General features: G+C 59.7%; 58 protein-coding genes. 31 read left to right on the top strand and 27 right to left on the bottom strand.

Features of this window, described 5'->3' with window-relative positions; genetic code table 11:
* Positions 1-178: 178 nt before the first annotated feature.
* The 3 genes from KGB28_RS06385 to KGB28_RS06375 all read left to right on the top strand — a co-directional run bounded on the left by KGB28_RS06385 (position 179) and on the right by KGB28_RS06375 (position 3,829).
* Positions 179-1,237: a PA0069 family radical SAM protein gene (locus tag KGB28_RS06385; RefSeq protein WP_223443544.1), complete on the top strand. Its 1,059-nt coding sequence runs from the start codon at positions 179-181 to the stop codon at positions 1,235-1,237.
* 243 nt (positions 1,238-1,480) lie between these two features.
* Positions 1,481-2,212 (top strand): carbonic anhydrase, encoded by a 732-nt coding sequence (locus tag KGB28_RS06380; protein WP_102669518.1) that lies wholly within the window; start codon positions 1,481-1,483, stop codon positions 2,210-2,212.
* A gap of 90 nt (positions 2,213-2,302) precedes the next feature.
* On the top strand, positions 2,303-3,829 hold the full coding sequence (locus tag KGB28_RS06375; protein WP_223443543.1) for a SulP family inorganic anion transporter: 1,527 nt from the start codon (positions 2,303-2,305) through the stop codon (positions 3,827-3,829).
* Positions 3,830-3,948: 119 nt separating this feature from the next.
* Here the strand turns inward: KGB28_RS06375 and KGB28_RS06370 are convergent, their stop codons facing one another.
* Positions 3,949-4,599 carry a hypothetical protein gene (locus tag KGB28_RS06370; RefSeq protein ID WP_223443541.1) on the bottom strand — a complete coding sequence of 217 codons (651 nt, stop codon included), beginning with the start codon at positions 4,597-4,599 and terminating at the stop codon, positions 3,949-3,951.
* Between the two features lie 369 nt (positions 4,600-4,968).
* Between KGB28_RS06370 and coxB the strand changes: the two genes are divergently transcribed.
* From coxB to KGB28_RS06350, 4 genes are all read left to right on the top strand, one after another.
* The gene (gene coxB / locus KGB28_RS06365; RefSeq protein WP_150728159.1) at positions 4,969-6,096 is read left to right on the top strand and encodes a cytochrome c oxidase subunit II; all 1,128 of its coding nucleotides are present in this window, start codon (positions 4,969-4,971) and stop codon (positions 6,094-6,096) included.
* Positions 6,097-6,178: 82 nt separating this feature from the next.
* On the top strand, positions 6,179-7,771 hold the full coding sequence (ctaD, locus tag KGB28_RS06360) for a cytochrome c oxidase subunit I (protein WP_223443540.1): 1,593 nt from the start codon (positions 6,179-6,181) through the stop codon (positions 7,769-7,771).
* Between the two features lie 117 nt (positions 7,772-7,888).
* Positions 7,889-8,440: a cytochrome c oxidase assembly protein gene (locus tag KGB28_RS06355; RefSeq protein ID WP_223443538.1), complete on the top strand. Its 552-nt coding sequence runs from the start codon at positions 7,889-7,891 to the stop codon at positions 8,438-8,440.
* Between the two features lie 25 nt (positions 8,441-8,465).
* Entirely contained in the window at positions 8,466-9,353 is an 888-nt protein-coding gene (locus tag KGB28_RS06350; protein WP_223443537.1) for a cytochrome c oxidase subunit 3, read from the top strand.
* Between the two features lie 36 nt (positions 9,354-9,389).
* Here the strand turns inward: KGB28_RS06350 and KGB28_RS06345 are convergent, their stop codons facing one another.
* A complete protein-coding gene (locus KGB28_RS06345) occupies positions 9,390-9,593 on the bottom strand; it encodes a twin transmembrane helix small protein (RefSeq protein WP_154909723.1) in 204 nt (67 codons plus the stop codon).
* Positions 9,594-9,664: 71 nt separating this feature from the next.
* On the opposite strand from KGB28_RS06345, the gene KGB28_RS06340 reads away from it, so the two are divergent.
* Genes KGB28_RS06340 through KGB28_RS06320 form a run of 5 tightly spaced genes read left to right on the top strand, consistent with a single transcriptional unit; the run spans position 9,665 to position 13,564 of the window.
* Positions 9,665-10,405, top strand: coding sequence for an SURF1 family protein (locus tag KGB28_RS06340; RefSeq protein ID WP_223443535.1), 741 nt, complete (start codon positions 9,665-9,667; stop codon positions 10,403-10,405).
* Positions 10,371-10,964, top strand: a complete 594-nt coding sequence (locus KGB28_RS06335; protein ID WP_223443532.1) for a hypothetical protein — start codon at positions 10,371-10,373, stop codon at positions 10,962-10,964. Before KGB28_RS06340 ends, KGB28_RS06335 begins: the two co-directional genes overlap by 35 nt.
* A 10-nt stretch (positions 10,965-10,974) precedes the next feature.
* Positions 10,975-12,045 carry a COX15/CtaA family protein gene (locus tag KGB28_RS06330; protein ID WP_223443530.1) on the top strand — a complete coding sequence of 357 codons (1,071 nt, stop codon included), beginning with the start codon at positions 10,975-10,977 and terminating at the stop codon, positions 12,043-12,045.
* On the top strand, positions 12,033-12,932 hold the full coding sequence (gene cyoE / locus KGB28_RS06325; protein ID WP_008045805.1) for a heme o synthase: 900 nt from the start codon (positions 12,033-12,035) through the stop codon (positions 12,930-12,932). Before KGB28_RS06330 ends, cyoE begins: the two co-directional genes overlap by 13 nt.
* Positions 12,929-13,564, top strand: a complete 636-nt coding sequence (locus tag KGB28_RS06320; RefSeq protein ID WP_223443527.1) for an SCO family protein — start codon at positions 12,929-12,931, stop codon at positions 13,562-13,564. Before cyoE ends, KGB28_RS06320 begins: the two co-directional genes overlap by 4 nt.
* A gap of 174 nt (positions 13,565-13,738) precedes the next feature.
* Here KGB28_RS06320 and KGB28_RS06315 read toward each other — a convergent pair whose 3' ends face one another.
* The 7 genes from KGB28_RS06315 to zur all read right to left on the bottom strand — a co-directional run bounded on the left by KGB28_RS06315 (position 13,739) and on the right by zur (position 19,412).
* The gene (locus tag KGB28_RS06315; RefSeq protein ID WP_223443525.1) at positions 13,739-14,512 is read right to left on the bottom strand and encodes a MetQ/NlpA family ABC transporter substrate-binding protein; all 774 of its coding nucleotides are present in this window, start codon (positions 14,510-14,512) and stop codon (positions 13,739-13,741) included.
* A gap of 66 nt (positions 14,513-14,578) precedes the next feature.
* Positions 14,579-15,253, bottom strand: coding sequence for a methionine ABC transporter permease (locus tag KGB28_RS06310; RefSeq protein ID WP_008002212.1), 675 nt, complete (start codon positions 15,251-15,253; stop codon positions 14,579-14,581).
* On the bottom strand, positions 15,253-16,260 hold the full coding sequence (locus KGB28_RS06305; RefSeq protein WP_223443523.1) for a methionine ABC transporter ATP-binding protein: 1,008 nt from the start codon (positions 16,258-16,260) through the stop codon (positions 15,253-15,255). The genes KGB28_RS06310 and KGB28_RS06305 overlap by 1 nt, the downstream gene beginning before the upstream one ends.
* Before the next feature lie 349 nt (positions 16,261-16,609).
* Complete coding sequence (locus KGB28_RS06300; RefSeq protein WP_223443521.1) at positions 16,610-17,326, bottom strand: PA5502 family lipoprotein; 717 nt, start codon at positions 17,324-17,326, stop codon at positions 16,610-16,612.
* A gap of 37 nt (positions 17,327-17,363) precedes the next feature.
* Entirely contained in the window at positions 17,364-18,152 is a 789-nt protein-coding gene (znuB, locus tag KGB28_RS06295) for a zinc ABC transporter permease subunit ZnuB (protein WP_223443519.1), read from the bottom strand.
* Complete coding sequence (gene znuC, locus KGB28_RS06290) at positions 18,145-18,930, bottom strand: zinc ABC transporter ATP-binding protein ZnuC (RefSeq protein ID WP_007989407.1); 786 nt, start codon at positions 18,928-18,930, stop codon at positions 18,145-18,147. The genes znuB and znuC overlap by 8 nt, the downstream gene beginning before the upstream one ends.
* On the bottom strand, positions 18,930-19,412 hold the full coding sequence (zur, locus tag KGB28_RS06285) for a zinc uptake transcriptional repressor Zur (RefSeq protein WP_008045818.1): 483 nt from the start codon (positions 19,410-19,412) through the stop codon (positions 18,930-18,932). The genes znuC and zur overlap by 1 nt, the downstream gene beginning before the upstream one ends.
* A gap of 66 nt (positions 19,413-19,478) precedes the next feature.
* Between zur and znuA the strand changes: the two genes are divergently transcribed.
* Positions 19,479-20,399: a zinc ABC transporter substrate-binding protein ZnuA gene (znuA, locus tag KGB28_RS06280; protein ID WP_223443517.1), complete on the top strand. Its 921-nt coding sequence runs from the start codon at positions 19,479-19,481 to the stop codon at positions 20,397-20,399.
* A gap of 49 nt (positions 20,400-20,448) precedes the next feature.
* Here the strand turns inward: znuA and KGB28_RS06275 are convergent, their stop codons facing one another.
* Positions 20,449-21,399, bottom strand: a complete 951-nt coding sequence (locus tag KGB28_RS06275) for a homoserine kinase (protein ID WP_223443515.1) — start codon at positions 21,397-21,399, stop codon at positions 20,449-20,451.
* A 60-nt stretch (positions 21,400-21,459) separates the two neighbouring features.
* On the bottom strand, positions 21,460-21,747 hold the full coding sequence (locus tag KGB28_RS06270; protein WP_046042673.1) for a DUF2782 domain-containing protein: 288 nt from the start codon (positions 21,745-21,747) through the stop codon (positions 21,460-21,462).
* Positions 21,748-21,821: 74 nt separating this feature from the next.
* On the opposite strand from KGB28_RS06270, the gene polA reads away from it, so the two are divergent.
* Positions 21,822-24,626: a DNA polymerase I gene (polA, locus tag KGB28_RS06265; RefSeq protein ID WP_223443514.1), complete on the top strand. Its 2,805-nt coding sequence runs from the start codon at positions 21,822-21,824 to the stop codon at positions 24,624-24,626.
* Positions 24,627-24,948: 322 nt separating this feature from the next.
* Here polA and yihA read toward each other — a convergent pair whose 3' ends face one another.
* Positions 24,949-25,593, bottom strand: coding sequence for a ribosome biogenesis GTP-binding protein YihA/YsxC (gene yihA, locus KGB28_RS06260; RefSeq protein ID WP_046042671.1), 645 nt, complete (start codon positions 25,591-25,593; stop codon positions 24,949-24,951).
* Positions 25,594-25,784: 191 nt separating this feature from the next.
* Here yihA and KGB28_RS06255 point away from each other — a divergent pair, with 191 nt between their 5' ends.
* From KGB28_RS06255 to KGB28_RS06225, 7 genes are all read left to right on the top strand, one after another.
* Positions 25,785-26,075 (top strand): c-type cytochrome, encoded by a 291-nt coding sequence (locus tag KGB28_RS06255; RefSeq protein ID WP_008002190.1) that lies wholly within the window; start codon positions 25,785-25,787, stop codon positions 26,073-26,075.
* A gap of 45 nt (positions 26,076-26,120) precedes the next feature.
* The gene (locus tag KGB28_RS06250) at positions 26,121-26,750 is read left to right on the top strand and encodes a c-type cytochrome (RefSeq protein ID WP_223443511.1); all 630 of its coding nucleotides are present in this window, start codon (positions 26,121-26,123) and stop codon (positions 26,748-26,750) included.
* 200 nt (positions 26,751-26,950) lie between these two features.
* On the top strand, positions 26,951-27,592 hold the full coding sequence (locus KGB28_RS06245; RefSeq protein ID WP_223443509.1) for a thiol:disulfide interchange protein DsbA/DsbL: 642 nt from the start codon (positions 26,951-26,953) through the stop codon (positions 27,590-27,592).
* A gap of 14 nt (positions 27,593-27,606) precedes the next feature.
* Positions 27,607-28,485: an endonuclease/exonuclease/phosphatase family protein gene (locus KGB28_RS06240; protein WP_057712592.1), complete on the top strand. Its 879-nt coding sequence runs from the start codon at positions 27,607-27,609 to the stop codon at positions 28,483-28,485.
* Positions 28,482-30,476, top strand: coding sequence for a GGDEF domain-containing protein (locus KGB28_RS06235; RefSeq protein ID WP_223443507.1), 1,995 nt, complete (start codon positions 28,482-28,484; stop codon positions 30,474-30,476). Before KGB28_RS06240 ends, KGB28_RS06235 begins: the two co-directional genes overlap by 4 nt.
* Positions 30,477-30,567: 91 nt before the next feature.
* Positions 30,568-31,347: an N-acetylmuramoyl-L-alanine amidase gene (locus KGB28_RS06230; protein WP_150753726.1), complete on the top strand. Its 780-nt coding sequence runs from the start codon at positions 30,568-30,570 to the stop codon at positions 31,345-31,347.
* 76 nt (positions 31,348-31,423) lie between these two features.
* Complete coding sequence (locus tag KGB28_RS06225) at positions 31,424-33,037, top strand: EAL domain-containing protein (protein WP_223443504.1); 1,614 nt, start codon at positions 31,424-31,426, stop codon at positions 33,035-33,037.
* Positions 33,038-33,044: 7 nt separating this feature from the next.
* Here KGB28_RS06225 and KGB28_RS06220 read toward each other — a convergent pair whose 3' ends face one another.
* The gene (locus KGB28_RS06220) at positions 33,045-34,835 is read right to left on the bottom strand and encodes a KinB sensor domain-containing domain (RefSeq protein WP_223443502.1); all 1,791 of its coding nucleotides are present in this window, start codon (positions 34,833-34,835) and stop codon (positions 33,045-33,047) included.
* Between the two features lie 10 nt (positions 34,836-34,845).
* On the bottom strand, positions 34,846-36,192 hold the full coding sequence (gene algB, locus KGB28_RS06215) for a sigma-54-dependent response regulator transcription factor AlgB (protein WP_223443501.1): 1,347 nt from the start codon (positions 36,190-36,192) through the stop codon (positions 34,846-34,848).
* A gap of 438 nt (positions 36,193-36,630) precedes the next feature.
* Here algB and KGB28_RS06210 point away from each other — a divergent pair, with 438 nt between their 5' ends.
* From KGB28_RS06210 to KGB28_RS06195, 4 genes are all read left to right on the top strand, one after another.
* Positions 36,631-36,918, top strand: a complete 288-nt coding sequence (locus KGB28_RS06210; RefSeq protein WP_223443499.1) for a hypothetical protein — start codon at positions 36,631-36,633, stop codon at positions 36,916-36,918.
* A 71-nt stretch (positions 36,919-36,989) separates the two neighbouring features.
* Positions 36,990-37,154 carry a DUF1328 domain-containing protein gene (locus KGB28_RS06205; protein ID WP_003177151.1) on the top strand — a complete coding sequence of 55 codons (165 nt, stop codon included), beginning with the start codon at positions 36,990-36,992 and terminating at the stop codon, positions 37,152-37,154.
* Positions 37,155-37,997: 843 nt separating this feature from the next.
* A complete protein-coding gene (gene gltP, locus KGB28_RS06200; protein WP_223443497.1) occupies positions 37,998-39,329 on the top strand; it encodes a glutamate/aspartate:proton symporter GltP in 1,332 nt (443 codons plus the stop codon).
* 205 nt (positions 39,330-39,534) lie between these two features.
* Complete coding sequence (locus KGB28_RS06195; protein ID WP_223443495.1) at positions 39,535-40,764, top strand: nucleoside recognition domain-containing protein; 1,230 nt, start codon at positions 39,535-39,537, stop codon at positions 40,762-40,764.
* Here the strand turns inward: KGB28_RS06195 and KGB28_RS06190 are convergent.
* Complete coding sequence (locus KGB28_RS06190; RefSeq protein ID WP_223443494.1) at positions 40,746-41,843, bottom strand: aminopeptidase; 1,098 nt, start codon at positions 41,841-41,843, stop codon at positions 40,746-40,748. The two genes, KGB28_RS06195 and KGB28_RS06190, sit on opposite strands and share 19 nt — an antisense overlap.
* 59 nt (positions 41,844-41,902) lie before the next feature.
* Between KGB28_RS06190 and KGB28_RS06185 the strand changes: the two genes are divergently transcribed.
* Entirely contained in the window at positions 41,903-42,325 is a 423-nt protein-coding gene (locus KGB28_RS06185) for a hypothetical protein (protein ID WP_223443492.1), read from the top strand.
* A 40-nt stretch (positions 42,326-42,365) separates the two neighbouring features.
* Positions 42,366-42,785: a hypothetical protein gene (locus KGB28_RS06180; protein ID WP_223443490.1), complete on the top strand. Its 420-nt coding sequence runs from the start codon at positions 42,366-42,368 to the stop codon at positions 42,783-42,785.
* A 4-nt stretch (positions 42,786-42,789) separates the two neighbouring features.
* On the opposite strand, the gene KGB28_RS06175 is transcribed toward KGB28_RS06180, so the two are convergent.
* Positions 42,790-43,023, bottom strand: a complete 234-nt coding sequence (locus KGB28_RS06175) for a DUF1161 domain-containing protein (RefSeq protein WP_104450431.1) — start codon at positions 43,021-43,023, stop codon at positions 42,790-42,792.
* A gap of 390 nt (positions 43,024-43,413) precedes the next feature.
* On the opposite strand from KGB28_RS06175, the gene KGB28_RS06170 reads away from it, so the two are divergent.
* Positions 43,414-44,415 carry an LLM class flavin-dependent oxidoreductase gene (locus KGB28_RS06170; RefSeq protein WP_223443488.1) on the top strand — a complete coding sequence of 334 codons (1,002 nt, stop codon included), beginning with the start codon at positions 43,414-43,416 and terminating at the stop codon, positions 44,413-44,415.
* A 68-nt stretch (positions 44,416-44,483) separates the two neighbouring features.
* Here the strand turns inward: KGB28_RS06170 and KGB28_RS06165 are convergent, their stop codons facing one another.
* Together KGB28_RS06165 and KGB28_RS06160 are read right to left on the bottom strand one after the other, a co-directional pair.
* Complete coding sequence (locus KGB28_RS06165; protein WP_008045869.1) at positions 44,484-44,705, bottom strand: DUF1161 domain-containing protein; 222 nt, start codon at positions 44,703-44,705, stop codon at positions 44,484-44,486.
* A 121-nt stretch (positions 44,706-44,826) separates the two neighbouring features.
* Positions 44,827-45,042, bottom strand: coding sequence for a dodecin (locus KGB28_RS06160; RefSeq protein ID WP_095942957.1), 216 nt, complete (start codon positions 45,040-45,042; stop codon positions 44,827-44,829).
* A gap of 157 nt (positions 45,043-45,199) precedes the next feature.
* Between KGB28_RS06160 and KGB28_RS06155 the strand changes: the two genes are divergently transcribed.
* Positions 45,200-45,523 carry a YqjD family protein gene (locus KGB28_RS06155; RefSeq protein WP_150728191.1) on the top strand — a complete coding sequence of 108 codons (324 nt, stop codon included), beginning with the start codon at positions 45,200-45,202 and terminating at the stop codon, positions 45,521-45,523.
* Here KGB28_RS06155 and KGB28_RS06150 read toward each other — a convergent pair.
* Complete coding sequence (locus KGB28_RS06150) at positions 45,520-46,413, bottom strand: LysR family transcriptional regulator (RefSeq protein WP_223443486.1); 894 nt, start codon at positions 46,411-46,413, stop codon at positions 45,520-45,522. The genes KGB28_RS06155 and KGB28_RS06150 overlap by 4 nt on opposite strands.
* 124 nt (positions 46,414-46,537) lie before the next feature.
* On the opposite strand from KGB28_RS06150, the gene trpB reads away from it, so the two are divergent.
* Complete coding sequence (gene trpB, locus KGB28_RS06145) at positions 46,538-47,758, top strand: tryptophan synthase subunit beta (RefSeq protein WP_008002146.1); 1,221 nt, start codon at positions 46,538-46,540, stop codon at positions 47,756-47,758.
* Positions 47,758-48,570, top strand: a complete 813-nt coding sequence (gene trpA / locus KGB28_RS06140) for a tryptophan synthase subunit alpha (RefSeq protein ID WP_223443484.1) — start codon at positions 47,758-47,760, stop codon at positions 48,568-48,570. Before trpB ends, trpA begins: the two co-directional genes overlap by 1 nt.
* A gap of 63 nt (positions 48,571-48,633) precedes the next feature.
* On the opposite strand, the gene KGB28_RS06135 is transcribed toward trpA, so the two are convergent.
* The 8 genes from KGB28_RS06135 to KGB28_RS06100 form a co-directional block, all read right to left on the bottom strand.
* A complete protein-coding gene (locus KGB28_RS06135; protein WP_223443481.1) occupies positions 48,634-50,595 on the bottom strand; it encodes a DUF4105 domain-containing protein in 1,962 nt (653 codons plus the stop codon).
* Positions 50,592-50,912, bottom strand: a complete 321-nt coding sequence (locus KGB28_RS06130) for a DUF2388 domain-containing protein (RefSeq protein ID WP_057712574.1) — start codon at positions 50,910-50,912, stop codon at positions 50,592-50,594. The genes KGB28_RS06135 and KGB28_RS06130 overlap by 4 nt, the downstream gene beginning before the upstream one ends.
* A gap of 28 nt (positions 50,913-50,940) precedes the next feature.
* Positions 50,941-51,258: a DUF2388 domain-containing protein gene (locus KGB28_RS06125; RefSeq protein ID WP_150728196.1), complete on the bottom strand. Its 318-nt coding sequence runs from the start codon at positions 51,256-51,258 to the stop codon at positions 50,941-50,943.
* A gap of 105 nt (positions 51,259-51,363) precedes the next feature.
* Positions 51,364-51,681, bottom strand: a complete 318-nt coding sequence (locus tag KGB28_RS06120) for a DUF2388 domain-containing protein (RefSeq protein WP_223443478.1) — start codon at positions 51,679-51,681, stop codon at positions 51,364-51,366.
* 142 nt (positions 51,682-51,823) lie between these two features.
* Positions 51,824-52,033: a DUF1127 domain-containing protein gene (locus KGB28_RS06115; protein WP_223443476.1), complete on the bottom strand. Its 210-nt coding sequence runs from the start codon at positions 52,031-52,033 to the stop codon at positions 51,824-51,826.
* 257 nt (positions 52,034-52,290) lie between these two features.
* A complete protein-coding gene (locus KGB28_RS06110; RefSeq protein ID WP_108218709.1) occupies positions 52,291-52,506 on the bottom strand; it encodes a DUF1127 domain-containing protein in 216 nt (71 codons plus the stop codon).
* 319 nt (positions 52,507-52,825) lie between these two features.
* Positions 52,826-54,319: an acetyl-CoA hydrolase/transferase family protein gene (locus KGB28_RS06105; RefSeq protein WP_008018492.1), complete on the bottom strand. Its 1,494-nt coding sequence runs from the start codon at positions 54,317-54,319 to the stop codon at positions 52,826-52,828.
* Positions 54,320-54,533: 214 nt separating this feature from the next.
* Positions 54,534-54,685, bottom strand: a 152-nt coding sequence (locus KGB28_RS06100; RefSeq protein WP_223443933.1) for an NAD(P)(+) transhydrogenase (Re/Si-specific) subunit beta, incomplete at its 5' end; no start/stop codon positions are given.

Here is a 54,685-nt window from a genome sequence, read left to right as displayed (position 1 = left end):
GGCTGAATATACGGGTGGGTATTGGATCTAACCACTGACTATATGTTTCCTCAGTTTTCTCATAATTGATGAACAAGTAAGCTCATGACGCCCTGTCGTCAGATGAAGGGCTGAGCGGTACTGGCCGATTCGCAGCAGGTCGGATACTGTATGAATATACAGATAAAGGAGTCCGCCGATGGTTAGTCCTCTGCCTCCCCGCGGCCGCGGCACCGCAACCAACCCGCACAACCGCTTTGCCCCCAACCATTCAGTGGCTGAGGACGACGGCTGGTATCAGGAAGTGCCGCTCACCCAAGGCACCGAGGTGAGCATCGAAAGGGCAAAAACCATCATTACCCGTAACACTTCACCGGACTTGCCCTTCGATCGCTCGATCAATCCCTACCGCGGCTGCGAGCACGGCTGCATCTATTGCTACGCACGTCCCAGTCACGCCTATTGGGACATGTCGCCGGGGCTGGATTTCGAGACAAAACTGATTGCCAAGACCAACGCCGTGGATGTGCTGGAGGAGCAGCTCTCCAAACGTGGCTATCAATGTGCGCCGATCAACCTCGGCTCCAACACCGACCCCTATCAGCCGATTGAGCGTGAATACAAGATCACCCGGCAAACCCTCGAAGTACTCCTGCGTTACCGGCACCCGGTGACCATCGTCACCAAGGGATCGCTGATTCTTCGCGACCTGGACGTGCTGACCGAGCTCGCCAGCCAGAGACTGGTGGCGGTAATGATCAGCCTGACCACCCTGGACGACGAACTCAAGCGCATCCTCGAACCCCGCGCGGCGGCGCCCAAGGCCCGGTTGCGGGCGATCAAGGTCATGCGCGATGCAGGCATTCCGGTGGGCGTGCTGTGTTCACCGATGATCCCGATGATCAACGACAGCGAACTCGAAAGCCTGCTCATCGAGGCCCATGCGGTCGGGGCGCAAAGTGCTGCTTACATGATGTTGCGCCTGCCGCTGGAAGTGGCGCCGCTGTTCGAAGAATGGCTGGGTGCCCACTATCCGCAACGGGCGGCGCATGTGCTGAGCCTGATTCGTCAGAGCCGTGGTGGTGAACTCTACGACAGCCGCTTTGGTGCTCGAATGCGCGGCGAAGGCCCCTTCGCCGACCTGCTGGCACAGCGCTTTGCCAAAACCATCAAGCGCCTAGGGCTCAATCGCCGGGAAGGCTTTGACCTGGACTGCAATGCCTTTTGTCCGCCCGGTCGCCAAATGTCGTTGATTTGAGGACAATTGGCCTATGGTTGAGTACTGAAGAGCGCGCTCAGGCCTTAGGCTGGTCACGTTTTTTTTGACCTGGAACACGCGTCCTAGAGCGTTTTATTCAGTTTCAATTAAGATTCGGCCGCTACCTTGTTCATCGAGTGACTGATGGGTCGAAATGCTTGACCTGGATGTTTTTTAACCAGCCACTGGCTTCACACCGGACCACACGGGAAGATTCCCTGACTTCGCCAATGAGGATGAATCATGAGTGACAAGGATAAACAGCCGTTGGCTGCGTCGGCTTCAGCCCAACCCGAGGCGGAAACCGCCGATGCAGCGTTGCAGCACATCGTTGACGGCTTTTTGCATTTTCATCATGAGGTCTTTCCCCAGCAGGAAGAGCTCTTCAAGAAACTCGCCACGGCCCAGCGGCCACGAGCGATGTTCATTGCCTGCGCCGATTCGCGCATCGTTCCCGAGTTGATCACCCAGAGCTCCCCCGGCGACCTGTTCGTGACCCGTAACGTCGGCAACGTCGTGCCGCCTTACGGGCAAATGAACGGTGGTGTTTCCACGGCCATCGAGTACGCCGTACTGGCTCTGGGGGTGCATCACATCATCATTTGCGGGCATTCCGACTGCGGCGCCATGCGCGCGGTGCTCAACCCGGACAGTCTGGAAAAAATGCCCACGGTCAAAGCCTGGCTGCGTCATGCCGAAGTGGCCAAAACCATGGTGCAGGAGAACTGCAACTGCTCTAGCGAAAGCGAAAGCATGCACATCCTTACCGAAGAGAACGTGATCGCTCAATTGCAGCATCTGCGCACCCATCCGTCGGTGGCCTCGCGCATGGCCAACGGTCAGTTATTTATTCACGGCTGGGTCTACAACATCGAAACCAGCGAAATCAAAGCGTACGACGCCGATCAAGGCTGTTTCCTGCCGCTCAATGGCAGCCTGCCAATTCCCGTGGCGACGCCCAAAGCGCGCTTCTAAACCCTCCTAAATCGTTGTGTGGTTCAGCTGAGGCTGCCGTTCAGGCAGCCTGGTTTTGCCATGCCTGAAGAAAACTTCGGGAGACTCACCATGCGTGCTGCTCGACTCAAAGCTGTTCTGCCACGGGAGCTGCTGGCTTCGGTGGTTGTTTTTCTGGTCGCCCTGCCCCTGTGCATGGGCATCGCGATTGCCTCGGGGCTGCCGCCGGCCAAAGGTCTGATCACCGGCATCATAGGTGGTCTGGTGGTCGGCTGGTTGGCTGGCTCGCCGCTACAAGTCAGCGGCCCGGCGGCGGGCCTGGCCGTTCTGGTATTCGAACTGGTCCGCCAGCACGGCATCGCCATGCTTGGGCCCATACTGTTGCTGGCAGGTTTTCTGCAACTGGTGGCTGGCCGTTTGAAGCTGGGTTGCTGGTTTCGGGTGACGGCGCCTGCGGTGGTGTACGGCATGCTGGCCGGGATTGGCGTGCTGATTGTTCTGTCCCAGGTGCATGTGATGCTGGATGCCGTGCCCAAGCCCTCGGGTCTGGATAACCTGGCGGCCTTCCCGGCGGCGCTGGCTCAGGCGTTGCCCTCGTTTGGCTGGCAAGCCGGTTTGCTCGGTTTGTCGACGATCGCCGTCATGTGGCTGTGGGAGAAATTCCGTCCGAAATCCCTGCGCTTCGTTCCTGGCGCGCTACTCGGCGTCGGTCTGGCCACGCTTGCCAGCCTGGTGCTGGCGTTGCAGGTCAAACGGGTCGAGGTTCCGGCCAACCTGACGGAGGCCATCGACTGGCTGAAGCCAGCGGATCTGCTCAACCTGGCTGATCCGACCTTGCTGATCGCGGCGTTTGCCGTGGCCTTCATCGCCAGCGCTGAAACCTTGCTCTCAGCCGCCGCGGTTGATCGCATGCACAGTGGTCAGCGCTCGGACTTCGACCGGGAATTGTCGGCGCAAGGTATCGGTAACATGCTGTGTGGCCTGCTAGGGGCGTTGCCGATGACCGGCGTTATCGTGCGCAGCTCGGCGAACGTTCAGGCCGGAGCAACCACGCGGTTTTCGACCATTTTCCACGGCCTGTGGTTGTTGGCGTTCGTGCTGTTGCTGTCCAGCGTGCTGCAAAGCATTCCGGTGGCGAGCCTGGCGGGCGTGCTGGTGTACACCGGTTTCAAACTGGTGGATCTCAAGGTCTTCCGTGGTTTGGGCCGGTATGGCCGGGCGCCGATGTTCACCTATGCGGCAACTGCGCTCGCCATCGTTTTCACGGACCTGCTGACCGGCGTGTTGATTGGCTTCGGCCTGACGCTGGTGAAACTGGCGCTGAAAGCCTCGCGGTTGAAAATCAGCCTGATCGACCTGCCCCGGGAAGGGGAAATGGAATTGCGTCTGGCAGGCGCGGCGACCTTCCTCAAAGTGCCGGCGCTGACCCAGGTGCTGGGTAGTATTCCACCAGGCGCGACGGTGCATGTGCCGCTCAATAATCTGAGCTACATCGATCACTCGTGTCTGGAGTTGCTGGAGGAATGGGGTCGGGCGAATGCGGCCAAGGGTTCGAAGCTGATGATTGAATCGCGGGGGTTGAAGCGCAGACTTGAGGGGCGGGTGCGGACGAATACTGGCGTCGGCGCGGCCGGGTAGATAACAGTGCGGGAGCGGGCTTGCTCGCGAAGGCGGTGGATCAGCCAACACATATGTTGGATGTGAAACCGCATTCGCGAGCAAGCCCGCTCCCACAGGGGATTGTGTTTACCGATGGATCAAGCCGCCGGCTGATCCAGTTCCAGGCCTACGCCCAAGCGGCGGGACATGCACGGCCAGCGTTTCCACGCGGCGCCGGTGTCCGGGCTGTTGAGCTTTTCACGGTAGGCTTCCACCGACTCCAGTGCGAAGCTTTCGTCGTTGAGCATCTCGTCGATGGCGTGATGCACCACTTCGTCCAGTTGGTTGGCGAACGACTCACCGATCAATTGGTGAGCAATCAGGTTGGCGACAGTCATGTCCAAGGGGATCAGTGGCTGGCCGAAATGCTTGATGTACAGGTCATTGACCTCTTCGACAAACCGGTGCGCCAGATAGGCCTCATCCAGCAGGCTGTCGAGCCCGACATGGCCGGCCATGATGGCTGGCGGCTGGAGGAAGTACTGCTCGGCGATTGCCAGCACCGGTTTGATCTGTGACTCAATGCCCGCTTCCCTGGCGACTTCATTGGCTGCATCCAGCAGATCGGGCACTTCTTCGATGTAGGCGGCGACAAATCGCGTCAGTACGCCGTTGGTATCGGTCTCCGGCAATTGGATCGCCGGGTGCAGATGAGGCAGTTTACTTGCCAGCTGACGCGTCAGCAGACCGGTCTCGGCTTCGTGTTGTTGGGCTTTTTGGATCTGCTCGCGCAATGCGGCGGTGTTCATGAAAACTCCAGGAAACAAGGCAATGAAATAGGGAAGACATAACTTAGCTGGCTTACGAAAAATGCTAAGACGCATTTGTCATAATTATTTCATCCTTGAGACGGCCCCGTTATATCGATTAGCCACCACTCGTCTGCATCCTTCTCCATTCGTACCCTGCAAAGCAAGTTAATGCTGTTTCAGACGATTTACGCCTTCGCATTGCGAGGTCAGAGGTGCTGTCTATACTCGGGTTGGAATGGAGTTAGCTGATGACGCCCGACTGCATGTGCAGCAAGGCCCGGTGCTCAAGTTCGTAGTCTGATGCAGCCGCTCCCTTGCCGCAGGTGAAAGCCGGCGGGATAACAAGAACGATAAGGGGAACCCGCAATGATGCGACATCCACATGTCTGGATGGGCCTCCTGTTGTGGTCGATTTTCAGTCAGGCGCAAGCGGCCTGGACTGTGAATATGGCGCCTGGAGCGACTGAAATCAGTCACGCAGTATTCGACCTGCACATGATCATTTTCTGGATCTGTGTGGTGATCGGCATCATCGTTTTTGGTGCCATGTTCTGGTCGATGATTCTCCACCGCCGCTCGACCGGGCAGGTGGCCGCCAAATTTCATGAAAGCACCACCGTCGAAATCCTCTGGACCATCGTGCCCTTCCTGATCCTGGTGGCCATGGCGATTCCCGCTACCGCAACCCTGATCAAGATGTACGACGCCAGCGAGCCGGAAATCGATATCCAGATCACCGGCTACCAGTGGAAGTGGCACTACAAATACCTGGGCCAGGACGTCGAGTTCTTCAGCAACCTGACCACCCCCCAGGATCAGATCCACAACAAGGAAGCCAAGGGCGAGCATTACCTGCTCGAAGTCGACAAGCCATTGGTGCTGCCGGTCGGCGCCAAAGTGCGCTTCCTTGTGACCTCCGCCGACGTGATCCACTCCTGGTGGGTGCCGGCTTTCGCGGTCAAGCGCGATGCGATTCCCGGGTTCGTCAATGAAGCCTGGACCCGTATCGACAAGCCCGGCATCTACCGTGGCCAGTGCGCCGAGTTGTGCGGCAAGGATCACGGCTTCATGCCGACCGTGGTCGAGGTCAAGGAAAAGGCCGATTACGAAAAATGGCTGGCCGATCGCAAGACCGAGGCCGCGCAGCTCAAAGAGCTGACCAGCAAGGAATGGACGCTCGACGAGCTCAAAGAGCGCGGCGACAAGGTCTATCACACCACCTGCGTGGCCTGTCACCAGGCCGAAGGCCAGGGTCTGCCGCCGATGTTCCCGGCACTCAAGGGCTCGAAAATCGCCACCGGACCGAAAGACGCTCACCTGAGCATTGTCTTCCACGGCAAGCCTGGCACTTCCATGGCCGCATTCGGCAAGCAACTCTCGGAAGTCGATATCGCGGCGGTCGTGACCTATGAACGTAACGCCTGGGGCAACAACAAGGGCGACATGGTCACGCCTAAAGAAGTGCTGGAGCTGAAACAGGCGGAAAGCAAATGACCCGGTCTATTGCGCACTTAAGGAACCGGTCGGGGCTACGTACCCCGGCCTGCCCAGCCCATCTGTTTGCAGGAGACAGAACATGACTGCTGTAATCGATGAACATGTTCATACCGCCACCGACCACGCCCACGGCCCCGCCAAAGGCCTGATGCGCTGGGTGCTGACCACCAACCACAAGGACATCGGTACGCTGTACCTGTGGTTTGCATTCTCCATGTTCCTGCTTGGCGGTTCGTTCGCGATGGTGATTCGCGCCGAGCTGTTCCAGCCGGGGCTGCAGATCGTCCAGCCGGAATTCTTCAACCAGATGACCACCATGCACGGCCTGGTGATGGTCTTCGGTGCGGTGATGCCGGCCTTCGTCGGCCTCGCCAACTGGATGATCCCGCTGATGATCGGCGCGCCGGACATGGCCCTGCCGCGCATGAACAACTTCAGCTTCTGGCTGTTGCCGGCGGCGTTCCTGATGCTGGTGTCGACCCTGTTCACTCCGGGTGGCGGGCCGAACTTCGGCTGGACGTTCTATGCGCCGCTGTCGACCACCTACGCGCCGGAAAGCGTGACCTTCTTCATCTTCGCCATCCACTTGATGGGGATCAGTTCGATCATGGGCGCGATCAACGTGATCGCCACCATCCTCAACCTGCGCGCCCCCGGCATGACGCTGATGAAAATGCCACTGTTCGTCTGGACCTGGCTGATCACCGCGTTCCTGTTGATCGCGGTGATGCCGGTACTGGCGGGTTGCGTGACCATGATGCTGATGGACATCCACTTCGGCACCAGTTTCTTCAGTGCCGCCGGCGGCGGAGACCCGGTGCTGTTCCAGCATGTGTTCTGGTTCTTCGGTCACCCCGAGGTGTACATCATGATCTTGCCGGCCTTCGGTGCCGTCAGTTCGATCATTCCGGCGTTTTCGCGCAAGCCACTGTTCGGCTACACCTCGATGGTCTACGCCACGGCGAGTATCGCGTTCCTGTCGTTCATCGTCTGGGCGCACCACATGTTCGTGGTCGGCATTCCGCTGGTGGGCGAGTTGTTCTTCATGTACGCCACGCTGCTGATTGCGGTGCCAACGGGCGTGAAGGTGTTCAACTGGGCCAGCACCATGTGGCAAGGCTCGCTGACTTTCGAGACGCCGATGCTGTTTGCCGTGGCGTTCGTGATCCTGTTCACCATCGGTGGTTTCTCCGGGTTGATGCTGGCCATCGCTCCGGCGGACTTCCAGTACCAGGACACCTACTTCGTGGTCGCGCACTTCCACTATGTGCTGGTGCCGGGGGCGATCTTCGGGATCTTCGCCTCGGCCTACTACTGGCTGCCGAAATGGACCGGCCACATGTACGACGAAACCCTGGGCAAGCTGCATTTCTGGCTGTCGTTCATCGGCATGAACCTGGCCTTCTTCCCGATGCACTTTGTTGGACTGGCGGGCATGCCGCGACGGATTCCGGACTACAACCTGCAGTTCGCCGACTTCAACATGGTGTCGTCGATCGGCGCATTCATGTTTGGCGCCACGCAGATCTTCTTCCTGTTCATCGTGATCAAGACCATTCGCGGCGGCCCGCCGGCACCGGCCAAACCGTGGGATGGGGCTGAAGGCCTGGAGTGGAGCATTCCGTCACCGGCGCCGTATCACACCTTCACCACGCCGCCGGAAGTGAAATGAAACGCCTCGGTCCTGTGGGAGCTGGCTTGCCTGCGATGCATGCGACGCGGTGTGTCAGGCAGGCCGCTATCGCGGGCAAGCCCGCTCCAACAGGGTTCTGCGTGGAGGGCTTGGCCCATGGCTGACTCGATTTCGTTGAAGAAACTGGTCACGCGCCTGCTGACCGTGGTGGTGGCAATGTTTGTCTTCGGCTTTGCGCTGGTGCCGATCTACGACGTGATGTGCAAGGCCTTCGGCATTAATGGCAAGACCGGCGGGCAGTACGAGGGTGAGCAAACGGTCGACACCTCGCGCCAGGTGCGCGTGCAGTTTCTGTCGACCAACACCGCCGACATGCCGTGGGACTTTTACCCAAAGCATGACGAATTGACCGCGAACCCGGGGGCGGTGAACGAAATGATATTCATCGCCCACAACCCCACCGATAAACCGATGAGCGCCCAAGCCGTGCCGAGCATCGCGCCCAGCAACGCGGCGGCGTACTTCCACAAGACCGAATGTTTCTGCTTTACCCAGCAAGTGCTGCAGCCCGGTCAACGGATCGAGATGCCGGTGCGTTTCATCGTTGACCGTGACATGCCCAAGGATGTGAAGCACCTGACGCTGTCTTACACGCTGTTCGATATCACCGCCCGACATCCACCGGTAGCTGTAAACACTGGCGGCTGAGCGTGCCCGATAAGGAGAACAATAAATGGCAACTCATGAACATTATTACGTCCCGGCCCAGAGCAAATGGCCGATCATCGCCACGGTCGGCATGTTCGTCACGGTGTTTGGCCTGGCCACCTGGTTCAATGATCTGAAAGCAGCGCGTCCGGAATCCCACGGCCCGCTGATCTTTTTCGTCGGTGGCCTGTTGCTGGCCTACATGCTGTTCGGCTGGTTCGGCACGGTGATCAAGGAAAGTCGCGGCGGCTTGTACAGCGCACAGATGGATCGCTCGTTCCGCTGGGGCATGAGCTGGTTCATTTTCTCGGAAGTGATGTTCTTCATCGCCTTTTTTGGCGCGCTGTTTTATGTCCGTCACATCTCCGGGCCGGCGCTCGGTGGTGAAGGTGCCAAAGGCATCGCGCACATGCTGTGGCCGAACTTCCAGTTCACCTGGCCGCTGCTGAGCAACCCCGACTCGAAACTGTTTCCGCCGCCCAAGGAAGTCATCAGCCCCTGGGGTCTGCCATTGCTCAATACCGTGTTGCTGGTGAGTTCCAGCGTGACCGTGACCATTGCCCACCACGCTTTGAAAAAGGGCCATCGCGGCGCACTGAAACTCTGGCTGGCGCTCACCGTAGTGTTGGGCTGTGCGTTCCTCACCTTCCAGGCCGAAGAGTACATGCACGCATACCGCGAGCTGGGTCTGACCCTGGGTTCGGGCATCTACGGCGCGACATTCTTCATGCTCACCGGATTCCACGGCGCCCATGTGACCATCGGCACCATCATCCTGTTCGTGATGCTGATGCGGATCATGCGCGGGCACTTCGACAGCGAGCACCAGTTCGGCTTCGAAGCGGCGAGCTGGTACTGGCACTTCGTGGATGTGGTGTGGATCGGGCTGTTCGTTTTCGTCTATGTGCTTTAAAGCGGCTTGTAGGAGCGAGCTTGCTCGCTCCTACAGCTACCACGGGACATTGGAAACCAGTTGGCCGCTGAAAAAACCCCAGGCGATCAGGCCGAGGGTAAGGGCGGCCAGCGTCACTCGCACACTCAAGGCAATGACGAGGCGGTTTGAGCGGCTGTCGTCCTTGACCAGAAAAAACAGGCCGCTGAACAGGCTGACAACCGTGGCAATCAGCATCAGGACGATGGCTGCTTTGAGCATGGTGAGACTCCAGGGGGACAAGCGATGCACTTGAGTATAGCTATCGCGATGACCGACTTTCTGGCGATGCCATGAAGCGCTTTCGGCCGGGTATCGTGCCAACGTTGGTGGTCGCGCTGTTGCTGCCGCTACTGGTGTCCCTGGGGTTCTGGCAATTGAGTCGGGGCGCGGAGAAAGGCGCGCTGCTGCAAACCTACGCCGAACGCCGGGCCGCCGAGCCGATGGCCAGTACCGAACTGCAACACACGACAGACCCGGCCTTCCGTCGGGTTCACCTGTACGGCCAGTTCGATGCCGAACACAGCCTGCTGCTGGATAACAGTCAACGCAACGGCAAGGTCGGCGTCGAGCTGTTGCAACCCTTTCACGATCTGGCCTCCGGGCTTTGGCTGCTGGTCAATCGCGGCTGGTTGCCTTGGCCGGAGCGTCGCACACCACCGCAATTCAAGACACCTGCCGAAGCAGTCAGCCTCGACGCGTGGGTCTACGTCTCCCCCGGGGCGACGTTCCAATTGCACGCAGATCCCACAACATTGACATGGCCGAAGCTGATTACGGCCGTTGAGCCAGAAAAGCTCTGGACAGCATTGAGCCGCGAAGGCTTTGCCTACGAACTGCGCGCCGAAACCGGCCCCGCCATCTATCAGGCCGACTGGCCAGTAGTCGCCATGGGCCCGGAAAAACACATCGCTTATGCCGTGCAGTGGTTCGCCATGGCGATCGCCCTGTTCGGTCTTTATCTCTATCTCGGCTGGCACAACGCAAAGGAGAAACACCATGGGAGCGGCCATGAATCCACCCAGCATGTCTGAGGCGAAACCTTCGGTGAACCGGCGCAAGGGCCGTATGCAATTGCTGCTGATCCTGCTCGGGGTGATCGGTCCGATGATCCTCGCCACAGGCATGTACAAGCTGAACTTCTGGGTGCCCGAGGGCCGCAGTTATCACGGCGAACTGATCGGCAACGGCCAGACCCGCGCGGACATCGGTGTGCAGGCCCAGGAAGCTCGCTGGCAGATACTGGTGACGGCGCCCAAGGAATGCGCGGTGGACTGCCAGCAACTGGTGTATCTGGCGCGGCAAGTCCAGATCGGCCTCGGCCGTGATGCGTCCCGCGCCAGCCATGCATTGGCCGCCGCGCAGACGCTGAACAGCGATTACGAGACTAAACTTCAACGCGAGTACCCGCAGTTGCAACGCTATTCACTGGATTTGCCTGCCTACACTAAAGGCGCTCAGAGCAATGACGCGCCGCACCTGTGGATCATCGACCCCCACGGCAATCTGGTGCTGCGCTACGACCCGTCGGTGAAGGGCAAGGACCTGCTCAACGATCTGCGCCACCTGCTGAAACTGTCGAACATCGGATAAGGGCATCGTCATGGCCAAGCCTGGATTTCGCCTCGCGCTGTTTGCCACCTTGCTGGCACTGATTGTGGTGTTGCTCGGCGCCTACACCCGCCTGACCCACGCCGGCCTCGGCTGCCCGGACTGGCCCGGCTGCTACGGCTTCATCAGCGTGCCGAAAAGCGAAGCCCAGCTGGCCCATGCCGAATTGCATTTCCCGGACGCTCCGGTCGAGGCCCACAAGGGCTGGAACGAGATGCTCCACCGCTACTTCGCCGGCACGCTGGGGCTATTGATCGCGGTGTTGGCCGGTCGTTCGTGGGTGCATCGCCGCCATCCCGGGCAACCGGTGAAGCTGCCGTTGTTTCTGTTGGCGGTGGTTTTTGGCCAGGCCGCGTTTGGCATGTGGACGGTAACGCTCAAGCTCTGGCCGCAGGTGGTCACCGGGCATTTGCTGGGCGGCTTCGCGACCTTGAGCCTGTTGTTTCTGCTGACCTTGCGCCTGTCCGGCGTACTGCCGGCGCTGACCGTGCCACGACGTTTGCAACACTGGGCGACGGCGGGGCTGTTGCTGGTGATCGGGCAAATCGCCCTCGGCGGCTGGGTCAGTTCCAATTACGCCGCCGTGGCCTGCATCGACTTTCCGACCTGCCACGGCCAGTGGTTGCCAGCGGCGGACTTCGCCAACGGCTTTCACCTGACCCAGCACATCGGCCCGAACTACCTCGGCGGGCAACTGGACAGCGACGCCCGTACGGCGATTCACCTGACCCACCGCATCGGCGCGTTACTGGTCACACTGGTATTGCTCGGTCTGGCCTGGCAACTGAAAGCGGTCGGCATGACGCGCCTGGCAGGCCTGGTGCTGATCGCCCTTGGCGCACAAATCACCCTGGGCATCAGCAACGTGCTGTTCCATCTGCCGCTGCCGGTGGCCGTCGCACATAACGCGGGCGGCGCGGCGCTGTTGCTGACCATGGTGCTGGTCAATTACCACGCCCGAACCAGTCTGGTCCGGGTCAAGCAAGCGCGCTGGCACTTCAGCCCGCGTAAACACTCAGCCGGGCCCATAACAATAAAAGGAGAGATGCCATGGCGATTCTGATCGGCGAACGTCCCAGTCAGGCGATCTGGCGTGACTACCTGGAACTGACCAAACCCAAAGTCGTGGTGCTGATGCTCATCACTTCGCTGGTGGGGATGTTCCTTGCGACCCGTGCCGGAGTGCCGTGGACGGTGCTGATTTTCGGCAACCTGGGCATCGCCCTGTGTGCCGGTGGCGCAGCGGCGGTCAATCATGTGGTGGACCGGCGCATCGACGCGGTGATGGCGCGCACCCACAAACGGCCGCTCGCCGAAGGCCGGGTTTCGCCGACCGCCGCGCTGACGTTCGCGCTGGTATTGGCGGTCCTCGGACAAGCCATGCTGCTGGCGTTCACCAACCCGCTGACTGCATGGCTGACCCTCGCCTCGTTGCTCGGCTACGCGGTGGTCTACACCGGATTCCTCAAGCGCGCGACCCCACAGAACATCGTCATCGGGGGGCTGGCCGGTGCCGCGCCGCCATTGCTCGGCTGGACGGCCGCCACCGGTCACGTCAGCGCCGAGCCACTGCTGCTGGTGCTGATCATCTTCGCCTGGACCCCGCCGCACTTCTGGGCGCTGGCGATCCACCGCAAGGAGGAATACGCCAAGGCCGATATCCCGATGCTGCCGGTCACCCATGGCGAGCACTACACCAAGATTCACATCCTGCTTTATACCTTCGCATTGCTTGCCGTCAGCCTGATGCCTTATGTGATCCACATGAGCGGCACGCTCTACCTGGTCTGCGCGCTCGGGCTGGGCGCGCGGTTTCTGCAATGGGCCGTGGTGCTGTACCGTGGCACTCGGCCGCACGCGGCGATCAACACGTTCAAGTACTCTATTTACTACTTGTTCCTGCTGTTTATCGCCCTGCTCGTAGACCACTACTTACTGTTGAACCTATGACTCGAACCCAGAAAACCGTCTTCATACTCGTCGCCCTGGTCGCACTGATCCTGGGCCTGACCGTCAACAAGGTATTGTCCGGGAAAAACCAGGGCGATCCGACGGCGCTGATCGACGCCGGCATCATCTTGCTGCCGCAGAGCCGTAATCTGCCGGACGTGACGATGACCAATCAGGACGGCCAGCCGGTCGCGATCAATGAATTGAAAGGCAAGTGGAGCCTGCTGTTCTTCGGCTACACCTTCTGCCCGGACATCTGCCCGACCACCCTCGCCCAGTTGCGGCAGATCAAGAGCGAGTTGCCGCCCGAGGCTGTGGATAAATTGCAGATCGTGCTGGTCAGCGTCGATCCGAACCGCGATACACCCAAGCAACTGAAGCAGTACCTGGGCTACTTCGACTCGCAGTTCATTGGCCTGACCCCGGCGTCGACTGATGAGCTGCAAACGATCGCCAACGCGGTGAGCATTCCGTTTATTCCGGCGGACACCAGCAAGCCGAACTACACCGTTGACCACAGCGGCAACCTCGCTGTGATCGGGCCGGACGGTACCCAGCGCGGGTTTATTCGGGCGCCGTTGAACAATGCGAAGCTGGTGGCGCAGTTGCCGGTGATGCTCAAGCGCAACTGAAAACACCACCAAACCCTGTGGGAGCGGGCTTGCTCGCGAAAGCGGTGGTTCAGCCGACATTGATAGTGGCTGACACACCGCCTTCGCGAGCAAGCCCGCTCCCACAGGGGTCTATGTTTCAAGGTACAAAAAAGGGGACGCACTTGGCGTCCCCTGTTTCGTTGCAGCAGTCGATCAGAACGCCGGCACCACCGCGCCTTTGTACTTCTCGAGAATGAAGGCCTTCACTTCCGGGCTGTGCAGGGCAGCCACCAGTTTCTTCATCGCTTCGCTGTCCTTGTCATCCGGACGAGCCACCAGAATGTTCACGTAAGGCGAGTCGCTGCCTTCGATGAACAGCGCGTCCTTGGCCGGATCGAGCTTGGCTTCCAGCGCGTAGTTGGTGTTGATCAGCGCCAGGTCGACCTGGGTCAGCACGCGCGGGATGGTCGCGGCTTCCAGTTCGCGGATTTTCAGGTCCTTGGTGTTCTCGGTGATGTCCTTCACGGTCGACAGGATGTTGTTCGAATCCTTCAACTTGATCAGGCCCGCCTTGGCCATCAGCAACAGTGCACGGCCGCCATTGGTGGCATCGTTCGGGATGACCACGGTGGCACCGCCAGGCAGTTCGGCAATGGTCTTGTACTTGCTGGAGTAAGCGCCCAGGGGCTCCAGGTGCACGCCGGCCACGGAAACCAGGTGGGTGCCCTTGGCCTTGTTGAACTCATCCAGGTACGGCTGGTGCTGGAAGAAGTTGGCGTTCAGGCGCTTTTCCGCGACCTGCACGTTCGGCTGGATGTAGTCGGTGAATACCTTGACCTTCAGGTCCACGCCTTCTTTGGCCAGGGCCGGCTTCACGAATTCGAGGATCTCGGCGTGTGGCACCGGAGTGGCCGCGACGGTCAGGGTCTCGGCCGCGTGGGCCGAGAATGCGGCAACAGCAGCGAAGGCGACGAGTAGTTTTTTCATTCAGCTAACTCCTTGTGCGGCACCGTTTCCGGCGCCTGCCAGCGTATGGCCGGCTCATGTCTTGTCTTATTTACGGGAGAAATGCACAACCAGTTTGTCGCCGACGGTTTGCAGCACCTGGACCAATACCAGCAGCAATACCACCGTCACGACCATCACATCGGTCTGGAAACGCTGGTAACCGAAACGGATCGCCAGGTCACCCAGACCACCGGCGCCCACGACACCGGCCATCGCCGTGTAGGAAACCAGTGTAATGGCTGTCACCGTAATCGCCGCGAAGATGCCCGGACGCGCCTCCGGCAGCAAGGCGTTGGTGATGATCTGTCGCGTGGTCGCCCCCATGGCCTGGGTCGCTTCGATAATGCCGCGATCCACTTCACGCAGGGCGGTTTCCACCAGGCGCGCGAAGAATGGCGTGGCACCCACCACCAGCGGCGGGATCGCACCGGCGACACCGAGAGACGTGCCGGTGATCAGCACGGTGAACGGAATCATCACGATCAACAGGATGATGAACGGCAGCGAACGCAGAATGTTCACCACCAGCGACAACATCGCGTAGACGCCTTTGGCTTCCAGCAACTGGCGCGGGCTGCACAGGAACAGCAGCACGCCCAGCGGCAAACCGAGCAGCACGGTGAACAACAGCGAACCGCCGAGCATCAGCAGGGTGTCGCCGGTGGCCAGCCAGATTTCGAACCAGTCGATATTGGCGAAGAAACTTGTCAGGGCTTCCATTAGCGCAGCACCTCCATGTGGACGTCGGCTGCGGTGAAGCGGGCAAAGGCCGCTTCCATGTCACCGCCGGTCACGGCCAGGGTCAGTTGCCCGTAAGGGATGTCTTTGATGCGGTCGATACGACCGGCCAGGATGCTGTAGTCCACACCGGTTTCCCGGGCGACAGTGCCCAGCAGCGGCGCGTAGGTCGCTTCGCCCTGGAAGGTCAGACGCAGGATGCGCCCCGGCACGTGAGCGAAGTCGTCACGCTGTTCGCTTTCGTCGATCTGCTCGTCTTCCTGCACGAAGCGCTTGGTGGTCGGGTGTTTCGGATGCAGGAACACCTCGGCCACCGAGCCTTGCTCGACGATCACGCCGGCGTCCATCACGGCTACCTGGTCGCAGACCCGGCGGATCACGTCCATCTCGTGGGTGATCAAGACGATGGTCAGTTTCAGCTCGCGATTGATCTCGGCCAGCAATTGCAAGACCGATGCAGTGGTTTGCGGGTCGAGAGCGCTGGTGGCTTCGTCGCACAGCAGGATTTTTGGCTTGGTCGCCAGGGCGCGGGCAATGCCGACACGCTGCTTTTGCCCACCGGACAATTGCGCTGGGTACTTTTTCGCATGGTCGGACAAACCGACCCGCGCCAGCAACTCGGCCACGCGCGCATCGATCTCGCTGCGCGACAGCTCGCCGGCCAGGGTCAGTGGCAGCGCGACGTTGTCAGCGACAGTCTTGGAGGCCAGCAGGTTGAAGTGCTGGAAAATCATCCCGACCTGTTGACGAAAGCGGCGCAGACCATTGGCGTCGAGAGCGGTGACTTCTTCACCGTCGACGATGATCTTGCCGCCACTGGCGTTTTCCAGGCGATTGATCAGACGCAGCAGGGTACTTTTTCCTGCGCCGGAATGACCGATCAAGCCGTAAACCTGCCCGTTCTCAATCGTTAGATTGGTCGGATGCAGGGCGGGGATTTCCTTACCGGCGACGCGGTAGGTTTTATGGACGTTTTGAAACTCGATCACGTAGCGAACCTTGTGGGGCGCGTTAGAAAAGGATCAGCGGTTAGCCGGGCGCGCATTTTAGCCTGTCCGTATAGAGGTTCTTAGCATTTATTTCGCATTTGTCCTGTCATTTGGCAATAACGCGATCAAAGGTCAGAAAAAAGGAACGGCTGAAGAAGCTCGCCCAAGGCCGAAGGCAATTTCGACCTGGTGGGCAGCATCGGGTTTGGGGCAGGGAGGCGAAGGTCAAGCGATTCCGGCCTGAGAGTTTTACTGCCAGATAGGACGCCTTCGCGGGCAAGCCCGCTCCCACATGGGGCCTGCGGCGGTCACAGATCCAATGTGGGAGCGGGCTTGCTCGCGAAGCTTTTTAAGGTTTACGAGGCGTTAGAACCATCTGCGCCGGAACACTGCGCAAAATCTGCCGCTCCAGCTTCAGATCAAACTCAGGATCGAGTTTCTTCACCCGTTTGGTCAACAAGTTAGCCAGCCAAGGGTAATCGTTGGTGCGTGGAGCCTGAATGCTCACGTCGCACTGAAAATTCACCACATCGGCGGCGATGGCATCCAGTTGGCGACGCAGTTTGCCCATATCGTTGATATTCAGCACAACCGTGGTGCTTTCAGCCGTCAGGTCGACAACCTTGGCTTTTGGCTTGGCTTCGGCAGCCTTGAGGGCGGCTTCGGCTTTTTCCAGCTCAGCCTTGCGCGCCTGGGCAATCGAGCCGTTGACTCCGCCGGTCAGTGCCGGAGCCTTGGGCATCAACGCGCGGGCACGGCTCAGGGCGGTCGCGGCGGCATCCACATCACCCTTTTGCAGCACGCTCTGGCTGCGGCGCAGATAGGCTTCGGCCAGTTGCCGCTGGTATTGCTCAAGGGACGCATCGTTGGGCGATGCGGCCTGCAAGGCTGCCAATTGGTCTTCGGCGATGGCCAGTTCATCGCTGGCGATGTTTTGTTCCAGCTGTACGATGGCCGTGGCCCGCGCATCGGCGGCCTCGGTGGCCGCCGGTGGCGTGCTTTGGCAGGCGCCCAGCAGCAAAGAAAATGCGACAAGGAGCAGATAACGGGAGGCGAACGACTTCATTCCTGCGACTCTCTATTTGCGCAAAAAACGAGCAAGTCTACACCCCTCGACGGGGCAGAACAAAACTCAGCAGAAATAGCGCGGCGGCCGTCACCACAATCGACGGGCCGGCCGGGGTGTCCTTGAACCAGGACAGCGCCAGTCCGCCACACACGGCGAGTATGCCCAGCAGGCTCGCGCCCAGTGCCATCTGCTCCGGCGAGCGGGCGTGACGTTGTGCCGCAGCCGCCGGGATGATCAGCAACGAAGTGATCAGCAATACGCCAACGATTTTCATCGCCACGGCAATCACTACGGCGATCAACAGCATCAGGGCCAGGCGCAATCCCGCCACCGGCAGGCCTTCGACCCTGGCCAGTTCTTCGTGCACCGTGATTGCCAGCAATGGGCGCCACAACGCAACCAGCAAGAGCAGTACCGCAGCGCTACCGCCAAGGATCCAGGCCAGATCGCTCGGGCTGATCGCCAGCAGGTCGCCGAACAGATAAGCCATCAGGTCGATCCGCACTTCGTGCATGAAGCTTAGTACCACCAGACCTAGAGAGAGCGTGCTGGGTGCGAGAATCCCCAAAAGCGTGTCGGATGCCAGCGGCTGGCGTTGTTGCAAAGTCACCAACATCACCGCCAACAGCAAGCAGCCTACGGTCACGGCAACGGTCGGACTGACATCCAGCAGGAAGCCCAAGGCCACCCCGAGCAATGCCGCGTGGGACAGGGTGTCGCCGAAATAGGCCATGCGCCGCCAGACCACGAAAGACCCCAGCGGGCCTGCGACGACGGCCAGAGCCAGGCCTGCAAGCAGGGCGTAGAGCAGAAAATCAGCCATGCTTGCAGCTATCTCCGTGAACATGGGGTTGGCCCGACGCGGGCGCCTTGACCACCGAGCCATGCAAGTCGTGGGCGTGGTCGTGGTGGTGGTGATAAATCGCCAGGCTTTGTGCGTTCTTTCCGAACAGCTCGACGAAAGCCGGATCGCCGCTGACCTGCTCGGGATGACCGGAACAGCAGACGTGACGATTGAGGCAAACCACCTGGTCCGTGGTGCTCATCACCAGGTGCAAATCGTGGGAGACCATCAGCACGCCGCAACCATGACGGTCACGCAGGCGGGTGATCAGGCTGTACAGCTCGGCCTGGCCGGCCACGTCGACACCCTGTACCGGTTCGTCGAGTACCAGCAGTTCCGGTTCGCGCAACAAGGCCCGGGCCAGCAACACGCGCTGCATTTCGCCACCGGAAACGCTTTGCACCGGGCTGTCGATCACCTGTTCGGCGCCCACTTCCTTGAGTGCCGCCAAGGCCATCGCACGGTCCACGCCCGGTACCAGGCGCAAGAAACGCAGGACTGACAGCGGGAGAGTCGGATCGACATGAAGCTTTTGCGGCATGTAACCGACCCGCAGTTTCGGCTTGCGCCAGACGCTGCCGCTGTCCGGTTTCAACAGGCCGAGCACGGCACGTACCAGGGTGGTTTTGCCAGCGCCGTTGGGGCCGATCAGGGTAACGATCTGCCCCGGCTCGACGCTCAGCTCGATGTTGTCCAGCACTGGTTGCCCGGCGAACGTGACCGCAACCTGCTCAAGACGGATCAGTGCGTTGCTCATCAAGCCCCCTGGCAACCGGAGCAGAGACCGACCACTTCAACGGTCTGGCCTTCGACGACAAACCCGACATCCCTGGCGCTGGCGATGATCGCGTCGCTGATGGATTTTTGCTCAAGTTCGATTGCGGCGTGGCATACACGGCAGATCAGGAACTGACCCTGGTGAGCATGTTCCGGGTGATTGCAGCCGATGAAGGCGTTGAGCGAGGAAATCCGATGGACCAAGCCGTTTTCCAGCAGGAAATCCAGCGCACGGTACACCGTCGGCGGCGCGGCGCGGCGACCGTCCTGCTCGCTGAGGACCGCGAGAATGTCGTAGGCACCCAGCGGCTTGTGGCTTTGCCACACCAGTTCCAGCACTCGCCGGCGCAGCGCGGTCAGGCGCAGGCCTTGACGTGCGCACAGGGCATCGGCCTCGGACAAAGCGCTGTGAACGCAATGTGAGTGGTCGTGGGGACGGCTGGCGATCGGTGTTTTTAGCATGAGCGGCGACGACGTTTGTGAGAGACGTTATTATGTTACCCGTTCTCGCCTCTTCGAGTGGTCATCGTGTCCCGACTTTTTTCTGTTTTTGTCGCATTTATCGCAAGTTTTCTGCTGATCGGTTCGGCGCAGGCCGAGGTCAAGGTCCTGACCAGTATCAAGCCTCTGCAATTGATCGCCGCGGCGGTGCAGGACGGCGTGGCGATTCCTGAGGTTTTGCTGCCACCGGGTGCTTCGCCGCATAACTATGCGTTGCGCCCTTCCGACGTGCGCAAGGTGCAATCGGTGGACCTGCTGTACTGGATCGGCCCGGACATGGAAGGCTTCCTGCCACGGGTGCTCAATGGTCGTACATTGCCCAGCGTCGCCGTGCAGGATTTGCCAGGCATGAAACTGCGTCACTTTGCCGAAGATAACCACTCCCACGCCGAAGAAGCCGACGAACATGATCACGATCACCGTCCGGGCAGCCTGGATGCGCACCTGTGGCTGTCGCCGGTCAACGCCCGGGTCATCGCCACCAAAATGGCCGCTGACCTGAGTGCCGCCGATCCTGACAATGCCACGCGCTATCAGAGCAATCTGAAAGCCTTCGACGAGCGTCTCGATGCGTTGGATGCGCGCCTGAAGAAACGCCTGGCCGATGTTCAGGGCAAGCCCTACTTCGTGTTCCACGAAGCCTTCGACTACTTCGAAGACGCCTACGGCCTCAAGCACGTGGGTGTGTTCAGCGTCGCGGCCGAAGTGCAACCAGGTGCCCAGCATGTCGCGGCGATGCGCGCGCGTTTGCAGGAAGTCGGCAAGACCTGCGTGTTCAGCGAACCGCCGCTGCGGCCGCGCCTGGCGGAAACCCTGGTGGCGGGTTTGCCAGTGAAACTGGCTGAGCTGGATGCGCTGGGCGGGTACACGCCGGCGACTGCTCAGGGTTATGAGCAGGTGTTGGAGAAACTGGGGAATGATCTGGCGGGGTGTCTGGAGTCGTTGTAACCGACACCAGAACCTGTGGGCGCAAGCTCGCTCCCACAGGTCAAAGCCTTTAAAGCGCGAAAGGCAACGGCGTATTGACCGTCTGCCGCTGTGCCAGGCGCAACTGGAACTCCATCGGATCGTGAATCAACACATCCTGCCCGGCGAACGACTCCGCCGCGATCAAGCGTGACAACCAGAACCGTACGCAAGCCACCCGCAGCATGGTCGGCCACAACTCGGCTTCGGCCGCGGTGAACGGCCGCAAGGTCGCGTAAGCGCCGAGCAAGGCCCGCGCTCGCGGTCCATCGATCACGCCATCGTCGTCCGAGCACCAGTCGTTCAAGGCAATCGCCACGTCGTAGAGCATCGGCCCGGAGCAGGCGTTGTAGAAGTCGATCAGCCCGGTCAGGTGCGTGCCTTCGAACATCGCGTTGTCGCGGAACAGGTCGGCGTGAATGTTCGCCCGCGGCAGTGCCAGGATTTTTTCTTTCTGCCGGGTGATTTCTTCCAGCGCCCGTTGCAGCAAGTCTTTCTGTTCGGCACCGAGGTGCGACAAAAATTGCGTGCCCTCTTCCAGCATCCAGTCCAGGCCGCGATCGGTTTTGCGCTTGATCATATTGGCCTGGGTCGCCAGGTGCAGATGGCCGAGCAGCTCACCGACCTGCGCACAATGTTGCGCGTTGGCTTGCTTGATGTGCTTGCCGGCCAGGCGTGGTTGCAGCAGCGCTGGTTTGCCCGCCAGTTCGCGCAAGGCCACGCCGTCGGTGGTGCGCAAGGCGTAAGGCACCGGCAGGTCGGCGCCGTGCAGCACGTCGAGCAGTTCGATGAAAAACGGCATTTCCTGAACCGGACCGCGCTCGATCAGGGTCAGGACAAATTCGCCCTGCTCCAGGCTGATAAAGAAATTGGTGTTTTCGCTACCGGCGGCAATCCCCTGGAAATCAAGCAGGCGGCCGAGGCCATAAGGGGCGAGAAAAGCTTCCAGCTCGGGCCGAGCCAGGGGGGTGAACACAGACATGTTTAAGCTGCCAGTACGGGCGCCGCTGTTGAGCCAGCGCCGATTAAAGTTAAGGACGACTTACCACTTAAAAATTTCCCACGCCGGAATCAGCATATCCGGGTAATCCGAGCGAATGAAGTTACCGTCCGACCCGTCGGCGCGCACCAGAAAATACGGCTTGCCGCCTTTGGGCGTGACTTTGATCGCATACAGGAAGCCGTTTTGGCGGTATTCCTGAATGAGCTTGTCCCCTTCCGTGCGGATCGTGACATCCGGATCTGCCGATGGGGCGTCATCCGCCGCCATGACGGCCAAAGGTGTGATTGCAAACAAGCCAGCCAGCAACAGGCGATTTAGTGTGCGCATGATAATCTTGTCCCTTTGTCGTCAACGGTCCCGCTATTCTAGCGCCGGACCCGCCGAAAAGGTTGATCCTGCTCATGAGCCAAGCCCCCCTCGTCCTGGTGGACGGTTCTTCTTACCTGTACCGCGCCTTTCACGCGCTGCCACCGCTGACCACGTCCAAAGGCCTGCCGACCGGCGCGGTCAAGGGCGTATTGAACATGCTCAAGAGCCTGCGCAAGCAATATCCGAACAGTCCGTTCGCCGTGGTGTTCGACGCCAAGGGTGGGACTTTTCGCGATGACATGTACGCCGAATACAAGGCCAACCGTCCGAGCATGCCTGACGACATGCGCGTGCAGATCGAGCCGCTGCACCAGAGCGTGATCGCCCTGGGCTTCCCGCTGCTGTGCGTCGAAGGCGTCGAGGCCGATGACGTGATCGGCACCCTGGCCCGCAGCAGCGCGGCGGCGGATCGTCCTGTGATCATCTCCACCGGTGACAAGGACATGGCGCAACTGGTCGACGGTCACATTACCTTGGTCAACACCATGACCGGTAGCAGCATGGACGTGGAGGGCGTGAAGGAGAAATTCGGCGTCGCTCCGGAGCAGATCATCGATTATCTGGCGCTCATGGGCGATTCTTCCGACAACATTCCGGGCGTTCCGGGCATCGGTCCGAAGACGGCTTCCGGCCTGCTGGTCGGTGTGAACGGTGGCCTGACCGAGCTCTATGCGCAGCTCGACATCGTGCCGACCCTGCCGATTCGCGGCGCCAAGACCCTGCCGGCCAAGCTCGAAGAGCACAAGGAAATGGCCTTCCTTTCCTATCAGTTGGCGACCATCAAGGTCGACGTGCCGCTGGACGTCGGGCTCGACGACTTGCAAATGGGTCCTGAAGATCCGGCGAAACTCTACGAGCTGTACACCCTGCTGGAGTTCAAGAGCTGGCTGAACGACCTTGATCGCGACGCCAAACGCCTGGAGCTGAGCGCTGCCGCCGAGCCTGCACCGGCCGCCGATCTGTTCAGCGAACCTGAGGCCGAAGCACCGGCCGCTGCTGCTGAAGCCGCCTATGAAACCATCCTCGATCAAGCGCGTTTCGATGTCTGGCTGGAAAAACTGAACAGCGCCGAGCTGTTTGCCTTCGACACCGAAACCACCGGCATCGATGCGCAGCAGGCGCAACTGGTGGGCCTTTCGTTCGCGGTTCAGGCTAACGAAGCGGCCTACATCCCGTTGACCCACTCCTACATCGGAGTGCCGCAGCAGCTGGATCGCGACACGGTCCTGCGCGCGCTCAAGCCGATTCTGGAAGACCCGAACAAGCTCAAGGTCGGCCAGCACGCCAAGTTCGACATGAACATCCTGGCCAACTGCGCCATCGGTGGCGATCAGGACAACGGCATTACCGTGCGTGGCATCGCCTTCGACACCATGCTTGAGTCCTACGTGCTCAACTCCACGGCCACGCGCCATGACATGGACAGCCTGGCGCAGAAGTATCTGGACCACACCACGGTGAGTTTCCAGGACATCGCCGGCAAAGGCGTGAAACAGCTGACATTCGATCAGATCGCCCTGGAGCAGGCCGGGCCTTACGCCGCCGAAGATGCGGATATCACCTTGCGTCTGCACCAGACCCTGTTCGAAAAGCTCTCGGCCATTCCAAGCCTGGCCAGCGTGTTGACCGACATCGAAATCCCGTTGGTGCCGGTATTGGCGCGTATCGAGCGCCAGGGCGCATTCGTCGACGCTGCCTTGCTGGGCGTGCAAAGCATCGAACTGGGCGACAAGATGGTGGCGCTGGAGCGTGAAGCCTTCGAGATTGCAGGGGAGGAATTCAACCTCGGTTCGCCCAAGCAACTTGGCGTGATCCTTTACGAGAAGCTCGGCCTGCCGGTACTGAAGAAAACCGCCAAGGGCCAGCCGTCCACCGCCGAAGAAGTGCTGGCCAAACTGGCAGAAGACGACTATCGATTGCCCAAAGTGCTCATGGAATACCGCTCCATGAGCAAGCTGAAAAGCACCTACACCGACCGTCTGCCAGAGCAGATCAACCCGCGTACCGGGCGGATCCATACCTCGTATCACCAGGCGGTGGCGTCCACCGGGCGGCTGTCCTCCAGCGATCCGAACCTGCAGAACATCCCGGTGCGCACCGCCGAAGGGCGGCGCATCCGCCAGGCGTTCGTGGCCCCGACCGGTTACAAGCTGCTGGCGGCGGACTATTCGCAGATCGAACTGCGGATCATGGCGCACCTGTCCCGGGATGAAGGGCTGATGAACGCCTTCCGCCACAATCTGGACGTACACACCGCGACCGCCGCCGAAGTGTTCAAGGTCGAACTGGCCGACGTGACCTCCAACCAGCGCCGCAGCGCCAAGGCGATCAACTTCGGTCTGATCTATGGCATGGGTGCGCAGAAGCTCGGCAAGGACATCGGCGTCGACACCAAGACCGCCAAGGCCTACATCGATACCTACTTCGCCCGGTACCCCGGCGTTCGCCAGTACATGGACCGCACGCGTGCCCAGGCCGCCGAGCAAGGTTATGTCGAGACGTTCTTCGGCCGTCGCCTGTACCTGCCGGACATCAACTCCAACAAGCCGCAAGAGCGCGCCGCCGCCGAACGCACGGCGATCAACGCACCGATGCAAGGCACCGCAGCAGACATCATCAAGAAAGCCATGGTCGCGGTGGATAACTGGCTGACCGCGTCGGGCCTCGATGCCAAAGTCATCTTGCAGGTACACGATGAACTGGTGCTTGAGGTCCGGGAGGACCTGATCGACCAGGTTCGCGATGAAATTCGCGTGCACATGAGCGAGGCGGCGAAACTGGATGTACCGTTGCTGGTCGAAGTGGGTGTTGGAAATAACTGGGATGAGGCTCACTGAGGCCTTTGAAAAGACCTTTTCTGCTGCGGCATAGTGCCGCGGCAGAAGGGTGCAAAACAGCTCAGTCCGGAGGGCGATCAGAGTTATTTCAAAGCTATTTGAAAAAAATCTGAACTAATCTTGCACACCACCACTCAGAGATACTGAATGGCTGGTGAAGCCCTTCGATGCTCCTATGTTGTGTTAAGTGTTGGCAGATATCTGGACCCCGCCCTAGCGGTCTAGAGCTTCAACCCCGGAACTTCTCCCTCCCCATATGAAGCCCGGGGTTTTTTTTGCCCAGAGAAAACTGCCTGCGTGCGCCGCAGGCAGTTTTTGGCACTTACTGAGCTTCTGCTTCGGCACCCTTGTCCGCCAGCTCCATCCAGCCAGCCAGTACGGTGTAGGCATCTTCCAGGCCCATGCGTTTCGGGGCCGAAAACAGCTGGATTGTCACCAGATCGCCCCAGCCCTTGCGGATTTCCGCCTGAACCTTGAGCAGCGTGTTCTTGGCCGCGCCATAAGTCAGCTTGTCCGCTTTGGTCAGCAGAATGTGCATCGGCATACCGGCAGCCACTGCCCAGTCGAGCATCAGCAGGTCGAAATCGGTCATCGGATGGCGGATGTCCATCATCAGGATCAGACCTTTCAAACTCTCGCGACCACCCAGATATGCTTCCAGGTGACGCTGCCAGTGTTGCTTGAGCGGGATCGGTACTTTTGCATAACCGTAGCCCGGCAGGTCGACCAGACGGCGTTCATCGTCTAGCTTGAAGAAGTTCAACAGCTGTGTGCGCCCCGGGGTTTTCGAGGTGCGCGCCAGGCTGGCGTGGGTCAGGGTGTTCAAGGCACTCGACTTGCCGGCGTTGGAACGCCCGGCGAAGGCGACTTCGAAGCCTTCGTCATCCGGACATTGGTCGACTTTGGCGGCGCTGAGCATGAAGGTGGACTGTTGGCACAGACCGAGGATGGGATTCTTGAGTTGCATGGGATTTCCGATGTGGGCGGCGCCAGGAATGGGTGCGGCAAGCAGTGTCGCTTCCGTTTCAGTGACGCCAGTATATAATGCCGCAGATTTTGTGTGCGCTTTGTCCCAGCGTAGGATGAAGTTCACGAGAGCGACAGACCTTGATTGCGCACTAGAACGCAGCTCGCTCTCAACCCTGAAAAGGTCGTTTTATGACGAAATGGCTGCTAGCTGCCGGTGTCTTGATGCCGCTTTACAGCGCTCAGGCTACACAGGATCCGGAAGCTGTGTACAACCGTGTTTGTGGTGCCTGTCATTCCGGCCAACTCCCCATGGCGCCGAAAAAAGGCGATCAGGAAGCTTGGACGCCGAGGTTGGCGAAAGGTATGGAGACGCTGGTGCAACACGTGACCCAGGGTTTCAAGGCGATGCCGCCGCGTGGTTTGTGCATGGACTGCAGTGCCGAGGATTACCAAGCCATCATCCTTTGGATGAGCGAGTAAGCCCGGTCCATAACTCTTAACCCTTAGCCGTAGTTGGATTAGCTGATGAAGAAATTGATCGTGAGTCTGCTGTTGACCGTGGGCATCTCCGGCATGGCCCATGCTGCAGGTGAGGCAGTACAACCGGGTGATGCAAAAGCCGGCCAGGCCAAAGCCGCCCTATGTGGCGCCTGCCACGGCCCGGATGGCAACAGCATGGCGCCAAACTTTCCAAAACTGGCGGGTCAGGGTGAACGCTACCTGACCAAGCAATTGCACGACATCAAGTCGGGCAAGCGCACCGTTCTGGAAATGACCGGTCTGCTGACCAACCTGAGCGATCAGGACCTGGCGGACATCGCCGCCTACTTCGCCAGCCAGAAAGGCAGCGTCGGTGCCGCCGATCCGAAGATCGTCGCTCGCGGTGAGGCCCTGTTCCGTGGCGGTGACCTGGCCAAGGGCCTGCCATCTTGCACCGGTTGCCACTCGCCAAATGGCGCAGGTAACGCGGCTGCCGGTTTCCCGCACCTGGGTGGCCAGCACGCTCAATACGTCGGCAAGCAACTGATCGATTTCCGCAAGGAAGAAGGCGGCCGCACCAACGACGGCGATACCAAGCCCATGCAGAGCATTGCCAAGAAGCTGAGCGACGAAGACATCGCCGCGGTGTCCAGCTACATTCAGGGCCTGCACTAAGGCCGGTGGATCGGGCGTTGAACGGGGTGCTTATCACCTGCAACGTTAACGCTCGATTAATCCGTTGCAACGAGTATAAAAAGGGTGGCTTTGGCCGCCCTTTTTTGTGGCCGCTGCCGTTACACTACAGAACTCAAGCCCGCCAGGACCTGTCTGATAACAGGTCGCGCGAGGCGAAAAAATTTGTCCAGGAGTGAAGCATGCGTAATCTGATCATCAGCGCCGTTTTTGCCGCTGCCAGCCTGTTCGGCATGACTGCCCAGGCCGCTGACGCCCCCGCCGCACCTTATGTCGAACTGACCAATCCGGTTCCGGTCGCCGTGCCTGGCAAGATCGAAGTGGTAGAGCTGTTCTGGTATGGCTGCCCGCATTGCTTCGCCTTCGAGCCAGTGATCAATCCCTGGGCCGAGAAGCTGCCTTCGGACGTGAACTTCGTGCGCATTCCAGCCATGTTCGGTGGCCCGTGGGACGCTCATGGTCAGATGTTCCTGACCCTTGAAGCCATGGGTGTCGAGCACAACGTTCACGCCGCGGTGTTCAACGCGATTCAGAAAGAACACAAGAAACTGACCGACAAGGATGAGATGGCCGACTTCCTCGCTACCCAAGGCGTGGACAAGGACAAGTTCCTCGCGACTTTCGACTCTTTCGCTATCAAGGGTCAGATCGTCAAGGCTCGTGAGCTGGCCAAGAAGTATGAGATCTCCGGCGTTCCAACCATGATCGTCAACGGCAAGTACCGCTTTGACGTGGGTTCTGCCGGCGGTGCCGAACAGGCCCTGCAACTGGCCGACAAACTGATCGACAAAGAGCGAGCGGCTAACAAGGCTGCCGCCAACTAAGGGCAGTCACTGCCATGCGCCGATGGGGTACTGAACGCATCGTTGGCCTGCATGATCCGCGGGTCAACGAGCATCATCTGGAGTCCACGGGCCTGCCCGCAGACAGTCGTCTGCGTTTGCTCAGTTTCAATATCCAGGTCGGCATCAGTACCGAGCGCTATCGGCATTACCTGACCCGGGGCTGGCAGCATCTGCTGCCGCACACCGGGCGTGCCGACAATCTGCAGAAAATCGGCAATCTGCTGGGCGACTTCGATCTGGTCGCCTTGCAAGAGGCCGATGGCGGCAGCCTGCGATCAGGCTACGTCAATCAGGTCGAACACCTGGCCCAGCTCGGTGCCTTTCCCTACTGGTATCAACAACTCAATCGCAATCTCGGTCGCCTGGCCCAACACAGCAACGGCGTACTCAGCCGATTGCGCCCGTGGGCAATCGAAGATCATCCGTTGCCGGGGCCAAAGGGTCGCGGAGCCATTCTGGTACGGTTCGGCGAAGGCCCGGAGGCGCTGGTGGTGGTCATGATGCACCTGGCGTTGGGCGCCCGGGCGCGCAGCCTGCAACTGGCCTACATTCGCGAGTTGATTGGCGACTACAAACATCAGGTACTGATGGGCGACATGAACACCCATGCCAGTGACCTGCTGCAACATTCCCCGTTGCGCGATCTCGGCCTGCTCGCGCCGCAACTGGAAGCAACGTTTCCCAGCTGGCGCCCACAGCGCTGCCTGGACCATATCCTGCTGAGCCCGAGCCTGACCCTGGAAAAGGTCGAGGTGCTGGCACAGCCCATTTCCGATCACCTGCCGGTCGCGGTAGAGATTCGTTTGCCGGGTTCGCTCACGGCCGATGCATTGCCCGCGTTGAGTCCTGCCCCTCGCGGATCCCATGAATGAGCGACGAAGCACAGCGCTGGAAAGAGAAATACCTCAAAAGCATCGAACAACAGGAACAACTCGAGCGTCGCTGGGACGCACGGCTCGACTTGCTGCGTCGCGGGCTGGTGCGCAGCACCCTGGCGGCGGAAGGTACTGACCGCGCCGTTGACCAATGCATGAAGGAAATGCGCGAGGTCGTGCGTACCGACGACATGGACGCCGGCCTGGCCGCGCTGATTCCGCGCCTGGAAAAAGCTGTGCTCGACTCCGAACAGCGTCGGGAAACCCGGGTCAACCAGACCAGTGCCGCCCTGACTGCGCTGGTCACGCAACTGCAAACATTGCCGCTGCCACGGGATGTGAGTCGGCCACTCAAGAGTTTCGCCAAGCAGCTGGAGGCGCGGGTCAGTCAGGCGCGTGAGATACCCTTGCTGCTCGGCGAGCTGAGTGGCTTGCAGGGCAAGGCCCTGAGCCAGCTGGAGGCCCCGACGGAGATCGACCGGCCGGGTTTGCTGCAGCGGTTGTTCGGCGGGCGTGAAGCGCAGGAGACGGTGGCATCAGCGGCTACTTCTCCTGCCCAGGCCTTTGCCTTGCAGCCGGTAACAGCGCTTGTCGCCCCTGTAGCCGAGAACCCTACGGCGATTATCGAGTCGGCCCCGGTCGTGAATGAGCCGGCAATCTCCAAGGTGCCCGCTGCCGAGCCAGCGCTGGCTTTTGCCCCCCCGGCTGCGGAGCCTCAACCAGCCAGTGCAACCGCAGCAGAAATCGAACCGGCCGAGCAACCGACCCCGGAAACCATCACGACGCGTCCTGAGTCGCAAACAAACCCCGACGAGCTGATCGCGCCAGCATCGCCCGATAGTTTGCCCTTACCTCCGATTCCGACGCAGGACGTGGCCGTCGTCGATCAGGCGCCATCCGAACACGACATTCTCTACGCACTCCCGGACTCCCCTGAGCCCTCCTACAGCTCGGTGGCCAGTCACATCGAAGATACGCTGCTGGGGCTGCTCGACGACCTGACATTGCCCGAGCGTCATCGCCCGCAAGCCGAATCCATGCGCGATCGTCTGAAAAACGGTCTGAACTGGTACGAATTGCTGCCGATCCTCGACGACTTCGCCACGTTGATGCTGGCCATTACCGACAGCGGCCAGCATGAGTTCGAAGCCTATCTGCAACGACTGAACGAGCGCCTCGAATCGTTCCAGAGCAACTTGCAGGCCGCCACCGCTGGACACGCCGACAACCGCTCGGCTGCGCGGCAGATGGACACGCAGATCCGCGAACAGGTCGATGGCCTGCAAAGCAGCATGCAGGAAGCCGCAGACCTGGAAGATCTCAAGCACGTTCTGGAAAACCATCTCGAAGGCTTGCTGGGCACCATGGACCAGCACCAGAAACAGCGCGATGAGCGCGAGCAAGAGGTCGCTGCGCGCCTGCACAGCCTGGCCGAACGGGTCGCCCATATGGAGCAGGAGGCCCAGGGTTACCGTGAGCACCTTGAAGAGCAACGGCAGAAGGCATTGGTCGACCCGTTGACCGGGCTGCCCAACCGCGCGGCCTGGAGCGAGCGCCTGGATCATGAAGTCACGCAATGGCAGCAACATGGCAACACGCTGCTGCTGGCCATGCTCGACCTCGATCATTTCAAGCGCATCAACGATAACTACGGGCACCTGGCCGGTGACAAAGTGCTGAAAATCATCGCCAGCGTGTTGCGCAAGCGGCTGCGCGGGACGGATTTCATTGCCCGGTTTGGCGGCGAAGAGTTTGTGCTATTGATGCCATCCACGGTGCCGGCGGCGGGGCTGAAGTTGCTGGAAAGCTTGCGTGCCTCCATTGAGGCCTGTCCGTTCCACTTCAAGGGAGAGCCGGTGACCATCACCGTGTCTATCGGGATGACGGCGTTCAGGCCGGGTGAGCACGGCGATCAAGTGCTTAAAAGAGCCGATCAGGCGCTGTATCGCGCAAAAAATGCCGGCCGCAACCGCGTGGAGCCCGGCTGATCGTCAATTGTTCCATTTTGTTTGATTGCCGTCAGCCCGCCAGGCACTACGTTACACTGTTGCATTATTGTCTTGTGTGTACTGTCTTCCCATGAAATATTTTGCTCTGATCGCGTCACTGATTCTGCTGGCCGGCTGCGCCAGCGGTCCCCGTTTCGACACCAGCCACCCTTCGGCCAATTACGACAGCCGCGTGCAATTTGTGGTGGTGCATTACACCAATGCCTCGCTGGAGCGTTCGTTGCAATTGCTGACCCACGGTGAAGTCAGCAGCCATTACCTGATCGGCGACGACAAGGGCGCCACCATCTACAAGCTGATGGATGAAAATGTGCGGGCCTGGCACGCCGGGGAGAGCGAGTGGGATGGCCGGACCTGGCTGAATTCCAGCTCCATCGGTATCGAAATCGTCAATCCGGGGTTCAAGGACACCCCGACCGGACGCGTGTGGTATCCCTACACCGAAGATCAGGTCCAGTCATTGATCGTGTTGCTCAAGGACATCAGCAAACGTCACGGCATAAAGCCTCGCGACATCATTGGCCATAGCGATATTGCACCAATGCGCAAGCTGGACCCGGGGCCGCTGTTCCCCTGGAAGCGTCTGGCCGCCGAAGGCTTGGGCCTCTGGCCAAATGAACAGTCGGTGGCGCGCCAGCAAATGCTGTTCGCCGAGCAGTTGCCGAGCATCAGTTGGTTTCAAGCGCAATTGGCCCGCCTGGGTTATGCCTCGCCACAAACCGGCGAGCTCGATGTCGCGACACGACATGTGATCGCAGCATTTCAGATGCGTTTCCGTCCGGCGCGCTTCGATGGCACTCCGGATGCGCAAACTGCCGCGCTGCTTTTGGTGTTGAATCAGACAAAATAATGACGCCCGCCCGACGGTCAGGGCTTTTTTCCAATCAGCAGCTATAACTCATTGGTAATCCTTCGGATATTACACAATGACCGCTGCTCGAGAGACCTTCCGTAGTTGGTTCCATCGCCCCTGGTTCCTGGGGCTGATGTCTACTGTCTTGAGCGCAACGTTATTGATGGCCGGCAGCCTGTTCGTCGCCATACACCAGGTCGAGCAAAACGAAAGCGAAGAAATGAATGCTCAGGGTGAACGCTTCCTCGCCCGCCTCGAACAGCTCTTCGGGCAACTGCGTGAAAGCCTTGACGACCTTGAAGCGCAACCGTTGCGCGGTTGCGATGCTGAAATGATCGCAACCTTGCAACAGGTTTCATTCAATTATCGCTTCGTCTACGAAGCCGCCTACATGGACTCCTCGCGAATCTGCTCCAATCGTCCTCGCCAGGAAGGGCTGTCGCTGAGTCGATCGCCAGACATCAAAGGCCCGACTTACAGCTATTGGCTCAACACCACCACCGAACCCGATGAAAACCGCGCCGCGCTGATGCTCGGGCGCGGGAATTTCCGGGTGGCGACCTCTCGCGGGCATTTGACCGATATGGTCGACCTGTCGCCGGGCAGCAGCCTGCTGGTGGTCCTGGACCATGGCGCGCGCGCGATTCCGGTGCTCGGTGCTTCTCAGGTCTGGCCGCCAGCCGAGGCCTGGCCACCGAAAAACCGTGATGCGCTGCAGATCACCCAGACACGCCTGATATACCGCATGCCCACCGACAACCCGGAATATCAATTGGTGTTGATCAGTCCGCGCACCGGCATGCATATCCCGGCGGTCTGGTGGTGGTTGCTGCCGGCCAGCCTCGCGCTGGGCATATGCGTTGGGTTCCTGGTGTTTCTGCTGGTGCGCCAGCGGCAGTCGCTGGACGCCGAACTGACCGGCGCGATTCGCCGTGGCGAGTTGCAGGTGCTGTATCAACCGATCTTCGACCTCGATAGCCGCAACTGTGTCGGGGCTGAAGCACTGCTGCGCTGGCGCAGGCCGGACGGCACCCTGACCAGTCCCGACCTGTTCATTCCGATGGCGGAGAACACCGGGCAGATTCGCCAGATGACGGACTTCGTCCTGCAACGCCTGCTCGAGCAACTCGGCCAGTTGCTGCGTGCCAACCCGCAACTGTACATCTCGGTCAATCTCGCGGCGTGTGACGTGATGGTTCCGCGGATCGGCCAGGTGATGGCGCGGTTGCTGACCCTGCACCGTGTCGCTGCGCGGCAAATTGCCTTTGAGGTCACCGAGCGCGGGCTGGTCGATGTGGTGGTAGCTCGGGAAAACCTGCAAGCGCTGCGGGATGTCGGGCACCAGGTGTTGATCGATGACTTTGGCACCGGCTATTGCAGCCTCGCCTATTTGCAAACCTTGCCGGTGGATTGCCTGAAAATCGACAAGGCGTTCATTGATGCGCTGGGCCATGACGCCGCCAGCAGCGGTGTGGCTCCGCACATCATTCACATGGCCCAGTCGCTGCACCTGAAGGTGATTGCCGAGGGCATCGAGCATGAGGCCCAGGCCGCGTTCCTGTGCAGCGAAGGCGTGAAGTTCGGCCAGGGCTGGCTGTTCGCCCGCGCGCTGAGCGCAGTGCAGTTCACTGAATTGATTACCCGGGGGCGGCGTCGGGCAGGCCGGCGCCTGGATGACGAAGCGTGAGGGTGACCTAAACGGTCAGCGCCATGTAGAACTGAGTACCCTGCCCCGGCCGTGAATAAACGCCCATCCGCCCGCCATGCAATTGCACGATTTCCTTGCACAGCGCCAGGCCGAGCCCGGCCCCGCCCTTCTTGCGTCCGACCTGCACGAAGGGCTCGAAGATCCGCCCTTGCTGACCGTAGGCAATGCCTTCGCCGTTGTCCTCGACACTGATGATGACCCGGTCACCGTGGCGCCGGGCCTGCAAGCGTATCCGCCCGCCGGAGCCGGTGTGACGCAAGGCGTTGTCGAGCAAGTTATCGAGTACCCGGTCCAGTTGTGGCTGGTCGGCCTGTAACCGCGGCAAAGGTCCCTGTACTTCCACCAGCAGATTGATTTCCTTCTCTTCGGCCGATGTGGCAAAGCGTGACTGAGCCTGTTCCAGCAATGCCTCGATGGAGCACGGCGCCAGGGTGAGTTTCTGCAAACCGTTCTGGTAACGGGAGAAATTCAGCAGGTCATTGATCAACTGCATCAGCCGCTGCATCTCTTCATTCACGGTATCGAGCAGGTCGGCTTCCCGGGAATCCGGGGCAAAGTGCGCGCGCTCACGGAACAATCCGAAGGCCATGTGCATGCCGGTGACCGGTGTGCGCAATTCATGGGAGGCGCGCAATACGAACTCGCTGCGTACCCGTTCGAAGGCACGCTGTTCCGTGACGTCATGCAGCACCATCACGGCACCGAGAATATGGCCCTGGGTATGGCTGACCGGGGTCAGGCTATAGGTCAGCAGTCGCGACTCGCCATCGACTTCGACACTCAAGTCTTCCGGCGCCCGTTCCAGCGTGCCGCCGCGCAGCACCAGTTGCAGCTGCTCATCGAGTTCGGGGCGCTCCAGCGCCGCGCCCAATCCTTGACCCAGACGATCGGACTCCCAGCCCAACTGACGCTGGGCCACGGGATTAAGGTGTTCCAGATGACCCTGACGGTCGATCATCAGCAGGCCGTCGTCGATGCTGTCGAGCACGGCCTGTAAACGCTGCTGACCGGCCAGCAGCTCATCGACGTTGGTGGCCTGATGTTCACGCAGCGCCTGGGCCATGATCCCGAAACGCCGGGTCAGCTGGTTCAGTTCCATCGCCGAAGAAATCGGCAGGGTGACATCGAAATTGCCCTGGCCGATATTGTCCGCCGCCTTGACTAACGCCTCGATGGGCTCCCCGAAACGCCGGGCGATGGCCTGCGCGGTCACGAAGCCGATGATCAGCACCGCCAGCCCCACCAGGGCAAGCAGCCCGGCAATCAGCAGTGCCTGCTCCCGGGACTGACGCTCGGTTTCGCTGATGTTATCCAGCGCGCGCTTGTGCTCGGCGATCAGACCATTGCGTAGCGCGTTGAATTTTTCCGTCAGGTTATCGTGGCTACTAAGCACATTCGACGGGTCCGGGGACGTTTCATAAGCCTGGATAAAGCTCTCGTAGTCGGCCTTGGCTTTTCTGAAGCCGTAGTCGCTTCCGGTTTCTGCCGGCTCCTGTGCGATGCCTTGCTCCAATAGTTCGAAGTAATGCTGCTTCGAGGCGGCGAAAGCGGCGGAGTCAGGCTTCTCGCTGAGCATGATGATCAGTTGATCACCCAGGGTCTGACGCAGCTTGAGCCCCAGGTCCAGGGTGATGAAGTTACTGCGGATCAGTGCTTCCTGGCTGCCGGCCATCTGCATCACGCTGACCAGCCCGAGCAAGAGCCCGAGCAACGCGACGGTGATCAGTGCGGAGATGCTCAGGAAAAGCCGGGTCCGCAATTTCAGCGCCAGTTTCATCGGCTATTGCTCACAAGTTGTACTGTTTGCGTTTGCGGTACAGCGTCGAGGCGTCGATGCCCAGGGTTTTCGCCGCTTGATCCAGCGTGTCGGCGGTGGCGAGGACCGCGCCGATGTGGGCCTTTTCCAGCTCCTCCAGGCTCAGTGCCGCGCCGATGTGCGGTGTATTGTTGACCGGGGTTTCGGCCATGCCCAGATGACTGATCTCGACCCGCTCCTGTGGACAGATGATGCTCGCCCGCTCGATCACGTTGCGCAGCTCACGGATGTTGCCCGGCCAGCGATAACCCAACAGTGCTTCCCGGGCCTCGTCGCTGAAGGCGCGCGCGGGACGGGCGTACTCCTTGACGAAGCGCGCCAGGAAACGATCGGCCAGGTTGAGAATATCTTCGCGGCGTTCGCGTAGCGGTGGCAGGTGCAAGGTGATGACATTCAGGCGATAGAGCAGGTCTTCACGGAAACGACCGTCGCGGACCATGTCCTCAAGGTTGAGGTTGGTGGCCGCAAGGATGCGCACATCGGCACGGCGGGTCACCGGATCACCGACGCGCTCATATTCCTTGTCCTGAATAAAACGCAGCAACTTCGGCTGCAACGTCAGGGGAAAATCGCCGATCTCGTCGAGAAACAGCGTTCCGCCGTCGGCCTGGTTGACTCGGCCCAAGGTGCTTTCGCTGGCACCGGTGAAGGCGCCGCGGCTGTGGCCGAAGAGTTCGCTTTCCATGAGCTCGGTGGACAGCGACGGGCAGTTGATCGTGACGCAGGATTTCTTCGCGCGTTTGCTCCAGCCGTGGATGGCTTGGGACAGCTCGCCCTTGCCGGTACCGGATTCACCCAGAATCAGGATATTGGCATCGGTCGTGGCAACCTGACGCGCGGTTTCGAGTACCACTTTCATGGCCGGGCTGTGGGAGTCCAGACCATCCTTGGGCTTGCGCACTTCACCTTCCAGGGCTTCCAGTCGCGCCGACAGTTGCCGCACTTCCAGTTGCTTGGCGGTTGCCAGCCGCAGTTGATCGGGGCTGCACGGTTTGACCAGATAGTCGGCGGCACCGGCCTGAATCGCATCCACTGCCGTGTCGACGGCTGAGTGCGCAGTGACGATCACCACCCGCATCCAGGGCGCCTGGATACGCATCTGGGCCAGCACATCGAGGCCGTTGTCTTCACCCAGACGCAAATCGAGGAAGCACAGGTCGAAGACCTGCCGCTGCAACAGGGCTTCTGCCTGCGCGGCGCTGGTGGCGGTGGCCACGCTGTAGCCTTCGTCTTCGAGGCAATAACGGAAAGTACGCAGGATGGCGGACTCATCATCCACCAGCAGAATGCGGCCTTGATGCTCAGTGGCTGATTCCATTTTCCTACGCTCCTTAATGACTGATCTTTATTTAGTCCCGGAGAAATCGGGCAAGTTGCATGATTGATTCTGAGCCATTCCTGTCATGGCAGGGTAGCTCTCATCCGATGTATCGGTTAGTCACCTGATTTTGCGGGTCTTTTAATGGATGCCCGGTCTCTGCCAGCGGCCAGCGTGAATTTCTGACCTCCGCACCCTCCTCTCAATTCAAAAAATTTACGCGTTCCTTCAAACCAATCGTGCAATACGCACGACTGCACAAGTGTCATCGTGCAGGATGCGCGCGAAGTGATTTTTTTGATGCTAATAAGATATTGATATTAAAGGGAATTAATTCGATTCAAAGCTGGCATGCGCTCTGCAATTGTCTGGTTGACCAGGGCATTCAAAAACAAACGCCTGCTATCGAATACCGACCCGAGTGGTAGGAGCTCCAGGATGAATCGTCAACGTGTCGCCCACCTGCATCTCTCGCCTGTGCATATCCAGCAAGGCCTGTTTGCTGTTCTGGCGCTATTGATCACCCTGATCGGCGGCCAGCAGTTTCTGCGCTGGGAGCAGAGCCGGCAGCCGGAAGCGCCATGCCTGTCGATTCCGCATTCGACCCAAACCCATTTCAGCGCTGTCAGCAGCGGTCAGGCCGATAGCACCCCGATGCGCATGATGGATGTCGACCAGGCCGGGCCTGTGGGTGAAATACGTCATCAAGAGCGTTGGGTGTTCTAGGCAAAACTTCCGCCGCACCCCATGCGCCGGGAAACGCAGCACCTCTAAACACAAGCGTAAGGAGAATCACCATGTTGAGCTGGGCAATCACATTCCTGATCATCGCCATCATCGCCGCTGTACTGGGCTTCGGTGGTATCGCGGGCACCGCCACGGGTATCGCCAAGATTCTGTTTGTCGTGTTCCTGGTGATGTTCATTGCCTCCTTCTTCTTTGGCCGTCGCGGTCGAGGCTGACATGAGAGGGTTGTTCAAGACACTGGCAGCCGCCCTGCTGTTGGGCGGTAGTGCCATGGCATGCGGGCTGGCGTTTTCCCGACATGCCTGACCTGCGCATGCAGGGCTTGTTGATAGAGCATTTGAATTTGTACACGAAGGAGGCCACAGCGCCTCTTTCCACCTGCGCCACCTGAGGAAGGCCGGCGCATGACCAAGGGGTCGGGACGTTATGCCTGTTTCAGGGGCGCAGTGACCTACGGGTACAGGGAGTACCTGCGCAAGGGCCGGGTCAGGAAAAGCTGCTGCGCAAGTTCGTCGGACCGCCAAGGCTCGACGGGCTTGCGAAGGGCTTGATCACGCAACACATTGAAATAGAGCGCTCGTCCCGATTTCCTCACTGTTTTCTCGTTCTTGTCCTTGTTACGTCGGAAAATACTTTTCCCGGTGTTTCACCAGCGACCGTATATCGAGAAAAATCACCCTTCTTTGGCCGCGATTTTTCCCTTCGTCCGGCGGGATTTTGCTGAAAAATCAACGCTCGGCCACTGCTCAAAAAACATTCAATCTGCTCTGTGATGACCGGTTCACGGCACTTATGCCTGCCGAAATGTCGTATTCGAACCGGTTGGGACGCGTGTTTCGCTAAAAAAACCTCATGCCGATTCGGCATGGGGTAGGCGTTTACGGCATTAGACGGCGCTCCCTTGCATCGGAATAGTTGCGCCTTTTTTCGCCTGCCAGAGAGCCGTAAACACGCGCTCCGGGGCACCTTATACGGGGGGCAGATGCACTGGACTTTTTCGCCACAAGCGTTCCAGTTCGCGCATCTCCCTGAGTCAAACAACAAGTAAGGGTAAAGATATGAAGAAGGCAAAGCTTAGCCTCGCCTGGCAGATCCTCATCGGTCTGGTATTGGGGATTGCAATCGGTGCGCTGCTCAACCATTTCAGTGCCGAAAAAGCCTGGTGGATCAGCAACGTCCTGCAACCGGCAGGCGATATCTTTATCCGTCTGATCAAGATGATCGTGATCCCGATCGTCATCTCCTCTTTGATCGTCGGCATTGCCGGCGTCGGTGACGCCAAGAAGCTGGGGCGCATCGGCTTCAAGACCATCATCTACTTCGAGATCGTCACCACCATCGCCATCGTGGTCGGTCTGCTGCTGGCCAACCTGTTCCATCCGGGTGCCGGCATCGACATGAGCACCCTGGGCACTGTGGACATTTCCAAGTACCAGGCTACGGCGGCCGAGGTTCAGCATGAACACGCGTTCATCGAAACCATCCTCAACCTGATCCCGTCGAACATCTTCGCGGCCATGGTTCGCGGCGAAATGCTGCCGATCATCTTCTTCTCCGTATTGTTCGGTCTCGGTTTGTCGAGCCTGCAGGCGGACCTGCGCGAGCCGCTGGTGAAGATGTTCCAGGGCGTATCGGAAAGCATGTTCAAGGTCACTCACATGATCATGAACTACGCCCCGATCGGCGTGTTCGCACTGATCGCGGTGACTGTGGCCAACTTCGGCTTCGCGTCGCTGATACCGCTGGCCAAACTGGTGATCCTGGTTTACGTCGCCATCGCCTTCTTCGCTTTCGTGATCCTGGGCCTGATCGCTCGCCTGTTCGGCTTCTCGGTGATCAAGCTGATGCGCATCTTCAAGGATGAGCTGGTACTGGCCTACTCCACCGCCAGCTCCGAAACCGTGCTGCCGCGCGTGATCGAGAAGATGGAAGCCTACGGCGCACCGAAAGCCATTTGCAGCTTCGTGGTGCCGACCGGTTACTCGTTCAACCTCGACGGTTCGACCCTGTACCAGAGCATCGCGGCGATCTTCATTGCCCAGCTGTATGGCATCGACCTGTCGATCAGCCAGCAACTGTTGCTGGTACTGACCTTGATGGTCACCTCCAAAGGCATCGCCGGCGTACCGGGCGTGTCCTTCGTGGTACTGCTGGCTACCCTTGGCAGCGTCGGTATTCCACTGGAAGGCCTGGCGTTCATCGCCGGTGTCGACCGCGTCATGGACATGGCCCGTACCGCACTGAACGTGATCGGCAACGCACTGGCGGTTCTGGTTATCGCTCGTTGGGAAGGCATGTACGACGACGCCAAAGGCCAGCGTTACTGGAACTCCCTGCCGCACTGGCGCAGCAAGGAAAAGCTGCCGGCGGGTGAAGTTTCCAAGAGCTGATGCAAAACCCCTTGTGGGAGCGGGCTTGCTCGCGAAGGCGTCATGTCAGCCAATTCAATGCTGAATGACACACCGCTTTCGCGAGCAAGCCTGCTCCCACATTGGAATTGTGCAGGCAGTAACAAACAAACCCCGGAGAAATCCGGGGTTTGTCGTTTCTGGCCACCCCGCTATCATTCGCGGATCTTTTGGGGGGATTTGACTGATGCTCAATGGCCTATGGCTTGGCTTCTTCATCGTGGCAGCCGTATCGGCGCTGGCGCAGTGGCTGATTGGTGGCAACGCCGGGATATTCGCGGCGATGGTGGAAAGCATTTTTGCCATGGCCAAGCTGTCGGTCGAAGTCATGGTGCTGCTGTTTGGCACTCTTACTCTCTGGCTGGGTTTTCTGCGCATTGCCGAGAAAGCCGGCATCGTCGAATGGCTGGCCAAGGCCCTGGGGCCACTGTTCTTGCGCCTGATGCCTGAAGTCCCGCCGGGTCATCCGGCCATCGGCCTGATCACCCTGAACTTCGCCGCCAATGGCCTGGGGCTGGACAACGCCGCCACACCGATCGGCCTCAAGGCAATGAAGGCGCTGCAAGAACTCAATCCCAGCGCGACCGTCGCCAGCAACGCACAGATCCTGTTCCTGGTGCTCAACGCCTCCTCGCTGACCCTGCTGCCGGTGACGATCTTCATGTATCGCGCCCAGCAAGGCGCGCCCGACCCGACGCTGGTGTTCCTGCCGATCCTGCTGGCGACCAGCTGCTCGACCATTGTCGGCTTCCTGTCGGTGGCATTCATGCAGCGTCTGCGCATCTGGGACCCGGTGGTGCTGGCCTACCTGATCCCCGGCGCCCTCGCCCTCGGTGGTTTCATGGCGTTGCTGGCGACCCTTTCGGCGACTGCGCTGGCCGGCCTGTCATCGATCCTCGGCAACGTGACGCTGTTTGGCCTGATCATGCTGTTTTTACTGATCGGCGCGCTGCGCAAAGTGAAGGTCTACGAGGCCTTCGTTGAAGGAGCCAAAGAGGGTTTTGACGTCGCCAAGAACCTGCTGCCTTACCTGGTGGCGATGCTCTGCGCGGTGGGCGTACTGCGCGCGTCCGGGGCACTGGACTTCGGTCTGGACGGGATCCGTCATCTGGTGGAATGGGCCGGTTGGGACACGCGTTTCGTTGACGCCCTGCCGACGGCGATGGTCAAACCCTTCTCCGGTAGCGCCGCCCGGGCGATGCTGATTGAAACCATGAAGACCTCGGGCGTGGACAGCTTCCCGGCGCTGGTGGCGGCAACGGTCCAGGGCAGTACCGAAACGACGTTCTATGTCCTGGCGGTGTACTTCGGCGCCGTGGGCATCCAGCGCGCACGCCATGCTGTCGGTTGTGCGTTGCTGGCCGAGCTTGCCGGGGTGCTGGGTGCGATCGGGGTTTGCTACTGGTTCTTTGGTTGATCGGCTCCGTCAGCCAAAGCCTTCAGCGCGGCCTTGCGCTCGTCCGTCGGCAAGGCGCCAAGCTTTTCCACGGCGGCGTAAAATTTAAGCCAGTCGCCATCCTCCTGATGGAACAGCGCGGCAAATGCTGGTACCCATTGGTCGTACAAGCCAAACGGCAATAACCGGGCGTTGTTCATGGGAGCATAGATCCAGGCGTCGTAGCGTTTGTCGGCGGCCCACTGACTGTCACGTAATTGCCGGTATTCGCTGCGCAAGCGCTCGAACTCGGCCGCCTTGCGCTGGCGCATTTGTTCGGTTGGCAACGGCAAGGTGTAGAGTTTTTCCAGGCGGGCGCGAGTCTTGAGCACCAACCCAGTGAACTGTTCGCGCTGACGTGCCTGCGCATTGTTATCCGGTGGCAGGTGGCGGTAGGCGCGCCATTGGCGAGTACCTTCCTGCTCGACGAAGGTGGCGAAGGATTCGTTGAACTCCGTGTCGTCCTTCACATAGAAGCGTTGATGGGCCAGCTCGTGAAAGATCAACGTGGCCAATCGCTCATCCCCCCAGCCCATCATCGAACTGATGATCGGGTCGTTGAACCAGCCGAGTGTCGAATAGGCTTCGACACCACCAATCGACACGTCCATGCCCTGCAAGCGTTGCAAAGCCGCTGCGCCGCGGGCTGCGCTCTGGCTGTAGTAACCGCGATAGGCCACGCAACCGGCGATGGGGAAGCAGTGGTTTACGGGTTTTAGGGAAAATTCCGGCGTGGCGAAGACATTCCAGACGACGAAGGGGCGCCCAATGTCCGCGTACAAGCGGTAGCTCTGGTTATCCGGCAGGTGCAATTGCTGGCTGGCGAAGGTTCGTGCCTTTTGCGATTGCTCCAGGTGTGTGCGCAGTTTTTGATCGCGCGCCGGGTCGGCAACCACGCTGGAAACAGGCTCCCTGGCCCGCAGCAACTGCAGTTGGCCGCTGGCCAGTTGGTTGTAGTAGCTGATGCTGGCGCAACCGTTGAGCAACAAAAACAACACACCCGGAAACAAAACGCGAAAAACGCGATCAAGTAACCCAAGGCTAGGAAGCGGCCTGATCACAATAATTCTTCCTTGGAGAGTCTTTCCGCAAGACTATCCCGCCTGACTGGAGCTCCGCTATGCGCATGTTGATAGTGACAGGAGGCCTGCTGATGCTGGCCGGCTGTGCTTTTTTTGGACTACCCCGCCCTGATCCTGCGCAAGCCTGGATCGACCTGGACTCGAAGCAAGAAGATACGACGCTGCAAGCGCTGGAGGTCGATGACAAGGCCACCGACGATAAACGCTATTTCCAGGTTCATCCCGGTAGCCATGAGTTGACGGTCCGCTACCAATTCGCGGTCCAGCCCACCAATATCGGCCCAGACGCCGAGCCGTTGTGGCGCGATTGCCAGCTGAACGTGAAATTCAGCGACTTCAACGCGGGCGAGCGTTATCAGCTACAGGCGGGGAACATCGGCTTTCGGCCTTGGGCGAAACTCTACGATCAACAGCGCAAAGTGATTGGCCAAGGCACGCCGGCAGGCTGTCAACACAGCTGATCGGCGTTATGCTGGATGTATATCCCTTGGGACATCCATCATGCGCAGGTTGATGCTGTTACTCGCCGCCAGTGTTGTCGTGGGTTGCCAAAGCCCGATGCCGACACCTAATCCACAAATGGCCTGGGTCGAATTCTCTACGCCCTTCCCCAACGATAAATTGCTGATGGCCGAACGACTGGATAAACAACGCCTGCGCGACGGGCGTTTTTTTGAGGTCGCGCCGGGCAGCCATGAACTGATCGTGCGTTTCGACTTTGAAGTACCCGGTGGCGGGTTGGGCATGATGGGCGGCCCTTCTGAGCGGCTGTGCTACCTGACCATCAAATACGATCATTTCGAAGCCGGCCAGCGTTATGTGCTCGAAGGCCGTTCCATCGCCTTTACCCCCGGCGCCCGGCTGTACAACGCCAAGCGCGAAATTGTTGCAGAAGACCGGGAATCCTACTGCCTGATGTGAGCGGTCAGCGGTCGTTTTTCTGGTAGATGATTTTCTTGGTGCCGTTTTCGCACGAGCCAACGACCATGTTCTGGTCGTGTACCTCGTCGTTGGTGACGATTTCAAGCGTGTAGGAAGTGACGCCGCTGGCCTGGATCTTGGCTTCGATCTCGGCCTTGAGTTCTTCGCAGGGTTTCGGCGCCGCGAGGGCCGAGGTGGCCAGAGCGCAACAGATAACCGCCAGGGCAAAACGTTTCATGGTTGAAGCTCCTTTGAGGCAGCACGCACAGTCGTGGGTTTTCGCTGCTGTCATTTATTCGACCACAGTTTTAGTGGGCAAGTCTGTCTCCACGCAAAAAAGATCGCAGACTGAGCACCTTCTACCGAATGATCCCGGCAGGTTGCGTAAGGCTGCGATCTTTTGTTTTCAACGAAAATCTAGCCGACCAGTGTGGCCTCCAGTCTGATCTTCGCATTCAGCACTTTGGACACCGGGTGGTTCTGTCTGATCAATCCGCTTTTTTCGCGGGATTTTTTACCGGGCTATTGAAACTCGGGTATATGCCCTCATTGCATGAACACGCTTTTGGATTCGGCAGGTTTGCGTTCGCAAGAACAAACCTGCGCCCTCAATTGGAGAAGCAGGTTTATGAAACGACTGTCCGATATCAAGTTCTCGACCCTCGATCTGGTGCCGGTGCGCGAGAACGGCAGCGCGGCCCAGTCGCTGCGCAACTCGCTGGACTTGGCGCAGCACGTCGAAAGATTCGGTTACAACCGCTTCTGGGTGGCTGAGCACCACAACATGGATGGCATCGCCAGTTCCGCGACCTCGGTGCTGCTTGGTTACCTGGCCGGTGGTACGTCGACCATTCGAGTCGGTTCGGGCGGGGTGATGTTGCCCAACCACGCACCGTTGGTGATCGCCGAACAGTTCGGCACCCTGGAAAGCCTTTATCCGGGCCGGATCGACCTGGGCCTGGGTCGCGCCCCCGGCTCCGACCAGATGACCGCACGTGCGTTGCGCCGTGAGCGTTCCGGCAGCGCCGACGACTTCCCGGAAGATGTGGCGGAACTGGTGCGCTACCTCGGGCCACGTACCCCGGACCAACGCATCATCGCGATGCCGGGAACCGGGACCAATGTGCCGGTCTGGTTGTTGGGGTCGAGCCTGTTCAGTGCGCAACTGGCGGGTGAGCGTGGCTTGCCCTACGCCTTCGCATCGCATTTCGCACCGCGCTACATGCATGAAGCGATTCGGGTCTACCGCAATCACTTCAAACCGTCAGCCGTTTTGGACAAACCCTACGTGATGCTTGGTGTGCCTTTGGTGGCAGCTGATACCGACGAGCAGGCCGATTACCTGGCGACCTCGGTGTTCCAGCGAATTCTCGCCCTGATGCGTGGCCAAAGCCTGGTACAGCGTCCGCCGGTGAAGACCATGGACGGCCTGTGGTTGCCCCATGAGAAAGACGCCGTGCACGATTTCCTTGGCCTGGCGATGATCGGCAGCCCGCAGAAAATCCGCGCCAAACTCGAGGTCCTGATCGAACAGACCCAGGCCGACGAGCTGATTTTCACCTGTGACCTGTACGAACATTCCGATCGCGTGCATTCCTACGAGTTGCTGGCGCAGGTCATGCGAGGCTGATACTCAAAATGCAGGCATGAAAAAGCCGACGCCCTGACGTCGGCTTTTCCATTCAAGTGGGAATCGGCCTACTTTTTATAGACGATCACTTTGGCGCCCGCTTCGCATTTGCCAACAACTTTCCCGCCGGCAGCGGCACCTTTATCGACAATCTCCAGCGAATAACCGGAAACGCCCTTGGCATCAAGTTTCGCTGCGATTTCCGCTTTCAGCTCTTCGCATGGCTTGCCGCCCGCCAATGCGCTCCCCGCAAGGCTCAACAAACCTACTGCCAACATAAACTTCTTCATCGGTTGCATTCCCTGGTCGGATCATAGGGGTAACCAGCCGTCAGCCGGACGCACTCATGTAGTGCTTTGCCATTCCCTATGGCATTCGACCGGCGTGCAAGTTCAGAAGACTAGCCCAAAGTCAGCTGCTGGCAATCCGGAACCCGACTTTCAAGGTCACCTGAAAGTGTGCAGCCTTGCCGTCCCTGATATGCCCACGGGTCTCGGTTACCTCAAACCATTCCATGTACTTGATGCTTTTGCTGGCTTCGGTCAGCGCGTTGTTGATCGCATCTTCGATACTGCTGGTGGACGAGCCGATCAGCTCGACTTTCTTGTAGGTGTGATGGTCAGACATGGCGTTCTCCTCGGCGTGTGAATTACAGACTAGCAGTGATTTTTCCTATTTCTTCTGTTGGCCGTTCTGAGGGTGAAGTTCAGATTTTCTGCACTTTCTCGAACCCATGAAGTCCCAACCAACACACGCCACTCATCACCAATGCAGGAGAGCCACCATGGCCAATACCTCGTTACGCAAAGCCTCATTGCAAAGCATGGAAGCCGAGATCGAGAGTCTGCTCAAGTCTTTGGAAAGCCTGAAGGGCGACGCCTCGGACGAGTCGCGTAAAACCCTCAATACCCTGAAAAGCAACGCCGAGAATGCCTTGAAGCACTCGCGCCATCTGCTTGCCGATGCTTATGAGGAGGTCAAGGTCAAAACCCGCGAAACCGGGATTGCTACACGGGACTACGCCCAGGAGCACCCCTGGACAACAGCCGGTGTCGCCGTGGGCGCACTGGGCCTGCTGGCCGCTTATCTGTTGTGCAAACGTGATTAATCCGCTCGACGCAGTTCGTTCTTGAGCCACTGCGCCAGTTGTCGGGCGCGCCCGTCCGCGGCGCGCTTGGGTAGCCACAACGCCAGTTGCGCCGGGGTTTCACTGAAGCCCCAAGGCGCAACCAGGCGGCCGGCCTTCAAGTCCTCTGTCACCAAGGGTTCGGGGGCAATCGCCACGCCCAGACCTGCGACGGCGGCTTCCAGCAAGTAATACAAATGTTCAAATCCCTGACCGTACTTCAGCGCCCTGGCGTCGAGGCCGCGTGGTTGCGCCCAGTTCGGCCAGGCTTGCGGGCGTGAGGTGGTGTGCAGCAAGGGTTCGTTCAACAGTGCGGTTTCCGGCGCCTGCTGGAGCCGTTCATAGCCGGCGAACCGAGGGCTCATGACCGGGCCGATGCGTTCGCTGGCCAACTCAAAAACCTGCATGTCCGCCGGCCAGGGTGGCTCGGCAAATACCAGCAAGGCATCCAGCCCCGGTCTGCGCGGATCCAGATCGCCTTCTCCGGCCGACAGGTGCAGGCGCAAGTCCGGCAGGTCGGCATTGAGCCGCCCCAGTCGCGGGATAAACCAGCGCGCCAGCAGGCTTCCCGAGCAACCGAGCACGAATGGTGCATCGGCTGTGCTTTGTGTGAGTTCGGCGCAAACGCCGCGCAGGCGCTCGAAGGCTTCGCTGCTGGCGTCGCGCAGTCGCAGCCCGGCATCTGTGAGTTTCAGGCCGCGACCGTCCTTGATGAACAGGCTTACGCCGAGGTGCTCTTCAAGCACCTTGAGTTGCCGGCTGACCGCGCCGTGGGTGACGTGCAGCTGTTCGGCGGCCTGACTGACGCTGTTCAAGCGGGCAGTAGCTTCGAAGGCGCGAAGCGCGTTCAGCGGAGGAAGGTCATGGCTCATTTGATCTGTGAGTTTTCCTGACAGGTTGTGGCGATCTTATCGGTTTTCAGGTCGGGGCGTCAGGGGTAGAGTGAAGCCCACTATCTCTTTATGCATCACTTCACGCATTCAACTGGAGCGCCCCATGACCCAGACTAATCTGCGCAACGGCCCTGATGCCAACGGCCTGTTTGGCGCGTTCGGCGGCCGCTACGTTGCCGAAACCCTGATGCCGTTGATCCTCGACCTGGCCCGCGAATATGAGTTGGCCAAGGAAGATCCTGCATTCAAGGAAGAACTGGCCTACTTCCAGCGCGACTACGTCGGACGTCCAAGTCCCCTGTACTTCGCCGAGCGTCTGACCGAGTTCTGCGGGGGCGCGAAGATCTACCTCAAGCGTGAAGAGCTGAACCACACCGGCGCGCACAAGATCAACAACTGCATCGGCCAGATCCTGCTGGCGCGGCGCATGGGCAAAAAGCGCATCATCGCCGAGACCGGCGCCGGCATGCACGGTGTGGCCACGGCCACCGTCGCTGCGCGTTTCGGTCTGGACTGTGTGATTTACATGGGCACCACTGACATCGAGCGTCAGCAGGCCAACGTGTTCCGCATGAAGCTGCTGGGTGCCGAAGTGATCCCGGTGGTAGCCGGTACCGGCACGCTGAAAGACGCGATGAACGAAGCCCTGCGTGACTGGGTGACCAACGTCGACAGCACTTTCTACCTGATCGGCACCGTGGCCGGTCCGCACCCTTACCCGGCAATGGTTCGCGACTTCCAGGCCGTGATCGGCAAGGAAACCCGCGAACAGCTGCAAGCCCAGGAAGGCCGCCTGCCGGACAGCCTGGTGGCGTGCATCGGCGGTGGTTCGAACGCCATGGGCCTGTTCCACCCGTTCCTCGACGACAAGAGTGTCGAGATCATCGGCGTCGAAGCCGCCGGTTACGGCATCGAGACCGGCAAGCATGCGGCCAGCCTGAATGGCGGCGTTCCAGGCGTCCTGCACGGCAATCGTACTTTCCTGCTGCAGGACGACGATGGCCAGATCATCGACGCCCACTCGATCTCCGCTGGCCTGGACTACCCGGGCATCGGCCCGGAACACGCCTGGTTGCATGACATCGGCCGCGTTCAGTACACCTCGGTAACTGACGACGAAGCTTTGGCTGCGTTCCACCAGTGCTGCCGCCTGGAAGGGATCATCCCTGCCCTGGAAAGCGCCCATGCCCTGGCTGAAGTATTCAAGCGTGCACCGACTTTGCCAAAAGATCACCTGATGGTGGTCAACCTGTCCGGCCGTGGCGACAAAGACATGCAGACCGTGATGCACCACATGGAACAATCCAAGCAGGAGAAACACTGATGAGCCGCCTGCAAACGCGTTTTGCCGAACTCAAGGAACAGAACCGCGCCGCCCTGGTGACCTTCGTGACCGCTGGCGACCCGAGCTATGACACGTCCCTGGCAATCCTCAAGGGCTTGCCGGCGGCTGGTGCCGACGTGATCGAACTGGGCATGCCCTTCACCGACCCGATGGCTGATGGCCCGGCAATCCAGCTCGCCAACATCCGTGCGTTGGGTGCCAAGCAGAATCTGGCGAAAACCCTGCAAATGGTTCGCGAGTTCCGCCAGAACAACAACGAAACGCCGCTGGTGCTGATGGGTTACTTCAACCCGATTCACATGTACGGCGTACCGCGCTTCATCGCCGAAGCCAAGGAGGCCGGTGTTGACGGCCTGATCGTGGTCGACCTGCCGCCCGAGCATAACGGCGAGCTGTGCGACCCGGCACAGGCCGCGGGCCTGGACTTCATTCGCCTGACCACGCCAACCACCGACGACGTGCGCCTGCCGACCGTTCTCAACGGCAGCTCCGGCTTCGTCTACTACGTCTCGGTGGCCGGTGTGACCGGCGCCGGTGCCGCCACGCTGGAACACGTCGAGGAAGCGGTCGCCCGTCTGCGCCGCCATACCGACCTGCCGATCAGCATCGGCTTCGGTATCCGGACGCCGGAGCAGGCGGCGTCTATCGCGCGTCTGGCCGACGGTGTTGTGGTGGGCTCGGCGTTGATCGATCACATCGCCAATGCCACTTCCCCGGAACAAGCCGTGGATGGCGTACTGAGCCTGTGCTCGGCGTTGGCCGAAGGCGTGCGTAAGGCCCGCGTCAGCTGAAGGTAAAGCTCCTAAACACTGTAAACCTTGTGGGAGCGAGCTTGCTTCCACAAGGTTGCGGTATCAAGGCAACTCTATCCCGCCTGATGCCTTGTGCAGTTTGCGCAGGTGTTCACCAATCTGCTTCACGTTGGCTTCGTTGGCGGCCATTTCGGCGGCGCGGCCTGGTTCAAGCAGCGCTCTCACTTCCTTGTCCAGATCCCCGGACAGCGACAGGAGCTGCTTCTGGCGCTGGCTGCTTTCCGCTTCCAGATGCTGCCATTCGCTCGGTTGTGGCAACCCGTAACCTGCGGTCCCCAGCAGCTCTGCCGGGCGGCTGAGGAAGCCGCTGTTGGCGAGAATCTGCTTCAGCGTCTCGTTGGCCTTGTCCATTCCGCCGTTTTTCAGCTCCCGAGCGCCCAGATAGCGTTGCTTCACTTCGTCCTGGGCCAGCAACATCTGTCGACGGAAACTCGCCTGCTCCAGCAGCAGCAATGCTGCGCTAGTACGCAAATCAGCCTGCTCGAACCATTGCCGCCGCTCTGCGGCTTTCAAATCCAGCCACTCTTCGACAGTTTCCTGTTTGATCGGCATCTGCTTTCTCAACACTTCGAACATCGCCTGGTAGCGATCACGGAAGGAATCGAAGCGATAACCCAGGCGCAGTGCTTCGCGAGGATCATCCAGCACGCTGGTATCGGCCAGGCCACGACCCTTGAGCACTTCGAGCATGCCGTTGGGCATGATGTTGTCCAGACCCACCAGTTGCGGGTTGTTAGTGCTGCTACGCAGCAGTTTCAGTCCCTCTACCGCACAGTTGTTGGACAGGAAGAAGTAGTTGCCGTCGTAGCTCCAGTGCATTTCGGCGGCGTGTTCCACCACATCTTCGATCTCGCGGCGCGACAGGTTCAGTGGGACTGAGGCCAGGCTGCGCAACTCGGTCTTGGTGTATTCGTCGATTACCTGGGAAAGTGGCAGGACAAACAGGCGCGACGGGTACTTACCGACCAACCCATTCCAGCTCGACATCTGCACGTCACCCACAAAGGCGCGGTACGACAGCACCAGATGCTGGTCCAGGTCCAGTCGGCAATCCGGCCCGCGAGGCCGGCCCGGTGCGCAAATGACCAGGCGCAACATGCTGTGACCCCAGTAGCTGAACAAGTTCTGGTTAGCCTCGGCCAGCAGGTAGTCGATGGCGTAAACCCGTTCAGGATCGACCTGTCCCAGTGGTGTTTTGGCGAAGTCACTGCCGGCATTGAGGAAGGCGACGGTTTTGCCGCAAGCGTTTTTGGCAGCGGGCGCCCAGCCAAAGTGCTCTTTGTAGTAGCGGTACAGTGCGGGACGACGGCAGGCGTAGCTCGGATCGAGCAGGAAGTACTCCATATTGACTGCGACGAACTCCTTGGGGCTGCTCGTCTCGTAGATGTCCGGGCTGCGCGCGATCTGCCGGTTGTACTGTTCGCGCTCGCCACGACGGCCGACGTATTGCGGCCAGCCGGCGAGGTCGAGCAGGCGTGGATCATCGCTGAGGGTAAAGCGGCGGCCGGTCTGGCCGCGGCATTGATCGGGGATGCCGACCAGCCCTGAACTGCTGTCTTGGCGGGTACAGCGTTGAATCAGTGTGCGCTCCGCCTTTGGCCACAGGCGTGAGCGATCGTAGATGTGAGACAGCTCGTGCAACACCGTGGCGAGCATTTCCCGGCGCACGGTGCCATGGGGGCGATGGGTTTTTTTAGTTGCGGCGCTGCCATCGGTGAGGCCGGCCAGCAGGTTGCGGTTCAGATCGAGTTCGGACACCAGTGTCGCCTGACCGTAGGCATTTCTCGGCATGTCATCGGTCCAGCCGACATCGATGCGTCGATCGAGTTGCTCGACAAAGCGTGGCGGCAGTGCCTGCATGGCTTCATCGAGCAACGCCTGGCTGGCTTGCTGTTGCGCGGGAGTCAGACCTTCGGTCTTGAGCTGTAATTGAAGGCCAGCGTGGGCCGTGTTGCCGAGCAGCAACAGGGCCCCGGCCAGCAGCCAGGCACCTGGACACTTCACAGTGCGAGGATGGCTTCAGCGAGATCCTGGTCACTGGCGTCACGAGCTTCCGGCACGCGGGTGCGCAGCAAATCGAAGGCGGATTCCAGGTGAGCGCCACGAATGTCGCCATTGCTGGCAACGAAACTGGCGGCGTCGTCCTGGGCTTCGCGCACGATTTTCGAATCGCGAATGGACGTGGTGGTGTCGGAGGTGAAATCGAGGGTGCGCTGGGTAGCACGGATCAGAATATTACTGGTGGCAACCAGAGTATGTGCCTGGGCCACATCGGCCAACAGCAGCAGGCCTAAGGTGGCAGCAATCAGCGGGTTACGCATGGAATGACTCCAGAAAAAACAGGGATAACTATTGGACGAGAATTGCCTGTGCCAGTTCAAGGTCGCTGGCATGAAGTTTTGCCTGGGTTCGGCGCAGATACCGCAGGGCCGACTCCAGTCGTGCACCTCTCAGTTGGCCGTCACTGGCAATGAATGCCGCGGCGTCATCCTGGGCCGCGAGCAGCAGTTTATGGTCGAAGGGAGCGGAGGTCACCATGCTTGTGGCATATCCACTGGCCACGATCCCTTGGGTTGACAGGTTAAAGGCGTCGTAAGCGTGGGCTGAGCCTGAACAGGCGGCAGTAATCATGACTGGAGTGATCAACAGATTTGCAAGAAAACGCATGAGACTCGACAGTTAAAAGTGAGTCCCAAGGCTAGCGCAAGGCCCATTCCAGAGCCAGCACGGAAATAATGGGACACGTCGAGCGTGTCCCCGGCCAGAAGTCGATCAGATCGTCAGGATCGCCTGCGCCAGTTGTGCATCGGTTGCGTTCAACTGGGGTGCCTGATGACGAATATGGTCGAGCGCACTTTCCAGTTTCACCCCACGGATGGAACCTTCGCTGGCAACGAAGCTGGCGGCGTCGTCACGCGCTGCGAGCACGATCTTGTCATCTTTGAACGAAGACGTGATGTTGGACGTCGCATCGGAACTGGATTTGAGTGCCCCAACGACTGCGTCGGTGGTCACGATAAAACTGGTGGCGTGGGAATTGGCAGCCACGGCAAGCAGGGCTGCAGCGCTGAGCAGGCGAAGTCGGGACATGGTGTAACTCCTAGGGTAAGTCGATTGGAAGATGGCGCAGTGTCTGCAAATTCAGACGCCAGGCGCTTGGCGCTCGCCACGTTCTGACCTGATATTAGGCCTGAGTGTGTCAATTCGAACAGCCCGTCATGCAAACAGGCAGTCAGCGCCAGAACGGTTTATCCAATTCATTGATGCGCTCAGCATGGCTGATGCAAAGATCCGATAGCTGACGATCATCGAGTTGAGCCAGTAAACGTCGTGTTCTCGCCCTTTCCAGACTAGCGAAGAGTCTTGTTAACAGGTATCTAGCCCAGCGCAAGCAAGGTCTCGATTGAACCTGTGGTGTAGAAACATCCTGTAAAGAACTCATGGCGCGGTCCCTGTCCTGATAAGTGGAGGGCTCCATGCTGACACCGGTCGAATATCCGCTACAGACACACCGCGACGATATTGTACTCATCCAATTAGTTATTTTTGCAAGCTGTACTGGTGTCCTAGTTTCCTACTGTACGAGCGGATTTGACAGGCCAAAACGACAAAACCCGTCGTGGTTTCCCACGACGGGTTTTGTTTTTTCAATTCGGGTTGCTGGCGGTGGACCTTCAGGTCAGAGCCAGCGACGCTAACTTAGCGCCAGAACGGCTTGCTCAGCTCTTCGTAGCGTTGTGCTTCGCTAATCCCGGCGTCAGCCAGCAGACGCGAATCCAGGCGAGCCAGTTGATGGCGGCTGGTGATGCGGCGCTGCCACAGCATCAGGTTGGCAATAACGCGCAGAGGCAGGGAAGCCTGGGTTTTTGCAGCAGTGTCTTGAAAGAACAGATCGGAACTGAGTGTACGTTCCATGGTGGTCATCCTTCCGCTTATGGCGGGATTAGGTAGTGGTTTAACTGGTGCCCATGATCCTCTCGTTTGCCTAGTCTCTGTAGATACAGTTCATCTGTATTGTGAGAGCTCAGTTAACTGTTTATAGGGGGTGTACTGGTCTAAATTGAGGCAACTGTACCTGCCTGCACTGTCATGGTGCAAAACTACTGTTTTTGCCCGGCAAGGTAGGAGTTTTCCTAAAGAAATGACCAGTACAGCAGTACAGTTTTTTTCATATTCCGAAGAAGCAGGAGCAAGCTGACGAAACTGTGTTTGCGCCAGCTGCTATCTGTACCAGTTACTTCTTCAGCATTTGCCCGGTTTCTTCCAGGTTGATGTGCCAGCTCAGGGCGTCACGCAGGATGTGTGGGGTGTGCCCGCCGATGGCGCACGCGGCGGTGAAGTAATCATTCAGCGCCTGGCGGTAATCCGGGTGCACGCACTTGTCGATGATGACCCGGGCACGCTCCCGGGGCGCCAGGCCGCGCAAGTCTGCCAGGCCCACTTCGGTCACGAGGATGTCGACGTCATGTTCGGTGTGGTCAACATGGCTGACCATCGGCACCACGCTGGAGATCGCACCGCCCTTGGCGATCGACTTGGTCACGAACACGGACAGGTGCGCGTTGCGCGCGAAGTCGCCCGAGCCACCGATGCCGTTCATCATCCGCGTGCCGCAGACGTGAGTGGAGTTGACGTTGCCATAGATGTCGAACTCCAGTGCCGTGTTGATGCCGATGATGCCGAGGCGGCGCACGACTTCAGGGTGGTTGGAAATCTCCTGCGGGCGCAGCACCAGTTTGTCCTTGTAGCGCTCCAGATTGCCGAACACGTCGGCATTGCGCCGGCTCGACAGGGTGATCGAACTGCCCGAGGCAAAACTCAGCTTGCCCGCATCGATCAGGTCGAAGGTCGAGTCCTGCAGCACCTCGGAATACATCGTCAGGTCTTCGAACGGCGAGTCGATCAGGCCACACATCACCGAGTTGGCGATGGTGCCGATGCCGGCTTGTAGCGGACCGAGCTTGTTGGTCATGCGCCCGGCTGCCACTTCCTGTTTGAAGAAGTCGATCAGGTGGTCGGCAATGGCTTGGGTCTCGGCATCCGGTGCCAGCACCGTGGAGGGCGAGTCAGCCTGGTTGGTGACCACGATGGCGACGATTTTTTCCGCTGGAATCGGGATGGCGGTGCTGCCAATGCGATCGTCGACCTTGACCAGCGGGATCGGCGTGCGGGTTGGACGATAGGTTGGAATATAGATGTCGTGCAGGCCTTCGAGATTCGGGTTGTGCGCCATGTTGATCTCGACGATCACGTGCTTGGCGAAAATCGCGAAGCTGGCCGAGTTGCCGACCGAGGTGGTTGGCACGATATGCCCTTGCTCGGTGATCGCTACGGCTTCAATCACGGCGATGTCCGGCAGCTTCAATTGCTGGTTGCGCAATTGCTCCACGGTTTCCGACAAGTGCTGGTCGATGAACATGACCTCGCCGGCATTGATCGCCTTGCGCAGGGTGCTGTCGACCTGAAACGGCATGCGTCGCGACAACACACCGGCTTCGGTCAGCTGCTTGTCGAGGTCGTTGCCCAGGCTTGCGCCCGTCATCAGGCTGATCTTCAGCGGCGTGACCTTGGCACGCTCGGCCAGCGCCTGGGGGACGGCCTTGGCTTCGCCTGCGCGAGTAAAGCCACTCATGCCGACGGTCATGCCGTCCTCAATCAGAGCGGCAGCGTCGGCGGCGCTCATCACTTTGTCCAACAACGAAGGCAGGCGAATACGGTCACGGTACATGGATTGTTATCTCGGGCAACAGGTAGCAGGACGTGCAGTCTAGTGAATTGCGCCAGCTTCTGTCCCGCTACCAAGGTCGCAATCGAGGCGTCTATTCCGGGCCTTTCAAGCAAAACACCGTTACCGGATCGGTAACAAAAGGATAGTTTGTTCGACGATTTGCGCAAACAAAAACGCCCCGACGAGTCGGGGCGTTTTTGTTTGCCGCAGAGGGTTAGTCGACGGCTTTGACCATGTCTTCGATGACCTTTTTAGCGTCGCCGAACACCATCATGGTTTTGTCCAGGTAGAACAGTTCGTTGTCCAGGCCGGCGTAGCCGCTGGCCATCGAGCGCTTGTTGACGATGATGGTCTTGGCCTTGAACG

Origin of the sequence: Pseudomonas sp. BF-R-19, assembly GCF_019956445.1 — a bacterium.
GTDB lineage: Bacteria > Pseudomonadota > Gammaproteobacteria > Pseudomonadales > Pseudomonadaceae > Aquipseudomonas > Aquipseudomonas fluorescens_BH.
The sequence above is the reverse complement of the archived record's forward strand: the minus strand, read 5'-3'. Positions and strand labels throughout refer to the sequence as shown.

Excerpts from the sequence above, each read along its gene's own strand:
- KGB28_RS06385 (WP_223443544.1), top strand. The coding sequence starts at position 179 with ATGGTTAGTCCTCTGCCTCCCCGCGGCCGCGGCACCGCAACCAACCCG.
- KGB28_RS06380 (WP_102669518.1), top strand. The coding sequence starts at position 1,481 with ATGAGTGACAAGGATAAACAGCCGTTGGCTGCGTCGGCTTCAGCCCAA.
- KGB28_RS06375 (WP_223443543.1), top strand. The coding sequence starts at position 2,303 with ATGCGTGCTGCTCGACTCAAAGCTGTTCTGCCACGGGAGCTGCTGGCT.
- KGB28_RS06370 (WP_223443541.1), bottom strand. The coding sequence starts at position 4,599 with ATGAACACCGCCGCATTGCGCGAGCAGATCCAAAAAGCCCAACAACAC.
- coxB (WP_150728159.1), top strand. The coding sequence starts at position 4,969 with ATGATGCGACATCCACATGTCTGGATGGGCCTCCTGTTGTGGTCGATT.
- ctaD (WP_223443540.1), top strand. The coding sequence starts at position 6,179 with ATGACTGCTGTAATCGATGAACATGTTCATACCGCCACCGACCACGCC.
- KGB28_RS06355 (WP_223443538.1), top strand. The coding sequence starts at position 7,889 with ATGGCTGACTCGATTTCGTTGAAGAAACTGGTCACGCGCCTGCTGACC.
- KGB28_RS06350 (WP_223443537.1), top strand. The coding sequence starts at position 8,466 with ATGGCAACTCATGAACATTATTACGTCCCGGCCCAGAGCAAATGGCCG.
- KGB28_RS06345 (WP_154909723.1), bottom strand. The coding sequence starts at position 9,593 with ATGCTCAAAGCAGCCATCGTCCTGATGCTGATTGCCACGGTTGTCAGC.
- KGB28_RS06340 (WP_223443535.1), top strand. The coding sequence starts at position 9,665 with ATGAAGCGCTTTCGGCCGGGTATCGTGCCAACGTTGGTGGTCGCGCTG.
- KGB28_RS06335 (WP_223443532.1), top strand. The coding sequence starts at position 10,371 with ATGGGAGCGGCCATGAATCCACCCAGCATGTCTGAGGCGAAACCTTCG.
- KGB28_RS06330 (WP_223443530.1), top strand. The coding sequence starts at position 10,975 with ATGGCCAAGCCTGGATTTCGCCTCGCGCTGTTTGCCACCTTGCTGGCA.
- cyoE (WP_008045805.1), top strand. The coding sequence starts at position 12,033 with ATGGCGATTCTGATCGGCGAACGTCCCAGTCAGGCGATCTGGCGTGAC.
- KGB28_RS06320 (WP_223443527.1), top strand. The coding sequence starts at position 12,929 with ATGACTCGAACCCAGAAAACCGTCTTCATACTCGTCGCCCTGGTCGCA.
- KGB28_RS06315 (WP_223443525.1), bottom strand. The coding sequence starts at position 14,512 with ATGAAAAAACTACTCGTCGCCTTCGCTGCTGTTGCCGCATTCTCGGCC.
- KGB28_RS06310 (WP_008002212.1), bottom strand. The coding sequence starts at position 15,253 with ATGGAAGCCCTGACAAGTTTCTTCGCCAATATCGACTGGTTCGAAATC.
- KGB28_RS06300 (WP_223443521.1), bottom strand. The coding sequence starts at position 17,326 with ATGAAGTCGTTCGCCTCCCGTTATCTGCTCCTTGTCGCATTTTCTTTG.
- znuB (WP_223443519.1), bottom strand. The coding sequence starts at position 18,152 with ATGGCTGATTTTCTGCTCTACGCCCTGCTTGCAGGCCTGGCTCTGGCC.
- znuC (WP_007989407.1), bottom strand. The coding sequence starts at position 18,930 with ATGAGCAACGCACTGATCCGTCTTGAGCAGGTTGCGGTCACGTTCGCC.
- zur (WP_008045818.1), bottom strand. The coding sequence starts at position 19,412 with ATGCTAAAAACACCGATCGCCAGCCGTCCCCACGACCACTCACATTGC.
- KGB28_RS06275 (WP_223443515.1), bottom strand. The coding sequence starts at position 21,399 with ATGTCTGTGTTCACCCCCCTGGCTCGGCCCGAGCTGGAAGCTTTTCTC.
- KGB28_RS06270 (WP_046042673.1), bottom strand. The coding sequence starts at position 21,747 with ATGCGCACACTAAATCGCCTGTTGCTGGCTGGCTTGTTTGCAATCACA.
- polA (WP_223443514.1), top strand. The coding sequence starts at position 21,822 with ATGAGCCAAGCCCCCCTCGTCCTGGTGGACGGTTCTTCTTACCTGTAC.
- yihA (WP_046042671.1), bottom strand. The coding sequence starts at position 25,593 with ATGCAACTCAAGAATCCCATCCTCGGTCTGTGCCAACAGTCCACCTTC.
- KGB28_RS06255 (WP_008002190.1), top strand. The coding sequence starts at position 25,785 with ATGACGAAATGGCTGCTAGCTGCCGGTGTCTTGATGCCGCTTTACAGC.
- KGB28_RS06250 (WP_223443511.1), top strand. The coding sequence starts at position 26,121 with ATGAAGAAATTGATCGTGAGTCTGCTGTTGACCGTGGGCATCTCCGGC.
- KGB28_RS06245 (WP_223443509.1), top strand. The coding sequence starts at position 26,951 with ATGCGTAATCTGATCATCAGCGCCGTTTTTGCCGCTGCCAGCCTGTTC.
- KGB28_RS06240 (WP_057712592.1), top strand. The coding sequence starts at position 27,607 with ATGCGCCGATGGGGTACTGAACGCATCGTTGGCCTGCATGATCCGCGG.
- KGB28_RS06235 (WP_223443507.1), top strand. The coding sequence starts at position 28,482 with ATGAGCGACGAAGCACAGCGCTGGAAAGAGAAATACCTCAAAAGCATC.
- KGB28_RS06230 (WP_150753726.1), top strand. The coding sequence starts at position 30,568 with ATGAAATATTTTGCTCTGATCGCGTCACTGATTCTGCTGGCCGGCTGC.
- KGB28_RS06225 (WP_223443504.1), top strand. The coding sequence starts at position 31,424 with ATGACCGCTGCTCGAGAGACCTTCCGTAGTTGGTTCCATCGCCCCTGG.
- KGB28_RS06220 (WP_223443502.1), bottom strand. The coding sequence starts at position 34,835 with ATGAAACTGGCGCTGAAATTGCGGACCCGGCTTTTCCTGAGCATCTCC.
- algB (WP_223443501.1), bottom strand. The coding sequence starts at position 36,192 with ATGGAATCAGCCACTGAGCATCAAGGCCGCATTCTGCTGGTGGATGAT.
- KGB28_RS06210 (WP_223443499.1), top strand. The coding sequence starts at position 36,631 with ATGAATCGTCAACGTGTCGCCCACCTGCATCTCTCGCCTGTGCATATC.
- KGB28_RS06205 (WP_003177151.1), top strand. The coding sequence starts at position 36,990 with ATGTTGAGCTGGGCAATCACATTCCTGATCATCGCCATCATCGCCGCT.
- gltP (WP_223443497.1), top strand. The coding sequence starts at position 37,998 with ATGAAGAAGGCAAAGCTTAGCCTCGCCTGGCAGATCCTCATCGGTCTG.
- KGB28_RS06195 (WP_223443495.1), top strand. The coding sequence starts at position 39,535 with ATGCTCAATGGCCTATGGCTTGGCTTCTTCATCGTGGCAGCCGTATCG.
- KGB28_RS06185 (WP_223443492.1), top strand. The coding sequence starts at position 41,903 with ATGCGCATGTTGATAGTGACAGGAGGCCTGCTGATGCTGGCCGGCTGT.
- KGB28_RS06180 (WP_223443490.1), top strand. The coding sequence starts at position 42,366 with ATGCGCAGGTTGATGCTGTTACTCGCCGCCAGTGTTGTCGTGGGTTGC.
- KGB28_RS06175 (WP_104450431.1), bottom strand. The coding sequence starts at position 43,023 with ATGAAACGTTTTGCCCTGGCGGTTATCTGTTGCGCTCTGGCCACCTCG.
- KGB28_RS06170 (WP_223443488.1), top strand. The coding sequence starts at position 43,414 with ATGAAACGACTGTCCGATATCAAGTTCTCGACCCTCGATCTGGTGCCG.
- KGB28_RS06165 (WP_008045869.1), bottom strand. The coding sequence starts at position 44,705 with ATGAAGAAGTTTATGTTGGCAGTAGGTTTGTTGAGCCTTGCGGGGAGC.
- KGB28_RS06160 (WP_095942957.1), bottom strand. The coding sequence starts at position 45,042 with ATGTCTGACCATCACACCTACAAGAAAGTCGAGCTGATCGGCTCGTCC.
- KGB28_RS06155 (WP_150728191.1), top strand. The coding sequence starts at position 45,200 with ATGGCCAATACCTCGTTACGCAAAGCCTCATTGCAAAGCATGGAAGCC.
- KGB28_RS06150 (WP_223443486.1), bottom strand. The coding sequence starts at position 46,413 with ATGAGCCATGACCTTCCTCCGCTGAACGCGCTTCGCGCCTTCGAAGCT.
- trpB (WP_008002146.1), top strand. The coding sequence starts at position 46,538 with ATGACCCAGACTAATCTGCGCAACGGCCCTGATGCCAACGGCCTGTTT.
- trpA (WP_223443484.1), top strand. The coding sequence starts at position 47,758 with ATGAGCCGCCTGCAAACGCGTTTTGCCGAACTCAAGGAACAGAACCGC.
- KGB28_RS06130 (WP_057712574.1), bottom strand. The coding sequence starts at position 50,912 with ATGCGTAACCCGCTGATTGCTGCCACCTTAGGCCTGCTGCTGTTGGCC.
- KGB28_RS06125 (WP_150728196.1), bottom strand. The coding sequence starts at position 51,258 with ATGCGTTTTCTTGCAAATCTGTTGATCACTCCAGTCATGATTACTGCC.
- KGB28_RS06120 (WP_223443478.1), bottom strand. The coding sequence starts at position 51,681 with ATGTCCCGACTTCGCCTGCTCAGCGCTGCAGCCCTGCTTGCCGTGGCT.
- KGB28_RS06115 (WP_223443476.1), bottom strand. The coding sequence starts at position 52,033 with ATGAGTTCTTTACAGGATGTTTCTACACCACAGGTTCAATCGAGACCT.
- KGB28_RS06110 (WP_108218709.1), bottom strand. The coding sequence starts at position 52,506 with ATGGAACGTACACTCAGTTCCGATCTGTTCTTTCAAGACACTGCTGCA.
- KGB28_RS06105 (WP_008018492.1), bottom strand. The coding sequence starts at position 54,319 with ATGTACCGTGACCGTATTCGCCTGCCTTCGTTGTTGGACAAAGTGATG.